Here is a 57,671-nt window from a genome sequence, read left to right on the forward strand (position 1 = left end):
CCTTCAAACTTCTGCAAAGCGCGTTTGATCGCTTCATCATCGACACCTTCATCGGTCGCCATGGTGATAGCGGCAAGGGCATTGTAGACGTTATGCGTACCAGGAATATTAAGCGTCAGTCGCAAAGGCTCACGGTCACGGCGCAATACTGTGAAGTGCGTTTTGGTGCCTTCCGTCACCAAGTCAACGCCTTGTACGTCGTTAAAAGGTTCAAGCCCAAAGGTCAAGACTGGGCGACCGATATCATCAATCATTGCATACAATTCTGGATCATCACCGCACACCACTGCCAAGCCATAAAACGGCATGTTTTGCAAAAACTGAATATAAGCCGCTTTTAATTTATCAAAGCTATTCTCATACGTTTCCATATGGTCTTGGTCGATATTGGTCACAATCGCTGCCATCGGATGTAAAGACAAAAACGATGCATCAGACTCATCGGCTTCTGCCACCAAGAAACGGCTACTACCAAGTGCGGCATTTTTGCCAGAGGCGTTCAGCTTGCCACCAATTACGTAGGTAGGATCGAGCTGCCCTTCTGCCATCATCGTGGTGAGCAAACTGGTCGTAGTGGTTTTGCCATGCGCGCCAGCAACCGCAATACCATGACGATAGCGCATTAATTCACCCAACATATCGGCACGGCGTACCACTGGCAGACGCGCTTCTAATGCTGCTTTTACTTCAGGGTTGCTGCGATCAATCGCTGACGAGACGACAATAACATCCGCATTGGCGATATTTTTGGAGTCATGACCGATCGATATGTCGATACCAATCTGCTGTAGGCGCTTCGTCACCAAGCTTTCTGCGATGTCAGAACCACTGACTTGATAGCCTTGATTGTTCATTACCTCTGCGATACCGCACATACCTGAACCGCCAATACCAACAAAATGCAAATGCTGAATACGGCGCATCTCTGGTATTTCAATCAAACGCTTAGGTAAAGCTTTCGCAGAGGTAGACATAAGGATCTCTCTTTATTAAAGGTCAATAAAATTTGGTAAATTAAAAATAATGAGTATGAGTTACAGGCTACAACGCTTGCCAAATAATATCGGCAACTTGCTTACTCGCACTACGATTGGCAAGAGCATGACCTTTTTTTGCCATCGTTAAGCACTTTTCTCGATTAAGTACAGCAAGCTCATCACTCAAACGCTTGGCTGTCAACTCAGTTTGCGGTAACAAAATAGCGGCATCATGTGAGGTCAGCGTGCGAGCATTAGCCGTTTGGTGATCATCAACGGCATGCGGTAACGGCACAAAAATAGCAGCAATTCCAACGTTTTGGATTTCGGTAACGGTCAATGCACCTGCTCGGCAAACAATCATATCAGCCCAATTATAAGCCGCTGCCATATCATCGATAAAGGGCTGTACCGTAAACTGATGCCTGCTTAAGTCTTCGCTATCGTAAGCTGCTTGCGTGGCGGCCTCATTGTTACGCCCGCATTGGTGACGCACTTCAAAAGGCTCGTTTAGCAGTGCAAGCGCTTTTGGCACGGTGTCATTTAAGGCTTGAGCGCCAAGTGATCCGCCTACTACCAACAATTTAAGCGGTGAGCGATCATTCACATCATAGCGTACCGTTGGCTCTGCGACACCAGTAATGGCATTACGCACGGGATTGCCCACTGTCTCAAGCTTAGCATTCTGTGCACTATTAGCAAAGGTATCCTCAAACGCTTGTAACGTCTTGGTCGAAAGCTTAGACAGGTAGCGATTGCTCATGCCAGCGATGGCATTTTGCTCATGGATAATCAGTGGCGTATTGGTTAGACGTGCAGCGATACCACCAGGTGCAGTCACATAACCACCAAACCCAACAACCACATCAATCTGATTACTACGAATCACTTTTACGGCAGCCATGGTCGCTGACAGCAGAGTCATTGGTAGCTTTAATAGTCGACCAACGCCTTTACCACGCAGCCCTTGCATATTAATGGCATGAAAAGTATAGCCAGTCGGTTTGACCAAACCATTTTCCATACCGTTTGGCGTTCCTAACCAATGAATGACCGCACCGCGCTGGGTCAGCTCATCACTAACGGCAAGCGCTGGAAAAACGTGCCCGCCAGTACCAGCTGCCATCATCAATATATGCGGTGTTTTCATGAACGCCTGCCTATCTTTACTTTATTTATATGAAGGGTTTATCTCTCTGCTGCGGTGACAATTATGAAAAAATAATGACCTAGCCAAAGCCCGCATAGTATAGAGGAAATCATCGTCTTATATACAGCACTTTATGCAGCAAAAATAACAAAAATCCAAGCCATGATCGATCACAGCTTGGCGTCTTGTAATGCTAATAAACGGTAAGAAAAATCAATGACTAACAATACCTTAAAATATGGGTTCTACGTAGTCAAAGTATTCCTTAACATAGATAAAACTATGCAGTAAATTTATTCTCAATCGCCATGATAAAGTCGGTCGCGATATCTGTACCGCATTGATCATCAATCTCACGTACGCAGGTGGGACTAGTAACATTAATCTCAGTGATACGCCCACCGATTAGGTCTAGACCAACGAACATCAGGCCTTTTTGTTTGACGATTGGTGCCACGACTTCTGCTACTTGGCGTTCAATATCAGTCAATGGCATGGCAACACCGCTACCGCCAGCTGCGAGATTACCACGGGTCTCACCTTTGCTTGGAATACGTGCCAAGCTATAATCTATCACGACGCCATCGACGATTAATACACGCTTATCGCCATCTTTAATCTCTGGCAAGTAACGCTGCGCCATGATTGGCAGTGTCTCAAGTTCAGTCAGCACCTCTAACGTTACACCAATATTGGGACTATCAGCGGTCAAACGGAAGATACCAGTTCCACCCATGCCGTCTAGTGGTTTGACGATGACATCTTGCTGTTCAGCGATAAACTGACGAATATGTGCCTGTTTACTGGTCACAATCGTTGGGCTCATATAGTCGCTAAACCACGTCGCAAATAGTTTTTCATTACAATCACGGATCGCTTGTGGATCATTGACTACGAGCACGCCTGCCGCTTTGGCGTGATCGAGCATATAAGTCGCATAAATAAAGCGCATATCAAACGGTGGGTCTTTACGCATCAAAATCACGTCATAACCACTGACTGGACCTGTACTTTTATCACCCAACGTATAAAAATCTGCTGGATCACGCTTTACCGTGAGCGGCTGAGTATCAACCATCAACTGCCCACGATCCAACCATAAGTCATGAATCTGACAGTAGCCAAGCTGATGCCCGCGATCTTGCGCTGCCCACATCATCGCCAAGCTGGTGTCTTTTTTATAATTAACCCGTTCGATAGGATCCATGATGACGAGTATTTTTAAAGATTTTTTTTGATTTTCTTGGCTCATGATAAGGCTCACTTACGTTATATTATTATTAAAACAGATTCAAACTTCAGTGCCCAACTATACGCCGTACTGCGCGCGGTAATGTTGCATTTTGGCTAGTTGAGTCGCATCTTTGTACTGGCTCTCGCCGTCTGACAAATAGCTGATTAAGTCGTCAATATCGACCAGTGCGCGCACTGGCACTTCTAGCGTCGCAGCAAGCTCTTGAATAGCAGAATGCTCAGCCAAGCCTTTTTCTTTACGATCAAGGGCCACGATAATACCTGCCACACTGGCACCTGCTTGCTCTAAAATATCGACCACTTCGCGCATCGCTGTGCCAGCCGTAATGACATCGTCAAGTACCCAAACTGCTTTGCCACTGACATCAGCGCCTACTAAATTACCACCTTCACCGTGGGTTTTGGCTTCTTTACGGTTATAACCCCACTTGGCATTGATACCATGATGGTGCCATAAGGCTTGCGCGGTTGCAGCCACAAATGGAATACCTTTATAAGCGGCGCCAAAAATAACCAGCTCTTGCTCATCTGTACCGTTATTGCTAGCAGCCATTTGTTCAGCCAAGGCATCGGCATAACCGCGCGCTAGTAACGACAACATCTCACCCGTCGCTAGCAAGCCAGCATTAAAAAAATATGGACTAATGCGACCAGACTTGAGTACAAACTCACCAAACTTCAGGACTTGGTTGTCTAAGGCCAATTGAATGAATTGATGAGATGAAAACGTGAGGTCTTGAGGGCGTGGTACGTGAGACATTATGACATTCCTATCAGCAAAAAGAGGGGCGAAAAACTGGCATTATTGTACGCATTATTGATCAGCTTGACCAACCATTGATCTCGTAATCCTGCATATTGGCATAGCGAGTCAGTAAGCCACTGCGTGATGAGACATTAAAATAGCTTTGGCCATCGTTCCGTACTTGTATCTCCCAGCCCAAATGATAAGCGGCAACAATAATGTGACCAGAAAATATCCGAATTTGACGATATGCATGGCGCTGCGAGGGCTCACAAACAATCTGACTGAGCAAATAGCTACGCACATGCTGACATATTTGCGCAGCGCTATAGCTATGATTGATACTTTTGCGCGTACTACACTGTTTTAGAGCGTGGACAGCAGCACTACAGGCCATGATATCTGTCGCTAAACTACCCTCTCCTGTCTCAAACTGCTGCGGCTGCAAAACCACTTGCCAATCATCGGCATACAGACTATTGAGTAGCTCATCAGGATTATAACGCTTGGTCAATGCTCGTAGCGATGCTGAAGCGTCGTGGCGTTTATTATCTGACTCAATCATTTCAGAGCGATCAGCAGGCCTAAACCCAAAGCGATGCAGTTTTGGATAAGCACGAATGGCCTTTTGGATATCTGACATATCTAACATAGTCATATCGGATAATGCTGATAACAATGGCTGCTCGCTATGATTCTCATAAAAGTTATCAGGCAACTCGATAAGCTTGGCAGCATTGAGTAATGACAAATGATCAGCCAGCGCTTCTGAAGCAATCAGTGCCCATTTCGAAAAGCGGTCTTCATTGGGCTGATAGAACCGCGCAGAGTTACCGTAAAGCCGTTTTAATTGACCATTTAAGCGCCTAGCAGGCTCTGGGATATCAGTTAAGGGCCGTGCAGGATCAAGGGGAGATTGTCTGGGATCAAAGTTGGGATGGACGATTGCAGGCTGCTGTGAATCAGCTAGCATAGACGATTGCTCAGCCTTTTTTTGCACATGGTTTTCTGCCAGCTTACCGCCTTCTGCTGCCAGATTAGCATGAGACAAACGGTCATCAGAAGTAGAAGGCTGGGTCATGAAATCTCCATAGTTTATAAAATATAAAACGAATAAGAATGCTTAAATCAGGCAATTATCTTACTCTTAAGGGCTTACTCTTGATGGCTCAAAATGTCACGGTAACCTGCTTGCCAGTCAGGATAATCCAGCCAAGCTAACGGAATGTTGCTATGCAAGCGCTTCCCCGTAACCGCTGTTTTTGAATGATCAATAGCAGGCGGCGTCTCACCTATTTGCTCGCTTAACCAAACGCCTAGCTCATAAGTAGTGACGGGCGCATAGTCAGTGGCGATATAGAGTAATTTTGGCGCAGTACTGGTCAGGACGTTGGTGATAATATTGACCAAATCACGATCCATAATACGATTACTCCAGTGCTGTGCGGCTACTGGCTCTTTTTGTTTCTCTTTGGCTTTGCGCAGGCGCATGAGACGCGCGCGACCATAAATACCGCTCGGACGAATGATAATGGCTTTATCACTAAAGCCTTGCTGCAAAACTTGTTCTGCTTGCAATATAACTGTTGATGCTTCGCGCTCAGGGCTGACAGGCGCGGTATTTTCATCGATCCATTCGCCATTATCTTGCCCATAAACACCCGTTGAGGAAATAAAGACAATACGTTCAAGGTTGGTTAACTTTGGAGCAAGCATCGCCAAATGCTGGTTAATCGCCAAGTAACTCTCGTGATAGCCGCTGGTTGAATAGTCATCGGGCGTGACGATAATCGCCATATGCGTAAAGTCTTGCAGCTGCTCAGCGGTCAATGTCAACGCATCGGCTTGCATAAACGTTGCCTCACTATCTAGATGATAGTGCTCGCGTTCATTGCGTGCCAGCCCAGTAACGTTAAAGCCATCTTGCGCAAGCTTGTTGGTGACCGGCAAACCGATATCACCTTGTCCGATAATCAGTAAATTTTGCGTACTCATCATTTATCCTTTATTCGAACGCCATTTCTAATGACTGCTTATCCATCTTTTTAATAATAAGTGCTAAAAATAACGTCTATACGACAGTTGTACATCGTCATTGGCATCGATGCGATCTTGCCACTCATAGTTGGCATTGATACGTAATGCTTGTTTTTTATCGATATCGTATTGTAGACCCAAAGTTGAGACCGGCTGCCAGTAATGACCACGAGCATTAGACTCATCGCTGCTGCCATGATACCAATATGGCAATTGCAATTCAGCCTGCGCACGTAACTGATTGTTAATTTGATAACGGCAACCAGCATTCACACCTGCGCCTACGCGAAAGCCTTTATTGATACCGCGCCCTGCTTGTCCCGTGCCTGATAGCAAGGTGTAACATAACTGCGGCGGCATCTCGCCAGTACCAGCACTTGGTGTACCAAATGCCCACGACCAGCCAGTCTCATAGCCCATGCTCCCAACCAAATGATCCGTGCCATCTTGCTGTGAGCCATCGTTTACTCGGGTCGCCTCGACATTGACGCCCCAAGTTTTGCCTTGCTGAGCGCTATTTACTGGGTTAAATGAGCGTCCGCGCAGCAGTGTAAAATTCTGCAAGACCACACTATCCGGCTGTTTGTGGCTGCTATTGTTATCATCTTTGTCATAAAGGCGTAGCGTCGCTGCCAGCCCTTCTAAATTAAAAAACTGTGAAAAACCAGCGGCCCGATCAAGGGTGTCATGAAAGCCTGCACGCACGCCCACATCGATATAATTATTGTCACCACGCTGTCCGACACCAATCTGCGCCATTTGCAATGGATGTCTGTCTATTGGATTGTTGTTGGCAGCGACGATAGGTAGATCTAGTATGGTTTGACCATCTGCTGACATACTGGATGCTGGATTGCGCTCTGCGGATTTAATCTCTTGAGCAGCTTCTTTATTCAATGGCTGATAACCCAGCTTAGCGGCGGCCTTGGCTTGGTTAAGCGCGGCTTGACGTACGGTATTGTCAGCTGGCGTATAACGAGGGTTTGCCAGTAAGTCTTCTTCATTAAGCAGCTGAATGACGTCAGAGGGTACGACGGCATAAGGCAATCGGCTTAATAAATGCTGCTGTGGACGCACGACATCGATGAGGCGTAAAACCTCAGAGGCGCAGTTATCGGTGGTGAAGTAATACGGTAGTTCTAACCCTTTGGTTTCCCAAACATGCAACATGATTTGTTGCACCTCGCTTGGGGTCAAGTTCAACTGATACGTCCACGCATCACGCTCATCGTCTTGCAAGTATTTCGCCAGCTTTTCTGGGTAAGGATCGATTTCAATGGCGTTATCATAGAGACCTGTCATGGATTTGATGGCATAAACTGGAAAACTATCGTTTGGATCACCATCGACCGTATAATTCAGCGCGTAGGCATGATGAATCTGACTGGGATCAGCCACACTGGCCTTTGAGTCAATACGCAACAAGGTATGGGCAAAGGCTGATATGGGATTGTCCAAATACTCTTCGGCAAACATAATAGACAGCTGCTCAGGTGCCAGCTTTTGCATCCATTCATCCAGCTCCGGACACTCAGCTTGCCAGCTTGTCTTATCAATATTTAGCGTATCGGTCAGCCATTGTACGCGCGCTGGGAAACGACAAAGTACCGAATTATTAGCGGTATTGTCTTTGACAACCGTATTATGAGTCGGTGCTACTTCTTCAGCCAGAGCGACCAGCAATGCATCAAGCTCTGCGCCTGAGTCTTGCGCACCTTTTTCACTTAAAAAGAAGCTAGCATCATCAACGAGACTTGTGTCTTTTTTCTTACCAATTAGATTCTTTTGATCATCAAAGAAGTACAATAAACGTCGCCATGTCGTATGTTGGGCTAGGTTTTCTGTTTTTGCTTGCTCGCGCCATGATGCTAGCAGCTGTTCTGTGTTGGTGTTGGTAGCGACAATATGACTAACGTTATTATCGACACTACCAATAGTATTCTTAGTGCGCAGATGATCAGTGACATCTTTGTTTGAGGTACTATTTGGCTTGATGTTACTATTCAGCCCAGCATCAGCTTTGTTATCCAACGCTAGCTCACCTGTGGTCACAAGCTCTGCTGGCGTTGGCAAAAATGCCTGCGCTTGTACCGTCAGTAACAGACCTGCAACCGTTAATGATAAACGCGAGCGCCTGCTCATCTTTATTGGCGTACAATCTGTCGCCAACAAGTTGCAATGCACCACAAGGTTTGAATATATAGACATGAGTAATATCTCGCACTGTAGAAGCCATACGCTCATCGCGTTTTTGGGTCTATTGAATCGTCAAAAGAAGGTTGTGATTAGCTATTTTTTAGAGAGTCTTGCTATCAACTAATAAAAAATCGGTAATCACAAGTATTTGCTACGCACTTATTAATAAATTATAAAAAGAGAGCACTATGTCCACGACACCGCCAATAACTATAAAGGATGGGCGCTTATCCTCAGCCACTTGGCTTATGTCGCCGAACTATAATAAACGACCCGACAACCTGACTATTGACACCATTGTCATTCACAATATTAGCCTACCACCGAATGAGTTTGCCGTCTGCGGCAGTGATGGCGTTCATTATGTAAAAGCATTATTTACCAATCAATTGGACTGGGATGCGCATCCTTATTTTCAAACCATTCAGGGCGCAGAAGTCTCAGCACATTTATTTATAGAACGTGATGGTGCTATCACACAGTTTGTAAACTTTGCCGAGCGCGCATGGCATGCAGGCAGATCCAGCTACCTTGGTCGTCCTGAATGTAATGATTATAGCATTGGCATCGAGCTGGAAGGGTCAGATTTTGTGTCCTTCACCTCGGCGCAATATGACACACTTGCAGCCGTTATCGCTGCGCTATATGATGCCTACCCCAAAACCCGCCGACACTTAACTGGTCATAGCGATATCGCACCGGGTCGAAAGACAGATCCTGGCGATTATTTTGACTGGCCAAAGTTGCGTGAACTGGTAGGGAAAAACCTTACGGACTAGGGCGTGTCCTCAATTCAACTGATAGCGATCTAAATGGGCTAAAAATGGTTAAATCTTGCCAATCATCGTCAAATAGCTAGGTAATATCTCGATATTATCTGCGCTCTTTTCCTTGTTTGACTACAATTTACCTCACTTTTATCACCATTTTTAAAATGAGGACACGCCCTAGCTTATCTAAGCACCCTAAAGCAATTCCACATCCAATCCATTTATCTCGATTATGAAAGTGCTATAATCCGTCAGTTTTTTGATAACAGCAACTCAGTAAACAACTTAGCAAAATAGGTTCTCATGGCAAAAAGTCGGTTATTTCGCTCAACCATGGTCGTCAGCAGCATGACCATGCTGTCCCGTATCTTAGGTCTGGTACGCGATGTCGTATTATTAGGGGTGTTTGGCGCAGGTGGTCTGATGGATGCCTTTTTGGTCGCCTTTAAGATACCTAACTTTTTGCGCCGTCTGTTTGCTGAAGGCGCTTTTAGCCAAGCTTTCGTGCCAGTACTGTCCGAATACAAAGAAAAATACAGCTTACAACAGGTACAGATATTAGTTAGTCGTACCTCGGGCGCCCTGTTGTTGATTTTGTCGATGCTCACTGTGGTCGTCATTTTGATGGCACCATGGGTAGTGACGTTATTTGCTCCCGGATTTGCTGACCAGCCTGGTAAATTTGCCATCACCGCTGAGCTACTGCGCCTTACCTTTCCCTATTTATTATTTATTTCTATGACCGCTTTTGCTAGCGGTATTCTGCAAAGCTACGGGCGTTTTGCTGCGCCAGCTTTTGCACCCGTACTGTTAAACTTATGTATGATTGGCGGCGCATTAATTTTTGCCCCTATGTTCGACACACCGATTATGGCGCTTGGTTACGCTGTTGCAATCGCCGGTTTGCTACAGTTCCTCATACAGCTGCCGCAGTTATGGCAACAAAAGTTGCTGGTCGCACCTAAGATTGACTTTCAGCACGAAGGCGTTAAACGCATCTTAAAACTTATGCTGCCTGCTATCTTTGGTGTCTCTGTCACTCAGATCAATCTGCTCCTCAATACTATTTTCGCCTCGTTAATGATTGGTGGTTCGGTTTCTTGGCTTTATGCGGCAGAACGTATGAGTGAGTTGCCGTTAGGACTGATTGGCGTAGCGATTGGTACGGTCATTTTGCCCAGTTTGTCGAAAAGTGAAGCCAAAAAAGACGATGTTAGCTTTAAAAAAACCATTGATTGGGCGGCACGTTTAATCATATTGGTGGGTGTTCCAGCGTCAGCAGCCTTATTTATACTGGCTGATGTGCTGATGCAAGCGCTGTTTTTACGCGGTGAATTTACCTTGCGTGATGCGCAGATGAGTTCGCTGGCATTACGCAGTATGGCGGGTGGTATTTTAGGCTTTATGCTCATTAAAATATTTGCGCCAGCGTTTTTTGCCCGTCAAGACACTAGAACACCAGTAAAAATCGGTATCGTGTCCGTCTTTGCCAATATGGTTTTTAGTGTGATTTTTATCGGAATATTTTACTTTTTAGAGATACCTCTGCATGGTGGTCTTGCCCTTGCGACCACAGGAGCGGCCTTCGTCAACGCGGGCTTATTATATTATTTCTTACATAAGCGCGATATTTTCCGTTTTGGCAGCCACTGGAAAAAGCTGTTTACTCAGTTTGCAATCTCTACCGCTTCTATGATTGCTGTCCTTTATATCATGTTACCTTACTTCCCAGCCGACGAGGCTCAGTGGCGACGTATCGCGGCTCTGCTCATTATGTGTGCGGTTGGTGCCCTAGTTTATGGGGTGGTGTTATTAGCAACAGGCTTCCGTCCGCGTCAGCTAAAGCATGGCTAATTTATTTGTGAACGCTGAATAAATGACTTACTAAACCAAAACAAGCTTAATATGAGAATTGACAGTGAATGCCGCTGATAGTTGTCATAATCGATTATTGATAAATAAATGAAATTTGAGGTTTACTATGACAGTCGAATATTCAACGCTACGACGCTTACCAATGCTACTAACTGCTGGTGTATTGAGCACCGGACTGCTAATCAGCGGGTGTAGCAACAATGATAATGTAGAAGCCGATAGCGCAAATACAGCGAGCGATACAGCTGCCGTGGCTGGGAACCCTGAAGTCGATGCAGCCAATCAGACGGCAGACGTTGATGCAAATAACACAGTGGCAAGCGAGCAAATGACGGATAGTGCTAAAGATGAGACAACCATTGATAGTGATAACATCAACCCAATCACTGCTTCATCCAAACAAAAAAGCTTAGTGACTAATCCGACTGAAGCTGGTACGCCAGAAGACACCGTCAAACAGGCGCTAAATAGCTTATATTATGGCGATGTAAAAGAAGCGGTTGGATACTATCAAGTAGATATGGCGAATTTTGAAAAAGAACTTGCCAAAACACAATCCGCTTTTCAGCAGACTGTCGATGGCGTTACTATCACTGATACCAAGTATAATGATGACAAGACTCGTGCCACTATTACTGGTGAGTTGATGCTCAAAGGACAGAGCGAACCTGCGCCATTGACCTATCAGCTACAGAAGATAGAAGGTCAATGGAAGATCTTGGGTTAAGCTATTTTAGCTTACTTATCTGAAGCATCATCCGATGTCACCGCTTTACCCAGCATCACGACATCAGCAATAAACCCTTCCATATCGCAAACTTCTGGCATGTAGCCCCACTGCTCAAAGCCAAGTTTACGGAAAAGTCCTAAACTTGGCTGATTGTGAGCAAAGACAAGCGCGACAATATTTCGAATGCCCAAGCTTGGCGCTTGCGTCAACATCCAGCGTGTCAACAAGCTACCTAGGCCTTGACCCTGATAATCTTGATTTAGATAGACGCTGATCTCAGTGCTGATATGATAGGCTGTCCGCGCATACAAATCACTATAGCTGCCCCATGCAACTATCGGCGACTGCGCTCGCTCTGCATCATCCCCTCCTCGCAATGTTTTGACCACATATATGGGCCTTGTTGGACTGCTTAGATGCTCATCAAACCAAGCAGCTCGCTCATCTACGGTTACCAATGTAAGGTTAGCTGTTGCTTGTTTAGCAGGTATGCTTTGATTATAAATGGCTAAGACTTCTGCTAAATCTTCTTTACTCGCACGCTGCACAACAAACTGATCAGCGAGCTGATGTGTCGATAAATCAGTTGGTATAGCGTTCAAGGCAACATCAGACATAAGATCTCCATAATTTTTAGCATTATTATCGGCATCATCGATAATAGTGAATAATAGTCATACTGATAACACAAGCAAATACAAATAACTCATAAAGAATGACCACGCTGAGTGACTGATACTTTCACTATGCGTCGACTATAGGATGTTAGTGGGGCTATTTTACTTTATAATGGCTGCTTTTAGACACATCGATTGTTAGTATAGGTGTGTTTTTTCGTTTTTTATCTGGTCTTATCATAGCTGAAAACTTATGAACACCTATTTTCTTGAGCAACTGATTGCGTCGCCGAGCGCTTTGCCTGCACATACGAATCCGATAAATCTAGCACCTTGTGCGCTGACTATCGGCAATTTTGATGGCGTACATCTGGGTCATCAAGCGATGCTGGCTCAAGTTCGTGAGATTGCCCAAGCGCAAAATCTTGGCTCTGCCGTCATGATATTTGAGCCACAGCCTCGTGAATTTTTTGCCCCCGCTACTGCCCCTGCGCGCCTAACCAATCTAGCCGAAAAGCAAGCGCTGCTAGCAGAGCATGGGGTCGAGACTTTGATTGTAGCGAGCTTCGATACTGATTTTCGTTCGCTATCAGCACAGGCATTTGCAGATATATTGGCTAAGCGTTTGAACGTAAAAGCATTGGTACTGGGTGACGACTTTCGCTTTGGTCATGACCGTACTGGCGACAGTCAGTTTTTGCGGGATTATGGCTTGGATGTGACCAATCTGCATACCGTTATAGATAACGGCGGTAAGGCTTCCCGTATTAGCTCCACTCGCGTTCGCGACTTGTTATTGGCTGGTGATATTGACGCCGCTAACACGCTGCTTGGTCGTGATTACGCGATTACAGGCATAGTTGTTGGTGGCGATCAGATAGGCCGCACCATGGACTTCCCTACAGCTAATATCGATTTGCAGCGCTTAAAACCTGCTTTGCACGGTATCTTTGCCGTCGATGTGGTGAGTTTAGATGACCATGGCAAAGTCATCGCTAATGGTTTGACCACGCAAGTGATTAACGGAAAATCAGGCGTAACAGGTTTGCGTCCACACAGCTTGTTTGGCACAGCCAGTATTGGTATTAGACCCTCTGTTGATAAAGGCAGTGACTGGCGTTTAGAAGTACATTTCCCAGAATTGCAGGCTGATTTATATGGACTAAATTTACAGGTTCGTTTTTTACATTATTTGCATGGTGAACGACATTATGATGGCTTAGAGGCGCTAAAAGTTGGTATTCATAATGATGTAAAAGCATTGCTTGAATGGCGAGCAGAGCAGCCTAACTAGAATGTAGGAAAGTCTCGAACTTAGATCATACGCATTGCATTCAAGATATAGAAAAGCAAAAACCCACGACATTCTAAATACAATGTCGTGGGTTTTTGCTTTTCTATACTTCTTATTTGTCTTTTAGATTAATCTATCTTTTAAGTTATTTTTTACGCGTCTGGATGCATACGCACGTTTAAATCATCGATGACTTCTACCCACTCCGCATCTTTTTCCCATTCTTCTTGTAAAAAAGAACGTTGATTGTCTGTCCAAACTTTTGCCTCTACTAGCTTTTCTTCTTTTGCCAATTGGTGCTTTTCAACAAAGTCATCAATCGCTTCATCTGAGCTATCAAGTCCCAATTGAGCAAATAACTCATTCATATTATATTCAGGTTCACCCAACATACTTTTCTCCTTATATGGTGCAATTTTAGTTTTATTTATTATTTAGGCTAACCACTTTATTGTAGCAAGCTTTATTTTAATAACTGTTAACCAACGTTTATCTAACGTTATCAATTGTATTAATGGTTGAGCCTCAAACATTAATACAATTGATAAGAGCGATTAAAAATAACAGATATTTAAACGTAAAAAAGCCTTCAAACAAGAAGGCTTTTTATACATAACATGATTGCAAGTAGCACTAAAGTTTTAGCAAGCTATTTGATTATGGTAGTAAATGAGCTACTGCATCACGCTCTTCGCTAAGCTCTTGCTCAGTCGCTGCCATTTTCTCTTTTGAGAAATCAGATGACACATCAACGCCGTCTACGATAGACCAGTCGCCGTTAGTGCACGTGCATGGGAATGAGTAGATTAAGCCTTCGGCAATACCATACTCGCCGTTTGAGTAAACGCCCATAGATACCCAATCGTTTTCATCAGTACCTAGTGCCCACGTACGCATGTGTGCGATAGCAGCGTTGGCAGCAGAAGCAGCAGATGATGCACCGCGAGCTTTAATAATCGCTGCACCACGTTGTTGTACTTCTGGGATATAAGTGCCTTCGTACCAAGTACGATCAACTAGATCTAATGCTGGCTTACCATTAACAGTACAAGCCGTTAGATCAGGATACTGAGTTGATGAGTGGTTGCCCCAGATGATCATTTTTTTCACGTCATTGACAGTGCTGTCAGTCTTACCAGCCAACTGCGCCATGGCACGGTTGTGGTCCAAACGAGTCATCGCTGTAAAGTTACGTGGGTCAAGATCTGGTGCATTACGCTGAGCGATAAGTGCGTTAGTGTTGGCAGGGTTACCCACAACCAATACTTTAACGTCACGGCTTGCTACGTCATTCAATGCTTTACCTTGGGCTGAGAAAATCGCAGCGTTGGCTTCTAGCAAATCTTTGCGTTCCATACCTGGACCACGCGGACGAGCGCCAACGAGCAACGCATAATCGATATCTTTGAATGCAACGTTTGCATCATCAGTTTGAACGATACCGGCTAATAATGGGAATGCACAGTCTTCTAGTTCCATAACCACACCCTTCAGGGCGTCAAGTGCTGGAGTGATTTCAAGCAACTGCAAAATAACTGGCTGATCTTTACCTAGCATCTCACCAGATGCAATACGGAATAGCATCGCATAGCTGATGTTACCAGCGGCGCCAGTAACGGCAACACGTAAAGGCTGTTTCATTGACATTGAATACTCCCTAATTGATGATTATCATTATAGATATCGACTTGCTCACTGAACACTAGCAGTCTTAAACCGAGAGATAGTGTAGCACTTCCCCCCGTTAACCGTCTAGAGAAAGCGCGAACGCTATCCCTCACTATATTGTTACATTTTATACGAGAGGATATTGGTATCGGTCAAGCCTTTATAGATAAAGGATGGCGAATGAAGAGGAAGTGATAAAAAAATAGCTTTAGCAGAAGTTACTTAATCAGGATGATATTTATAAATGAGCAATATTCATCTATCGTTCGCCAAAAAGGACGTTACTTACCGCCTGAGATAATAAACTTTTTGCCGCAATTATCTACCACTTCACTGCAGCTACTAAATTCACTGCCTTCGTAGCAAACGTGGACATCGGTTAATATAGTTTGGCGTCGACTGCCCGCTTGGCAAATTAAATCAATGCTGGCAGCAGGCATGCCACTATTAAGGCGAGTCATTTGTCCAATAAAGCGTGATTTTGAGACGGTATAACTGTTGCCAGTATTGAGCTCGTTAGGCAATTTTAGGGCACCGGCATAGTTGGTTATTTGGCGAAAATAACTACTCGCACTTAATGGGCTACAGGCACCATAATGTTGCCATACTTGGCTACGTACTGTCGTGTCTGGCATGATGCGATTGACAACTTTTAGTTGTAATGGGGTCAGGCGCGGCTCGACACCGCGCCCACAGCGCTCACCATAGCCCATGTCCAAACCTGATACCGTTAATGAATACCCTTCTAGACATTGACGCATACGTACTCGTGTTGGTTGCAAGCTACATAATGCAGGCGTCATCTCAATCATTAACACGCGTTGACCACTCTTGACGGCATTGGCCGCTTGCGCTGGTATGATCATCACACTCTGTAACAATAGCAAGGCGACCCCGCCCATCACCGTATACCCTTTATCCTTATATTCTTTGCCTATCGCATCCTTTTTACGTATCGCACTGTCATTTAGCTTCGTAGATAACTTTATCGTAGCTGATTCCGACAGAGTGTCCACCCGCGTCTGATTCGGCAGCTGACGATTGGCTTGCAACAACATAGGCAAATTGAAATATTTTTTGATCATAAGTAGTTAGGTATCTGGCAACGATAAAAGAGTGGGCAAGCTTAAATAAAGGTGCTCAAAGTATAAATATTCATTGAACCAAGCTTAAGATAAACCAAAAAAAATACAGACAACAATTAAAGCAATGGTAGCAAAATGCGTTTTTTAATCTATAGCAGAAACGTAAACATCGCTTAAGTATTAAAAACAAGATAGAAATCAGAGAGAATACAACCCTCTATATAGCAGAATAATAACCCATTGATTCAAATAAAAATGAATGCCGAAAAATAGATATAAAAAAACCATTAACAGTCTATCGTCAATGGTTTATTTTTTACTAAATGAATAACCTAAAATGCAGCTGGCACCGTACCCATACGTTGACTAATCGGCTGACTACGACCCAATAAGCTACTATAAATCGTAGCATTCTCCATTACGTGTTTCACGTAATTGCGCGTTTCAGGAAAAGCGATTGACTCCACGTATTGATCAGCGGCTAACGAACCATAGACCGGCTGCCAGCGCTTGGCATTATTAGGGCCAGCATTATAGCCCGCCGTTGCCAATACTGGCTGATAATTTAGTTTGCCCAAAATATCCCCCATATACCAAGTACCATAACGGATATTGGTATCACCACTGTTGGCACGGCTAGCGCTATAAGTCTCACCTAAATTACGGGCGATATATTTTGCTGTGTCAGGCATCACTTGCATCAACCCACTAGCACCAACACCTGAGCGCGCTGAGGCTACAAATCGACTCTCTTGACGCATGATGCCATAAGCCCATGCCGGATCAATCCCCGCCGATTGGCTGTAGCGAACAACGGCATCTTGGTGCGGCATCGGATGCGACAATGCCAAGCTGTCGACTCTGTCCGTATTGTCAACGGCATAAATCGCCCGATCGAGCCAGCCCATGTCATGTGCCAAGCTAGCAGCGGCTATGATTAGATTGTCATCACGATTGTCACGCGCTTGCTTGACTGCCCAGTTCCACTCACGGTTGGCATAAGCGCGGCTGGCATCAGCGTTATATAAAGCAAAGGCACGAGCAAAGTTTCCATCTTGCATGACGCGGGCACGATCGGCAGTACTGACATTGGGTAAGTTGCTACCGCCTAAGCGACTGGCGTCAAAACGCTGACCGATTCTGTCTTTTGCCATCAGACCATAGTAATCATTGCTTTTTGCTAGGTTTTGATACATTTTCTTAGCGGTATTACTCTTACTGCTATTGCCTGATTGCTCATAAGCACGAGCCAGCCAATACTGCCACTGATTGCCTTTTTGAGTTTCACCATCCATTTTTGAGATGGCTTCGACCACATCGTCCCAACGACCAAAGCGAATCGCTGCCATGGCATAGTCTTCAGCTTCCTCGAAGTTGAAATCGTCATCTAAACTGTTGCGGAACCAATCAACTGCTTCAGCGTTAAAACCATCGTCAGTATTATGATTCATACGCTGTACCCCAAGGGTACGATAAGCATAGCGACGGGTTTCATCATTCAATAGTTTGACTGAGCGCTGATTGTCTTGTTTGATATCAAAATCTAACTGTAACGCTGCCTCACGATAAGACTTGTCAGCGATACGGCCTATCGCATACAGATAGAGATACTGATTGGTCTGACTGGCAGGCTCACGACCAAAACTGGTAAAGAATGATGAAGGATTTAGCTGAATCTCACTCAAAGCAGAATAAGCAATGGGCGTGCCTAAGCGTGATGACAACGCCATAATATCGCCAGTTTTGCCTTTACGTAGCATGCGCTTAAGACGAGCAGCACGATCTTGATCACTAATCAGCGCGTTGTTATTCATCTCCATCGCTAGCTGATCACACAAGGCAGGCTGTTTTTGGGTGGTCAGCCATACATCAGACTTGGCTGCCATGGCGCGCATGGTATCACCGCCATTATTGAACCCAAGCGCAACGGCACAGCGCTCGCTGGCATCGGCATTGGTAATCAAGTTCGCCACTTGTCTGACTGAGGCATAGTCATTCGAGCCCGCTTTGGTCTCAGCAAAATCCGCAACCAGCTTCTCAGCCATGACAGTACCAGGATACTGACGTACAAACTGCGATACCGCCGCTGAACTTTGTGAGTTAAGGTCTAGATTCATCCGCCAATAAGTAGGATACATCGCAAACAAACCGCCGCTCATCATTTGTTCGTAATTATAAAGTGCACTGACATCACCACGATCTGCTGCGATAGCAGCGGCTGTAAATGAGTCAACACTACTGTCTTGTTGATAATTACTTTCTGGCTGATAGCTGTCGCTGTCGTTATCACCCCATGTCAGCTCTGCACAAGCGACTTGCGATATGCCTAGCGCACTCACTGCTGTCGCTACACTCAACGCGCTCATCCGTAGCGTACCGGATGTGAGCCGCTTGGACGCGTGCTTTTTACTGGTAGACTTTTCATCCTTGATGCTATGAGCAACACGCAACTTTGTCATACTGACTCTCTTTATGATATCTCTACAAATAAGTGAATAGCGATTCGCTAAGTATCGCCAAGGTTATAGCACTCATCATACTATATTCATTGTACTTTCAACTATCTCCTTTACCTTTTGTTAATAAATAGGACAGTACGGTGTAACATAGAAATGGTGTCTAGTCGCAGTTTTTGTCAAAAGCGCTGCTAATTCTAGTAAATAATTGATACTGCTATGAATTGTTTATCATATTGATGACCAATAGCCTGTGCTAATTTTTCACATTGGCAGAGGGTTGTGATAAAATATGCCACCTGTTAATCGGCTACCCTGCTATATTTTTAGTCAATCATGGACTTATCCTTATGAGTGTTACTGTATTTAATCCCCGCATCAATGACGCTGCTGTTGCTGAGACAACTGCTACTGCGCCTGCTGTCACTGCACTCAAAGAAGCAAGTTCAGCCCAAGCGCCCGTCGAAAAAGCAGTGACCAAAAAGGTCTTTGTCACCACCCAAGGCTGTCAGATGAATGTCTATGACTCTGGCAAAATGCTAGACGTGCTAGGCGATTCTCATGGTATGGAAGTGACTCATGACATCGACGAAGCCGATGTACTCCTGATGAATACCTGCTCTATCCGCGAAAAAGCGCAAGAGAAAGTATTTTCAGAATTGGGTCGCTGGCGCAAACTAAAAGAAAAACGCCCTGACCTCGTCATTGGTGTCGGTGGTTGTGTGGCTTCGCAAGAAGGCGATAACATTCAAAAACGTGCGCCTTACGTCGATATGGTATTCGGCCCACAAACCTTGCATCGCTTGCCAGAGCTATATGATCAGTCAAACGAGCAGCGTGACATCGCGCCTAAAAACCGTATTGGTACGATTGATGTGTCCTTTCCTAGCATCGAAAAGTTTGATTTTTTGCCTGAGCCAAGAGTAGAAGGCTTTAAAGCTTTTGTCTCTATTATGGAAGGTTGCTCAAAGTATTGCTCATTTTGCGTCGTACCTTATACCCGCGGTGAAGAGTTATCGCGCCCACTCGATGACGTATTGGCTGAGATTGATAGCCTTGCCGAACAAGGGGTGCGTGAAATCAACCTACTCGGTCAAAACGTCAACGGCTATCGCGGTGAAAAAGACGATGGCAGCATTTGCCGTTTCGCTGAGCTATTACACTATGTCTCGCATGTCGATGGCGTTGAACGTATTCGCTATACGACTAGTCATCCGCTAGAGTTCACCGATGATATTATTGATGCTTACGCACAATTGCCAGAGCTGGTATCGCACTTACATTTACCTGTTCAGAGTGGCTCAAACGCTATCTTGGCAGCGATGAAACGCAATCACACGATTGACGTTTATATCAATCAGATTAATAAGCTTAAAGCCATTCGTCCTGATATTCACTTGTCGAGTGACTTTATCATTGGCTTCCCAGGTGAAACCGATCAAGACTTCCAAGATACGTTGAACTTGGCGAAAGAGTTGAACTTCGATCACTCTTATAGCTTTATCTACTCTAAACGTCCGGGCACGCCAGCCGCTGAGTTGCCAGATGATGTAAGTTTCAAAACTAAAAAAGAACGCTTAGCTGAATTCCAAAAAGTCATCATTGACTCAACGCTTGCTAAAACGCATGAGATGGTCGGCACTACTACTCGCGTCTTGGTTGAACAAGTTGCCAACCGTCATCCTGACTGCTTAATCGGCACGGCAGATAACACCCGTACGGTTATGTTCCCATATGACGTTGATACAATGGATGAGATGTTAGGTAAAATCGTGAGCGTACGTATTACTGATTTCGTCAGCCCGCACATGGTGAAAGGTGAGCTAATCGAAGTATTGGCATAGCGGTTAAGGTAACAATGGTTAAGTTATAAGTTTGAGTAAAAATAAGAAAAAGCCGTTCACTATAATAGCGAACGGCTTTCTTGTGGGTGAATATTAACCATCACTATTCTGATAACCAATCTGTCTTCCGTAACTGCTGCTTGGTCTCGCGGCGGCGTTTTTTTCGGACGATATCGATATCCTCTTTTTCGTGAATACCGCCCTTTCTTAATAATGGGTCTAATGCCAAATAATTACGCGGCTTGACTGTTCCTAGCGAGTGCTGTGTACCCGCCTCAACTTGCTGTTCTAGCTGCCGTTCAATTTGTTTGGCCTTTTTCAATGTTTCTTTTAAGCTCATATTGTTACCTATTCTTTTTTAATACTTTTGATATACCAATGCCGAAAATCATCTTAGCGAGGAAAATGAGCGAAAATTGTACATTCAGTACATTAAGCGAATTTGACGACGCTAAGATTATTTGCAGGCTTGGTATTAGCCTTTAATACACATGACCTGTTTCAGCGTATGCACCACCTCAACCAAATCCGTTTGATTGGCCATCACTTCATCGATGTCTTTATAAGCGCCTGGTATCTCATCGATGACGCCTTTATCTTTGCGACACTCGACGCCATCCGTCTGCGCTTTTAGCTCATCGATAGTGAACGCTCGCATGGCTTTACCTCGACTCATCTGTCGCCCTGCCCCATGTGAACATGAGCAAAACGATTCAGCTTCGCCCAGACCACGTACGATAAAGGATTTTGCGCCCATAGAGCCTGGGATAATGCCGAGCTCACCTGCATAGGCACTGATCGCACCTTTACGGGTCACATAGACTTGCTCGCCGAAATGCACTTCTTCATTGACATAGTTATGATGACAATTAATGGCTTCTTTGGTGAGCTGAAATCGTGGCAACCCCGCTTGTGGCGACTGTAATGACTTAATCACTAAGCGCATCATTTCACGGCGATTTTCTAACGCGTAATCCTGCGCCCAGCCTACCGCTTCGATATAATCGGCAAAACTATTAGACCCTTCGGCAAAGTAAGACAAATCACGATCTGGCACATGACCAAAGCGCGATTGACGTTCTTTTTTGGCAAGGATAATAAAGTATTGGCCGATACAATTACCAATACCACGGCTGCCAGAGTGCAGCATGACCCAGACATCATTGTTTTCATCCAAGCAAAGCTCAATGAAATGATTGCCACCGCCCAATGTCCCCAACTGCTTCGCCCATGTACGCTCAAAACCTTTGAGCATTTTAAGTAAACCTGGATGCTTATCAGTAATCGGTTTTAGGCGTTTGCCTAGTGGGTCAAGCGTTGAGTTCTTGGCTTGGATTTGCTTGTGCATGTTGAAGCCAACAGGCACTTGCTGCTCAACGATCGATCGTAATGACCTCAAGCTATCAGGCAAATCGCTTGCCGTCAGGGACAAACGCACCGCATTCATACCACAGCCAATGTCCACACCGACTGCCGCAGGAATAATCGCGGACTTGGTCGGAATCACACTGCCGACTGTTGCGCCTTTGCCAACATGCACATCGGGCATCACCGCAATATGTGAGTGTACAAACTCCAGCTGGGCTAAATTGCGTAATTGCTGCATCGCACCTTGCTCAACATCCGAGGTGTAAATCTTGACGGGTACGCCGTGTTTACGGTTTTCGTTTAATATTAATTTAATGCTCATTATTTATTATTTCCATTTTATTGTTTTGATAACCATGCATATTTTTTTAATTTACCAATTTTTATAATTTTAGACATTACTTACCTATCTCAATTAAACATAACGTTTAACAAGGTCATTTAATAACGTATAAAAATCAGGCAATAAAATACCGTTTTTTATTAATTAAAAAATTAATAAAAATGCATGGTTGATTTATTATGGACGTTTTAAAGAAAGGTTTTACCATACCAAAATTGAGAGCATAAAAATTATGCACGCAGAAAGGCATACGCTAAACAATAGCGTGAATCGCCTCATTAGCAATAACGGTAAAGCAAAATGTTAGGTAAACAGATAGCAGCAAGCACAATATGGCTTAGCACGATCGCAGAGCGATTTTGGCACGGTAGACTTAGAAGAGGGTTAGCGCAAGTAGATACAGGAGGCTATGCGTTGATATCATTCAATAGGATATCACTCAATAGCTTATATATAGATTTAGCCAAACCTTTTCGAAGTTGTCATTGCTGTCATGTAGTTTACACATTCAATCTTTAAAAACGTCTTGGTAGTTAAATAAGACACGATGATTCCTCCATAGGTTGTGACTAATTATTGTAGACAATAGTAGCAGGTTTATTGGAATGATTTATCGCTTACATAGAAGCTAATAAATCAATAGTGCTAATAATAACGATTTAAAAAATAAAGTCAATAATTAATCTTACTTTATAGAAAAAATTATATTTCATCGAAAGCCTTATTTTAAAAACAGAACTCAGAAATCTTTAAACCATAAAACTATTTATAACTTCAACCAATAGAGCAGCAGCAATGATGATAAATATCACCCCGCAACCACGATTTAACCAAGCCAAGCGATTACCTACATCGAGCCAGCTTGCCAGTTTTTTACCACCTAGTGTATAAATAATCTGCCAAATCGTTTCGCTCAAAAACAAGCCGATGGTCAATAAGATATATTGCGGCCATAATGGCGCACTAAAATTAATAAACTTGGGGAAGAATGCCGCAAAGAACAAAATGGCTTTTGGATTGGACAACGATACCCAGACGCCAGTACGGAATAAGGTCATATTACTTGGGGCAGCTTTAGCAGCAGCACTGGAGAGTGAGCGCGGCTGCGGTGTACCAACTGTATCTTCACTATCAGAAGAAGGATAGTCAGCCGCGACTTCTTCGCTCATTTCACGAGCATCACTCATCAAGCTGCCATTGCCAGCATCACGCCATGAGCTAATACCCAGATAAATCAAGTATGCCGCGCCAACGGCTTTGATGATCGTCAGCAACCAAGGTGACTGGCGACTGATCACATCGAGGCCAAGCAATGTCGAAAGCAGTAGCACAAACAATCCAAGGCTTAAACCTGCCAGCGTCCACAATGTGCGCTTCACACCGTAGTTCATACCATACTGGAATGCTAGCAGCATATTGGGACCTGGGGTCGCTGAGATAAAAAACGTACTCGCAAAAAATACCGCAAACAGGTGCCAAGACATCAACCAACCCCTACTCTTTTATTTGAAATAAACTTGAAACATGAAAAAGAGGCAAAAAATAAACACCGCCATATAGACGGTGTGTTTTATGCCAACTTAGATAAAAAGTTAGATGAAAAAACAATCACTTGCTTCTCAATCTATTAATTGACCGCACAACTAGTTAACAGCTTCTGCAAAAACCCATCACAACGTACAATTTCGTTAAGTTCAACGTATTCATCCGCCTTATGAGCTTGTTCAATACTACCAGGTCCACAGATGATTGTTGGAATACCTGCATTGGTAAATTGACCGCCTTCAGTCGCGTAAGCCACTTTATGACGCTCATCATCCCCTGTCAATGCAGCGATCAATGATTGTAGTTCAGCACTATCATTATCAGTCATTGCCGGCACGCTTTCTTCTTGCATCAGCTCAATGCCAGTCTCTGGCGCGCGGGCTTGCATTTGCGCATTTAATTCCGCAATCTTGGCTTGAATAGGTTCCAGTACATCGTCTTGCGTCATATGCGGCAGATTACGATAATCAAAGGTAAACTCGCACAGATTGGGCACGATATTGGTGGCCGTACCACCATGGATGGTACCTACTGACAACGTTGAATAAGGCACAGTGAATATCTCGTCCCCATCTTCAAGAGCACCGTTACGAGTACTTAGCTCTTCGGCAAGCGTATCGACATAGCCCACCAATCTGCTGGCATAGCTAATGGCATTGACCCCTTGTGCAATCAATGAAGAATGCGCTGACTTACCATGCACACGGCAACGATAAACCGCAATACCTTTATGTGCCACCACCATAGCCATATTAGTTGGCTCACCGACGATACAATAATCAGGCGTAATACCGCGCGCCTTTAAATCTGCCAATATCAGTGGTGCGCCTAGACAGCCAATCTCTTCGTCGAATGATAATGCCAAATGCAATGGGCGACGCAGCTGACCTGCATTAGATAGTTTTACCGCTTGTGGCAACATCGTCAGCGCACAAGCGATAAAGCCTTTCATATCACAAGCGCCGCGACCATACAGCTTGTCACCACGAATGGTTGCTGTGAAAGGCTCAGACGTCCAGTCTTGACCATCGACTGGCACCACATCGGTATGACCAGATAGCACGAGACCATGATTGACGTCGTCAGCATTTGCCCCTGCTGGCACAGTGACGAATAAATTGGCCTTATTTTTGGCTTCATTAAAGGTCAAATCGACGCTCAAACCCAATTGCTCGCAGTAAGCTTTTACGTCTTCAATCAAAGCTAAATTAGAATGACGACTGACCGTATCAAAGCCAATTAAGCGCGTTAGCCAATCGATACTTTGGGTGGGATAATGAGCATCAGCCAATACTTGACTGGCATCATCGTTACTATTCTGTATAGTCATAAAACATCCTTATTATGATACGTGATACTCGTATTATGAGGGATTGTGTTGGTTCATAATATCAACAACTGGCGGCATTGGTTTTGACACCTTACCTTCAGCTTGCAACTCTTTGGTGGTTTTGGCATCAATGGCAAGTCCAGAAATCAAGGCGATGTCTTTGACAGGCTTACGTTGGCGAGTGGCAAAGCTCACTGGTACCATACGCGCAAATTCATAAACATGCAGGTAAGACTCTTCGCCACCTGCAAAATCTTCATCGTCTTCTAATCGAATACCACCGATTTTAGCCAAATCCGATAGCATCTCGTTTTCTTCGCTACTCAGACGGCAATCAGTAATACCGAAACCCGTCATAAAGCCATTTGCCCACTGTTTCAGTGCCATCACGCGCTCGTATAAATCATGTTCATCATCTGGGACTAATGGCGTATAAGAGTAGGCATCGTCTTTGTCTTTGAGCTGGAACACTATATCTTCAGCCTCTTCTGTCAACAAGGTCAATGCAGGCTCTGGTAAAGCGGCGAAGCTCAGCTCTTCAAACACCTTCGCCCATACCTTTTCATCAGGTGCATCGCAGGCGGTCATCAGCCCTGTCATCAAGCCGTGTACCTCACTGATAGACACGTCAGTCCAATCATCAAATGCAGTCAGCCATGTATTCCAGCCAGAGATATTATCATTCATAATAGATGTCCTAGTGATTGATTAGTAGTATTAAATAGCAACAGACGCCGCGCGATATCATTAACGAGGCGGCGGCTAATAGAAGTTATGAAACAAAGCGGCATACAATTACTTTGTTGATATAGATATTATGCGGTCACCTATGGCATTATTAAACGCAGAGAACAAAATTCATTCACGCTTACTTGTTAAGGATAAAAACTGACTATGTATGATCAACTTAGAATATTAGAAAAAATGATACTCGACATCAAAAAACAGTATCAGCTTGTCAGTGCTGAACTTAGCAGCCTCAAAAAACACCCCGCTACCGATCCAAAAGAACTTACCACACTTCAGGCCAAGCTCGATAGCAGTTATACAGAGCGCGATGGTGCCAAAAAGAAGCTGAACGACCTCGATAACCGCTATCAAAATCTGGCAGAAGCCCACCATATGATCGGTGAAGAGCAAGATAAATTGCAAAAGCAAATCAGCCAATTACAACAAGAAAATAGCGAGCTGCTACAGCATAATAATGAATTAAAGCAGCAGTATAGCGATATCAAACAGCAAAATAATGACTTGCAAAAGAAGAATCAACTGGCCGCTGAGCGTACGCAAGTGGTGTTAAAACGCTTAACCCGTATCGACCAAGCAGAAGGTTCATAAATAGCGGCACGAGGACATAATTAACGAATATCATTGTCTTCAAATAGCACTTTTATCGATAAAAGCCACATTTACCAAGTACCTTTATTATCAATTACCTTAATTATTAAAAATACAGCATTGATTAAGCCAACAGACTCACACGTGTAAGCTCTTATATCACTCACTTTAATGACATATATTGTAGGATTTATCATGACTGATGACCAGACTATCCCTTTAGATAAGCAAGCGCCAAACAATCAATCACAAAACAATCAACATCCAACCAACGGCCTTAAATCCCAAAAAGCCGTGCCAAATGCTTCAGCCTCAAGTAATTCGGCTCCACAGAGCGTCGCTGCTAAACCTGCACCTAAAACAAACAGCAATCCTGAGCCGCAGATTAAAAAAGTAGATATTGCAATTGCTGGGGTCACCTATCCCATCTATTGCCCAGTACACGAGCAAGAAGAACTACATTCAGCCGTCTCTTATATCAATAACTATGCGCTCGACCTAAAACGCGACGCGCCAAGCCTCAGCCAAGAGAGCTTACTGGTACTGTGCTGTCTGAATTTATACGAGAAAATTCATGCGCATCAAAGAAGTGACGAAGATCGTGTTCAAGGAGATAAGCAATCTGAAGCATTACTCAATAAAATCATGAAGGATGCACACTCTATCTTATAGGTAAACACGGATCTGTTGAACAGATAAGCGCTTAGCTCTATCGAGCCAAGCGCTTTTTTATGTCTAATCCACAGCCGAATTACTTACTTATGCATTAGGATTATAAGTTCTTCCAGCATGAAAATCCGCTTGATGCTCATAGTTGCAAAAGAATAACTCCTGACTGCCTTTAATATCAGCGTCAGTATTGCCATCGCTACTTGCCACCAAGCCCGGCTTGGTCTCTAGAACGCCGCGGTATTCAGCCAAACTGTTACCACAGAAGTTGCAGTGACGCGGTGTAGTCACATCGCCATCTTTTGGCATCATGCTTCTGGGTGCGCGCGGGTACATAAACTTGTAAAAGCCCCACATCACAATCCAGATAATAATTATCATCATAATAGCAGCGAACACAGCATTGCTCCTTGAATGAGGGGTAAACGTGAGAAATGATTAAAATGGCTCAGCCAATGATTATTCACTACGTCTTAATAGTATAAATTTTACCGTCAATAATAGTGACAATACAATACCTTTACCGTTCAATTACTGATTTCACTGAATTGCTCACTAGATAATCGTACTCACTGACTGCAGTGCTACAACAAAAAAACTGGCCACGTTAAGCCAGTTTTTTTGCATCGAAACCACCAATCAGGTTTCAGTAAAATTACAACTGCAGCTCACTAATATCAGCCACGGTTAAGAATAAAGCTCGCACTTGCTTAAGCAACGCTAAGCGGTTGTTCTTCAGCGCAGCATCTTCACTATTGACCATCACATTGTCGAAGAACTGTGTCAATGGCTCGTCTAGACTGGCAAGCGTTTGCAATACTTGCGTATAGTCAGCCTGCTCGAGTAATGGTTGTACCGCCGTTTGTGCTTGCTGCACACTCGCATATAGACTTTGCTCAGCAGGTTCAGATAATAACGCTTCATCGACATTATCAGCGACGCTTACCTCTGATTTGGCTAAAATATTGGCGACACGTTTGTTTGAATCAGCCAACATTGAAGCTTGTGACAATTCGCTAAATGCTTGTACGGCACGAATACGCTGGTCAAAATCAAGCGGCATATGCGGGTTAATCGCTTGCACTGCCTGAATCGTATCGACGCTAACGCCCTGCTCTGTATACATCGCACGATAGCGCGAGTTTAAGAATGCCATTACTTGGGTAAATGTATCACCCATTTTGGCAATCTTGCTACCATCGCTCGTGCTATAGCCTTTGATGGCTTGCTCAACCAGCGCTACCAAGTTAATCGGTAGCTGCTTCTCAATCAAAATACGCAGAATCCCAATCGCTGAGCGACGTAAGCTAAACGGATCTTTTGATCCTGTCGGTGCTTGGTCAATCGCAAAAATACCGACGAGCGTATCTAAACGATCTGCTAACGCTAAGCAGATACCAATCGGCGTCTGTGGTAAAACGTCACCACTGAATTTCGGAAGATACTGTTCTTCTAAACTGGCCGCTACGGCTTCTGGCTCATCATTCAAACGTGCATAATAAGTACCAGCGATACCTTGTAATTCAGGATACTCGCCAACCAATGAGCTTGCCAAATCTGCTTTGGACAAAATACCTGCACGTACCGTTTCATCGATACTAATCTCACTACCCTGTTGTTGCATCAAGGCGGCGATAAATGCAGCAAGCTTGGCAATGCGCTCAGACTTCTCCCAAATCGTACCCAATTTGTCTTGGAATACGCGATTTTTTAGGCTCTCTGTGAGCGCAAACAACGGCTGCTTTTGGTCTTGTAAGAAGAAAAACTCTGCATCAGCCAAACGTGGACGCACGACTTTCTCATTACCTTCAATAATTTGATTCGGGTCTTTTGACTCAATATTGGTAATAAAAATAAAGTATGGCTGCAACTTGCCGGTTTTATCTGTCAGGCAAAAATACTTCTGATCCGCTTGCATAGTAGAAATAAGCGCTTCTTGTGGCACTTGTAAGAAGCGCGCTTCAAAGCTTGCTCGTAGCGCAATAGGGAAGTCAACCAATGCCGTCACTTCGTCTAGCAACGCTTGCGGCACAATGGCATCAGAGTTGACTTCATCAGCCAATGCTTTGACTTGATTTTTAATCAGCATTTGACGCTTATCAAAATCAGCAACTACTTTTAAACCACCTAGTAATTCTTCATAGTCATTGGCATGACCAATGTTATGATAGTCAGGGCTGTGGAAGCGATGACCACGGGTTTGCGTTCCCGTCTGATGACCTTGGATAGTAGCGTCAATGACAGTACTATCTTGCATTAATACGGCCCATTGTACTGGACGCACGAACTCATTACGGCTAGCGCCTGAGCGCATACGCTTAGCAATAGGTAAGTTATCAAGCGCTGTTTGGAAAATAGCGGGCAGCAATTCAGTCGTCGCTTGACCCTGAATGGTTTGCTCATAACCGATATAATCACCTTTATCGGTGTTAATCGTTATCAGCTCACTGGCCTCAATACCCAAGCCTTTGGCAAAGCCCATTGCCGCACGTGTTGGATTGCCCTCTGCATCGAATGCTGCTTTAATCGCTGGCCCGCGCTTTTGCTCGCTGCGATCTGGCTGCTTATCGCCAATACCCTGAATTTGAAGCGCTAAACGGCGCGGCGCGGCAAAGGCTTTGATACTATCGAAGCTGATACCTGCTTCAGTCAACTGTTCAGTGACACTTGCTTGTAGCGCGTCACGTAGAGGTTTTAGGCTTTTTGGAGGCAGTTCTTCACACCCCAATTCAAATAGAATAGTACTCATGGGATGCTCCTATTTATTATTAGTAGTTTGGTTATTATCTGTGTTTTCAGTGGCTTCTTCTTTTGGCAAATACTTATCGAGCGCTGCCTGACGATGTTCCTCGTCTGCTAATGGAAAGCCTAACTTGGCACGTGCTTCAACATAACCAATAGCAACCTTACGAGCAAGCGTACGCACACGTAGGATAAAACGCTGACGCTCAGTCACTGAAATAGCACCGCGAGCATCAAGTAAGTTAAAGGCATGTGAGGCTTTTAACACCATCTCATAGGCTGGTAGTGGCAAACCCTCGGCAACTAGCTTATCCGCTTGCTGCTCATAAAAATCAAACATCTGACCCATCATCGGCACATCGGCGTGCTCAAAGTTATAGGTAGACTGCTCAACTTCATTTTGATGAAAGACATCGCCATAAGTGACACGACCAAACTCACCATCTGCCCAAACCAAATCATATACGCTATCGACGCCTTGTACATACATCGCCAAGCGCTCAAGACCGTAAGTAATCTCGCCAGTCACTGGGAAGCATTCGAGACCGCCCACTTGCTGGAAGTAGGTAAACTGGGTCACTTCCATACCGTTTAGCCAAATTTCCCAACCAAGTCCCCACGCACCTAGCGTTGGTGACTCCCAGTTGTCTTCAACGAAACGTACATCATGCACCAACGGATCGATACCAATAGCTCTTAGCGAGTCTAAATATAGCTCTTGGATATTAGGTGGATTTGGCTTCAACACTACTTGGAATTGATAATAATGCTGCAAGCGGTTTGGGTTATCGCCATAGCGTCCGTCGGTTGGACGACGTGACGGCTGCACATAGGCAGCATTCCAGCGCTCAGGACCTAACGAACGCAAAAATGTCGCCGTATGAAAAGTACCTGCGCCAACTTCCATATCATAAGGCTGCAATATCACACAGCCCTTGTCAGCCCAATAGTTCTGCAAAGTTAAGATTAAATCCTGAAAAGTCATCGGTTGAGAGTTTTTCGCTTCAGTTGTCATAGTTTGAGTTGTCATAATTTGGGGCATCATAATAAAGCCACTGTGGAATGAGTATTAGGGTCTGTTGAACAAAACGTTGATAGCACTCGTACAGCCTATTTGGCAACGACTCTATTTGTCTGCTCACCTTACTAAAAAATGACTATTTTATCCATATTTACATCAACTAAATTTATCAAGCAATCAAAGAGACACCCTAAAAATGATGTGTGTTTGCTCATTGAGCAGTAAAAGCTTCATTGACGAAACCATAAAGGAAAGCACAAATGACAAAAAAATACCCAAATGCGTGAACATTTGGGCAGGAGGAAAAGTATGTCTTTGGTATCCTGATTGATCAGGCTTTTTATTTTTTAGTTAAACTTTCACTTGCAAAGTATAGCTTTAGATCTTAGAACTGGCTTACTGATACGATTCATTTGTTGCTTTGGGCATAATTATCCATAAAATGATATAGATTAAGATGCCTGGTACTGCTGCACTTAATGATGAAATAATTACAAATAACACTCTTACCCAAGTAGGTGACCAGCCGACATACTCTGCGATGCCGCCCATCACACCTGCTATCATGCGATTATTCTGTGAGCGATGTAATTTTGCTAATTTAGCCAAATCAAATACCTCTTTAATATAGTTTTTCTTTTGCTTACTTTTGATTTTATATAAACACTTACTATTAAGAACACCTACTACTAAAAATATTTGCCGTTAAAAATACTTATTCTTAAAAATGCTTAGCGTTCTCAACTTATGAATAATTATAGCAATGTTTAGAAGTTAATCTGTTGAGTATGTAGACGTACTTTGTGAGTTTATGCTACCTAAACTTGCCCTAACCTGTCATAAAGCCTCGTAAACCCCTGATTTTAAATAGATATTTCAAAATGTTTCAGAGCGCAGTTTATTTCTATAACCTTACGGCTTTACTACGGTGACTCTAACCTTTTGATATTCCAATAAATTATGACAAATGGTTAACATGCCCATAAAAGCGCGGGGAAATATTAAGTTATACAAAGTAAATTTGGTAGATTTACGGTATTTTTCTGAGCATAAAACGGCTGTTTACAATAACCTACCTGTAAGTCTGGACAAACCTTTATATAGTCGGTTCAACATAATGTGGATACAGATAAGGATAGCTATGTACGAGACGGGTTTAATGATTGGGCATTTTGAACCGCTCCATTTGGGGCAGATGCGCAGCATATTGGCAGCGGCAGGACAAGCAAAGACCTTGCATATCGTCATCATGGCACACCCATCACCGCATGCAGATTTTAGTATCACCTTACAAGACAAAGCGCGTTGGTTGCAGATGGCTTGTGCAGACTTGCCTTTTGTTCGTATTCATACCACTCATGAGATTGAACTGCCTCTACATGATGGCTTCGTTGATGTGACAATTGATATTGACGCCAGTAATGCCAAACTACAACGTTTGACAGAAGCGCTCAACTTGCCCGCAGAGGCAGTATTGTTTGTCGCAGAAAACCATCCATTGGCTCAGAGCGATGTTTATGAGCAGTTATCGATGCCAGTCGTCACTACCCCGCTACAGCCTGAGTTTGATTCTTATGCCATCGCTCGTGATCCCGTAGCGCACTGGTCAGCGCTGCATCCACAAGCACGTGGGGACTATACCAAGACCGTTGCCATCGTTGGTGGTGAAAGCTCAGGCAAGACGACACTGGTGCACAAGCTTGCCAACTACTATGGCGCTAGCTTTGCATTAGAAATGGGACGGCTATATGTCGGTACGGATTTGGGTGGGAGCGAGATCGGGCTACAATACAGTGATTATGCACCCATTTCGCTCCATCACGCTCAGGCGATACGAGAAGCGGCAGCTAGAGCGACCGCGCCTGTCACCATTATTGATACTGACTTTGTGACCACTCAAGCATTCTGTGAAGAATATGAGGGTCGCACGCATCCTTTTGTCGCTGCTTGTATTGATGAGTTTCGCGTAGACCATACAATTATGCTGGACAATAATACTCCATGGGTGGATGACGGTATGCGCTCATTAGGTACGCCTGAGGCGCGTGGACGCTTTGAGCAGCGCCTCGTTGACATCTTTGCCCGTCATGATATTAAGCCGCACATGGTTGATCAGCCTGATTACGCTGCACGCTACCAGCAAGCGTTACTGCTTATCGATCAGTATGTTTATGGCAAAAACTCTTAGAATAAAAAACATACCCAAAATTCATGAATTTATAATAATATTGCGGCTGTCAGTGTCTTTTATCAGCACCTTCTTGATAGCCATATTCATTTTAGGAAAAAACAGTTATGCGTATTCAGCTATTAGACAATATTACTGGAAAATGGGCGCTGCAATGGATCATAACCTGGTTCATTTGTGGTGTTATTGCGTTATCAGCAGGTTTTTGGCTCACCACAGACCACACCACGCTTGATTGGTTTTATTTGGCAGTCTCATTTATCGGTCTGATATGCGTGGTGTCGCTGTCATTCCGAAAAAACGTCATGGGCAATGGCTTTGGGATGGGCGCTACCGCTGGCGAAGTCGTGGTACAAGCCACTTCTGGCGCAGTCGGCTTGATGCTGGCACCGTTATTTAACTTTTTTACCCATGTCTACGGTATTTTTTATTGGTCAAAGCACACTGACCCTGATGGCGATATGATACCGAAGTCTGCTAGCAGAGCAGTTTGGTTAATTACCGCCGTATTTATTGTTATCGGCTTGGTACTCTTCCCCACCGTCAACGACTTATTAGCCAACTACGGCTACGCGGTCGTAGAAGACGATAGCAGTCTATTTTTAGGTTTCATTTCCTTCTTTTGGATTAACGTTATTGCTTTTGTATTGTCTATTACTGCGCAAGCCGCGATGATTCTGCGTTATTCTTTTAGCTGGTGGTTATGGATTATCGTCAATTTTGTTTGGCTGATCGTAAATCTCATGTCGGGCAATTATATTTTTGCTATTCAGACCATGGTTTACCAAGTAAATTCTTTCGTTGGCCTATATGAATGGTACCGCAGCGAGCAACAGTCCGCATAAAACATATGGGCTCAAAATGAACCCATTTGGCATCGTTGGCATAATCTATTTTGACTGTGCGGTTTACCAGATAATATGGTAGATTGCACAAATTAGTGCTACAACTGGTAGTCGTCAGTAGACTCACGCATTGAGCTACTACCAGTCATTCATTTACTAACACGGAGGTTAGTATGTCTCGCAATCGTCAACAAAAGATGTCTAAGCGTACTCTTGAGCAATGGCTCAGTGAATATTCGGTCAGTCATCAAAACCTAATCAACAAAAAAATCCATTGGCTGTGTGTCCCCACTATTCTTGTTAGTCTATTAGGAATGGGTATGTCACTGTCGGTCTGGTTTACTTTGGTACTTAGTGCCTTAGTACTCTTATTCTATATGAAACTCTCGACGCCATTATTTTTGGCAATGGGGGTTTTTATTCTCATTTGTCTATCAGTGATGACCTTATTACCTTTAAGTTTCAAGGTTTGGGCAGCTGTTTTTGTGGTGGCTTGGATTGCCCAGTTTATTGGTCATAAAGTCGAAGGCAAAAAACCCTCATTTCTTAAAGACTTACAGTTTTTATTAATCGGTCCAGCTTGGGTCGCCAACAGTCTTATGCGACGTAACTAGAGCGTGTCACCATTTAGCGCATTCAATTATTTATACAACGACTGACTTATACTTTGAAATAAAAAAGCGCCGTCCAACAACATTGCTGGACGGCGCTTTTTTATGTTTATCTCGCTAAATGTAGTCAAGGAATTTTAGAATCGCTACAAGGCGACCGACCGCAGATAGTACACTGAGTACATCTAGGATGGGTAACACCGTAGCGGTTTAAAAGTGCTCTGACTATAATAGATAAACGCAATGGTTTAACCAAATACTTTCATGCGCTCTTCAACAGGCATGAATTCTTTATTACCTGCTGGCTGCTCGATACCACCGAATACCATTTGTGCAGTCAAATCCCAATCAGCATCAATACTCCAAGTGCTCGCAACTTTATGGTCAATCACTGGATTGTAATGCTGTAAGTTAGCGCCGATATTAATGCTAGCAAGCCCTGTCCAGATTACATACTGATGCATAGCACTGGTGTGCTCTGCCCAAACAGGGAATTTGTCGGCATATAATGGCGCTCCTTCTTGTAAGGCTCTCACTACTTTTTGATCTTCAAAAAATAGAATCGTACCTGCGCCTGCCTTAAAGCCGTCGATTTTTTGCTTGGTTGGCGTAAACTTCTCTTCGTCACCAACGATACCACGTAATGCTTCTTCGGTCATGTCCCAAAGCTTTTGATGATCGTCACCAAACAACACGACGATGCGCGTCGATTGTGAGTTAAATGATGATGGCGTATGCAAAATAGCATGCTCAACCAATTTAACCACCTCTTCTTTTGCAACTGGTAACTGATCATTCAATGCATAAATAGAACGACGTTTTTCAGCCAATTGCTGCAATGCTTGTAGATCTGACATATTCGACGTATTCGACGTATTCGACATAAGATAGTGCTCCAAATTATTAGTATGTGTTTAATATAATGAGCATAGAGGTTCAATAAACATGGCTCATGAATCCCTTCAAAAATTTTAATTTTTCAATGTGATTTATTATAAGAAAAAATGGGCTAAACTCACACTTATTTTTGTAATAAAAACTTAATAATTAAATACATTATGAAAGTTTTATTACACAATAAAATTTTTAAAGCCGTTAGGCAGTTCTCGGGTAACTCGGGCAGATAAGCATTTTAGTTTAGAATCAACCTCACCAAAACGCTTACGACCGTCTTTCCAGTCGATGATGGATTGCCCAGCCTCTTCTTTTTTAAGATGATTTGGTGTGCTTATGGTTTGGTGTACTCAATGATAGCACTCTCAAATTTCACCCATAAAAAAAGCCCCACAATGAAGTGAGGCTTTAGTGCTCTAAACGAGCCATATTTGGAGCGGGAAAAGAGATTCGAACTCTCGACCCCAACCTTGGCAAGGTTATGCTCTACCACTGAGCTATTCCCGCTTAAATCAATTCGCAATATCGCTAACAACTTGTTAACTACTACGTCTCGATAGGCTGGCTATTCTAGCAAATATCCTGCGTGTGTCAACAGGTTTTTTCATATTTTTCACCAGCATTGCCACTTTTAATTTTTATTCGAGAGCATATTTATCATAAATGATTGATATTGCAATCAATACAGTCATTGCAGCGTTTAAAACTATTTTATAAAGTAATAGGAAAATCTCTTCTATTATTCCTGACTCTTTCATCAATTCTGAATATGACCATTAACTAACCATTATTAGTAGTGCAACGTCGTACTGCTTTATGACGATAGAGGAATAAAAGTTACGCTATTCTCGTTAATATCGATTCCACTTACAATCATACGCTGTATTGTTACTTTTTCTGCCTTGGTTTTAGGCTATTAACATTATTATACTTATGGCTTGTTACCATTCAGGTAAAATTTTACTGATTAAGTAGATTGGTAGACGGTAGTAAAACTTCAATAATAAACTGCCCTTCTATCCGCTCTGCTGTTACCGGCCTACTCCGCTACTACTAACTTTGTTTAACTTTACTTTTTATCATTTACAGCGAGGATGTTTATCATGAGAAAATTGCTTACCACCACCGTGATGGCCGCGTCATTGTCGGCACTTACTTTAACCGGCTGCACCAGCACCACCAACAGTGGCGCGGTCGGCGTCGATCGTCAACAGCTACTCTTGGTCTCTAGCGAGCAAGTACAGCAGCTATCAGCGCAAAGCTATAATAAAAACTTGCAAGAAGCAAGCAAACGCGGTGTGCTCGACACCAATAAAGCTCAGCTCAATCGTTTAAAAAATATCTCTAACCGCCTCATCGGTCAAGTAGGCGTATATCGCCCTGATGCAGCTAATTGGAAATGGGAAGTACATACCATTAGATCCAACGAGCTGAACGCCTTTGTTATGCCGGGTGGCAAAATTATGTTTTACTCGGGCATTATTGATCGCTTAAACCTCACGGATGATGAAATTGCCGCGATTATGGGTCACGAGATGTCTCATGCCCTGCGTGAGCACTCACGTGAGCGTCTCTCACGCGAGTATGCTACTCAGACCGGTATCGGTGTTGCAGCAAGTATCTTTGGTCTATCACAAGGTCAGGCTGATCTAGCGAACGTTGCTGGAGATTTAGGTTTGAGTCGTCCACACAGTCGCACCCAAGAAGCTGAAGCCGACCAAATCGGTCTCGAGCTAATGGCACGCGCAGGCTACAATCCTCAAGCGGCTATCAGCTTATGGCAAAAAATGCAGCGCGCCAGCCAAGGTGAGCCACCACAGTTCTTAAGTACTCACCCAACCAGTAGCAATCGCATTAGCCAATTGCAAGCATTGATGCCTAAAGTGATGCCGCTGTATCAAAAATCACGTCGCTAATCGTGTATTGCTGGCCATTCACTCTTAGGTAGCGTTTTATCGCTTACTAAAAGCAGAGTATAACCCACGGGTTGCGCTCTGCTTTTTTGTATTTTTGGCGCAGAAGCTGGCTGTATTACTTTAAAACTGTCGCATGTGCTATGGTCTACCCAATAGCTTTCTGTACAGTTATCAGCGTCTGTTATAATGGTCACCACACGGTCTCAAATATTGCTTCAAAGCTTGCTAAGCACCACAAAACAAAGGATTCTTATGAGTACCCACTCACCCACTGCTGATGCGCTCCAACATGAGCTACAGGCATTACAACCACAACATATCGAACTGATTAATGAATCGATGAATCATTCTGGTTACTTCGATGGTAAAGAAAGCCACTTTAAACTGACTATCGTGAGTGACGCTTTTGAAGGCAAGCGCTTAGTAGCGCGTCATCAGCTGGTATATGGCTTGGTTAATGCTTTATTGACCTCTCAGGGTGGTCAGGTACATGCCTTAGCGATTCATGCTTTTACGCCAATCGAATGGCAAGGTCAAAGCCCTGATAGCCCGTTATGTGCCGGACAGAATAAAAGCTAATTAAGCTTATGCCAATTAATTTTTAGTTAAATGACAATCATAAAAATACTTTGCTCACGGTGTGGTGGCTATTTAAAAACCGTACATCACGTGACTTTTTACAGACTTGAAAATTGCCCCGTTAAAGGAAATGACATCCAATGAAACATTTACATATGCTCATGGCAGTATTGGTGATTGTGCTATTTTTATACCAAAGCTATCTCGCATTAAGTGCCAATATACGAGCGCCGCGCATGGTCAAAATAGCCACCCATGTCCTCTATGCGCTGCTCATCCTCTCAGGGGCTATAATGCTGATGCAGCTGATGAATGCCAATGCTCCTGTACAATGGGTATTCGCCAAAATAATATTACTCGTGGCGGCTATTAGTGCCAGTATAAAAGCCTTTCAAACTCACGCGACACCCGGTCAAACCAAAACTGGCATTCTTATCGCTGCCGTGGCTTATATTGGTATTGTGTTACTGGCCTTTAGCAAACCTGATAATTTGTTTTAATCGCCACTCTGTATCTGACTGAGCTTAGATAGAGCGATTGCGGAATGAATGGCTACTAGGGCGTGTATTTTTAATATCTTAATTCCAGTATTTTTGCTATCTTAAATAAATACAATGCCTTGCATGCTCGTTATTAAGAATAGAGGTTTGCAAGCAGATGACTATAAGCAAAGCAATCACGATAATTTTACTTAAAATCGCGACAACGCCACATACCCTCACTTAGCCCTATGGAGCCATTATGAAAACTTTTACTATAGCGACACTATTGGCATCAGCCGGCATGTTGGGTCTCTCAGGCTGCGCTTCTACTGGTAATATCACGCCGCAATATGTGCCGCCAAGCACTTATCAGAGCTATGACTGCCAAGCACTGAGCCAAGAGTACGTCCGTGTCAATCGCTATGTTGACGCCACTCGCAATGAGCAATCAACCTTGTCCGCTTCGGGTGTGGGTGTTGGGGTTTCTGCAGGCCGCTGGGGCATCTCACCGAATATCAGCTTTGGTGTTGGCAAAAGTAACAATACCAAAGCCCGCGATGCCAAGTTATCACGGCTTTATGGCGAGCGTGATGCGATTGTCCAATCGGCGCGTATTCAACGTTGTAGCTTTGCCAATGGTGTTAAGATTTATGGTGAGTAACATTAAGCAAAAGCTGTCTAAATGATTAAGATGGCGCGACCACACAATGAAAAAGCCAATACGCGATCTGCATATTGGCTTTTTTAACGACTTTTATCCTACCTAACAAACATAATCAATTGAGCGATCAGCGTAAGCTTTGCACCCATTGGACGATTTGATTGCTAGGCAGCGCCCCTGATTGACGCGCGACCTCTTTGCCATTTTTGAAGGCCACCATCGTTGGTAAACTGCGAATATTATAGGGAGCTGCCGCCTGCTCATATTTATCCGTTTGCACTTTGGCAAAGACCACTTGCGGCAGCTGACCAGCAGCGACTTTGAACTCTGGTGCCATCATAATACAAGGCTGACACCAGCTCGCCCAAAAATCAACGATGGTCAGTACCTCGTTTTTTTGGATGACTTTATTGGCTGTTTGCGCATTCAGCTCATGCGGACTTGCTGTCAATAATGGCTGACTACATTTACCGCATTTCGGTGCAGCGCTTAGCCGTGCAGCAGGTACACGGTTGGTTGCTTGGCAATGGGGACAGACCAGATGAAAACTTTGCTCACTCATCATATGATTCCTATTCTAATTATTTTACGGTCTCGAAAATTCGACTTTGGTATTTTTAACTAAAAGCTATTTGAATTGGTTTTACGAACAATTTTAGCATAGTCGATTATAATGATTCTCTACGCCACTTGCTGTGCCACGCCACTATATACATAGCTCATCGGTCTTGGGCCGGGCAAATACTCTTCGCTCAACTCGTCAATGACAAAACCACCCGCTCTAATCAGTGCTGGAATGTCACGATCTAGATGACAACCACCCGCCATCGGTTTCCAAAAAGGCGTCAGTCGATGCTGCCATCGCTCAACAGAAAAATCTGGCGCTAAGCCATGCTCACAAAACAACAAGCGACCGCTAGGTTTTAACACGCGCGCCATTTCTCGAAGTGCGGCTATTGGATCATCAATACTACATAAGGTAAAGGTCATCACAATCGTATCAAATTGATCCGTATCCGCATGAATGCCTTGGACATCAACGGCTATCACTTCAACTGGAATATTAATGTCAGCGGCGCGCTTGCGTGCTAATGTCTGCATTTGAGCTGCTGGGTCAACACCAATAATAGAAGAAACCTTTTTGGCATCATAAAATTGCAAATTAAGACCACTGCCAATCCCGATTTCTAATACCTCACCCAACGCCTGAGGAACAATTTTAGAACGTGCTTTCATCACGTTACCTGTACTACAGGCAACATCTATCAGCTTGGGCAATACATAGCGCTCATAAGGGTTCATTATTCTCTCCAGTTATTGCCGTATTTAGCGCTTGTGGATATTCATACCAAGCTTCTGTACAGCAGATAATCTACAGAGTAGCATTCTGATAGATATCAGCAGTGAGTGATATATCAATATTACTTTTCACTCACTATAGTTTATTCACCAAGGACATTGATCGGCACTTTCAAATAACGCGTACCATTGTCTTCTGGCTCGGGGAAATGTCCTGCATCAATATTAATCTGTACGGCAGGAATGATAAGCCGTGGCATACCCAAAGTCGCATCGCGGCGCTCACGCATCTGCACAAACTCGGCTTCATTTATACTGTCTTTAACATGGATATTTTCTAGTTTTTGTGCAGCAACAGTCGCTGTTGGACAGTGCTTACGGCCTTCACCTGGATAATCATGGCACAGATACATGACTGTATCTTCAGGAAGCGCCAACAGCTTTTGAATAGACTGATAGAGCGTTTTGGCATCGCCGCCGGGGAAGTCGCAGCGTGCTGTACCGACATCAGGCGCGAACAAGGTATCTCCAACGAATACCACTGTCTTTTCATCGTCAGCCGCCAGATAAGCCATGTCTGCCCGTGTGTGACCGGGCACATACATGGCAGTGATCGTAATACCGCCAAGCGCTAGTGTTTCACCCTCGTCGGTCAAAATATCAAACTGACTGGCATCGGTACGAAAACTGGTGTCAAAGTTAAAAATTTGCTTAAAGATTTTTTGTACTTCGGTAATATGCTGACCAATTACTAATTGTCCACCCATGCTTTCTTTTACATGAATAGCAGCAGATAGATGGTCTGCATGCGCATGCGTCTCGATAATATATTTAAGCGCCCAGCCCTGCTCACGTACGAACTCAATCACTTCATCCACACTACTGGTACTCGTTCTGCCTGACTTGGCATCAAAGTTCAGTACGGGATCGACAATGGCGCACAGTTTCTGTTCGGTATCAGCGATAACGTGAGTATAAGTTTCTGTATCGCTATCTAAAAAAGAATGAACTTGCATAGCTGCCTCTTTGCTTTTATAGGATTGTTTTAACCTTCGAACCATTCTTTAAGTATAATGGATCGTCATATACAATATTTAATTCAAAAACTAATGCATATTGAATGTTTATAAATCATTGCAGTTAATATCAACGCCGCCGACAACATCAGCGGTCAAATTTTTAGCATGCCTTTTTAACATGCTTTCTTAACGTTAATACCAATATAGCAATCACCATACAATTTATCAAATTATATAATGTAAATAAATATAACTTGATGTAAGCTGCGATATCATTGATAATTAACGGTAATCACTCATCACTTTTATAAAAACCACGCGACCTTTATCTTGGTTTTATATAAGGAGCTCACTCTGACAACTTCTACCTCAGCATTGGCTACCTCTACTGACAGTAAGGCCGACCCTATGTCAGTCAATAACGCAGACTCTGTACCGCTAGATCTGGCCAAACAGATGCAACAAGCATCGCTACAAGCCAGCCAATTACTAAAGTCACTCTCGCATCCTGATCGCTTACTCCTTCTCTGTCAATTGACTCAAGGTGAGTATTGCGTTGGTGAGCTTGAGGGCTTGGTCGGTGTTGGACAGCCAAGCTTATCGCAGCAGTTAGGCATATTGCGCAAGGATGAGCTGGTCGCGACACGGCGCGACGGCAAGCAAATTTACTATAGCATCGCCAGTGACGATGCCTTAGCAGTCTTAGAGCTACTTTATCAACGCTTTTGTGCCAAAACAGATGCCTAACTGGTTATTGAGTTTTTAGCTGTTTTTAACTTTATTTATTGTGATGACGTATTGATATGACCTCTATCGCTGCTCGCCTCATTCCCACTTGGCTGCGCCAGTATCAGCTGGCTGCCTTGCCAACTGACGTCATCGCTGGGCTGGTGGTGGGCGTACTGGTGATACCGCAAAGCCTAGGCTACGCCGTACTTGCAGGCTTGCCGCCCGTCTATGGTCTGTACGCTGCGATTGTGCCTGTCATCGTCTATGCTTGGCTTGGCTCTAGCAATGTACAAGCGGTCGGACCGGTGGCCATCACGGCTATTATGACTGCCAGTAGTTTGTTGCCTTATGCTGAGCAAGGCACTGAGCAGTATGCCCTAATGGCAAGTCTATTGGCACTGATGGTGGGGTCACTGCTTTGGATCGCAGGACGGCTCAAGCTTGGCTGGATCATGCAGTTTATCAGTCGCGGCGTATCGGCAGGATTTGTGAGCGGTGCGGCGGTTCTCATTTTCGTCAGTCAGCTCAAATACTTAACGGATATCCCGATCGCGGGCAGCAGCCTAATCGGTTATTTATCAACCATGCAGTTATATGCGCGCCAGCTACATTCGTTGACCTTGTTGATTGGCGTGATCGCTTTTGCGCTCTTGGTCGCAAATCGCTACGGTAGCAAATGGGTGTGGCGAACGTGGCTGTCATCCTCATCTGCCAAATGGGCAGAACGCTTGTTTCCCCTTATTTTGCTCGGCATTGCCATTTTACTCAGTATGGCACTGCATTGGGACGCGCGTGGCGTGGCGACTATCGGTAATATTCCGCAAGGGTTACCACGTTTCACACTGCCCCATATACCAGACATCCAAGAAGCGCTCAAACTTTTACCAACCGCAGGATTGATGGCGCTTATTATCTTTGTCTCTAGCAGTTCCGTCGCCAGCACCTATGCGCGACTGCGCGGTGAGAAGTTTGATGCCAATCGTGAGCTGACAGGGCTTGGACTCGCCAATCTTTTTGGTGGATTTTTTCAGAGCTTTGCCGTGGCAGGCGGGTTTTCACGGACGGCAATCAACGTCGACTCAGGTGCCAAAACTCCACTCGCCAGCCTGATGACGGTGCTGGTGATGATTGCCGCATTAATCGCCTTTAATAGTGCACTTGCGCCGTTGCCTTACGCCTTGCTTGGCGCAACCATCATGGCATCCATCATTGGCTTGATCGATATTGCGACCTTAAAGTCCGCTTGGCAACGGGATCGCTTAGACGGCGCAAGCTTTATCGCAGCGTTTGTAGGGGTACTAATATTTGGGCTGAATACCGGACTGGTCATCGGTCTCATGGTGTCATTTGCCAGTCTCATCTGGCAATCGAGTCAACCACACGTCGCTATCGTCGGACAATTGGCTGGGACAGGACACTTTCGCAATATCAATCGTCACGATGTCGTCACTTTTCATAATTTATTGATGTTACGTATCGATGAGAGTCTGTTTTTTGGTAATAGCGAATCGGTACATCGGCGCATCTTAAATGCCTTACAACAATATCCCGAAGCGCATGAGCTGATTCTCATTATGGCCGCGGTCAATCACATTGATCTGACCGCGCAGGAAATGCTCAGCACCTTAAATCAAGAGCTGGCACTGCAGAACAAGCATTTACACTTTAGCTTTATTAAAGGCCCAGTCATGGATGTCATCGAGCACACTCCGCTGATTGCTGAGCTATCAGGACAGGTGTACCTCAGTACTATGGATGCCGTCAATGCTCTAAAGCAAATATAAATACGCCCTACTATTTTCGTCAACCATACAATCACTATTGATGTCTGCAACAAAATATCGTTATGATAGAGCGTATAGTATGCTAGCTTGTTGTATGGCTGCACTCAATCTAAACAAGCTAAATCAAGCCGAACTGAAATAAGACAACATTTAGACGTCAAATCGACGCTTTAGTGTTTTTAACATTTTTTAATAAACGTAAATGACCCTTTTTATGACCGATGATTTAACGATTTATAAGCAAATATATCCAAGCCAATGTGTCAAGATTGCTGAGCTGGGCTATCGCTCAGTGCTCAATATACGCCCAGATGCTGAGATCGAGACACAGCCTAATAGCTGTGACTTGGCGACTGCAACGAAGCAGGCAAATCTGACGTATCATCACCTACCCTTTGATGATGAGCGCCTGAGTATGCTGACCGTAGAACAGTTTGCCGTCTTTTATCACTCAATGCCCAAACCCATATTGATGTTTTGTGGTACTGGTGCTCGCGCCAAACTCCTTTATCAAAGCGCGTTGATGCAAGGGCTGCTATAAAACGGCAATAACGCTTACACACCTTCTCTTTAGAAATGACTGCAATAAGCCTAGGCTTAGATGCTGTATTCCTACACTTTACAGCTCACTCTTTCATATAAACAATAAAAGGAGCTCTTATGAGCCACGAAATCAGTATTACGGGACAAATTACCCCTGATCAAGTCCCTATGCTTGCCGAAAACGGCTTCAAAACCATTATCAACAATCGTCCTGATGGCGAAGAGCCGGGACAACCGACCAGCGCTGATATCGAAGCAGCTGCTAAAGAAGCAGGACTTGCTTATAAAGAAGTCTCATTTGCTGGTAGTGAGCTCAATCAAAACCACGTTGAGGAGTTTGCTGACTTCTTTAATCAAGCCGAGCAGCCAGTGTTAATATTTTGCCGTACGGGTAACCGCTCAACGGGTATCTACGAAGCCGCTAAGCGCATGGACTTGTTAGACGATTGATATCGACCTAAACAAACGTGCCACTACTTAAAAAAATGCCCGTCCAAAATTTGGATGGGCATTTTTTTGAATATTACTAAACTATAGACTGGTCAATTTTCAGCATTGGGTACATAATTAAATTTTATTTAATAGGACTTTATGATGCAAAAACCACTTCTCATCATCGGTAATAAAAACTACTCATCTTGGTCGCTACGAGCGTGGCTGTTGCTCAAAGCATTCAATGTTGATTTTGATGAGCAGCTTATCGAATTGTTTCATCCTTCAGCAACATCAATTCTCGATGAGCATGCGCCAACAGGCAAAGTGCCCGTTTTAGTCTATGGTGAAAATGATGACAAGGTTACGGTTTGGGATACCTTAGCGATTGCCATTCATATCAATGATTATTTTACCGACATAGATGTTTGGACAGGACTGAGTAAGTCTGAGACTAAAAGCCCTACTAGCATCAGAATAAATAGCGCCTATTGCCAAAGCATCGTCGCTGAGATGCATTCCGGTCTAACGGGTATTCGTAATGAGATGCCGATGAATATCAGAGCGACTGCTAAGATACAACCAAGCAATGCCTGCTTAACTGACATTGCTCGTATCGAAGAGATTTTTGCAGATTGCTTAAAAAATCGCTCAAAAGACAGCTACCTTTTTGGTCAATTCACGGCTGCCGATGCTTTTTTTGCGCCTGTAGTGCTACGCTTGCAGACTTATACTGATGCCTCCAGCATAGAATTAAAGCCGACGACTAAACAGTATTGTGAAACGATGTTAAACAATCCTCACATACAAGCTTGGATCGATTCAGCTTTAAAAGAGACACGCGTAATCAAAGAAGATGAAGCAGGTAAGATAATGTCGATAGCTAGCATTTTGGCGAATAAATAGTATCTTGCATAAAAAAACCACTTTAACTCAGTTAAAGTGGTTTTTTCTTTCATGATAAATAAAGCGTACGTGTACTACTGTTTTTGGTCTAACGCTTCTTTTACCGCTTTTTTACCCCATGCGCTCAGATCGAGGTCCAATTTTTCATACTCTTGCGCATCGAATAATGGCTCTTTAACCCCTGATTTTAACTGACTTGCAAAGTCGTCAAGTAGACGCTTGGCTCGTGGAAATAACATTATCAAGGCCAATAAGTTTGCTAGCGCTAGCACGCCCATCAACGGGTCCGCAAAGAAGAACACTGCGGTTGCTGCAGGAGCCACTGCGCCCAAGAATAATACCGCAATCACAACAATTCGCAAAATCAGAGTCGCCATTTTGATATTCTTTTTGACCAAAAAGTTAATGGCATTTTCACCCATATAATAGTTATACATGATAGAGCTTAAGGCAAATAACAATATCGATATGGTCAGGATATACTGCGCCCAATCTCCAAGCTGGGTTGTTAGCGCTTGCTGTGCCAGTACAATACCATCAACTTCAGCACCTGGCTGATAGACACCGCTCAGTAAAATCATAAATGCCGTAGCACTACATACGACTAACGTGTCAATGAACACAGATAATGACTGCGAGATACCTTGACTCACAGGATGAGTGGCATAAGCGGTGGCAGCGATATTAGGTGCAGAACCCAGACCAGCCTCATTCGAGAACAAGCCGCGCTTCATGCCTTGCTCAATCGCCACACCAATACCACCACCCACGACGGATTCAATACCAAACGCATTTTTAACAATCATCGCCATCAATGCAGGCAATTCGGTGATATTGAGCACGATGACAATCAGCGCCATACCAATATAGATTAATGCCATCACAGGAATGACAACGTCGGCCACTTTAGCAATGCGCTGAATACCGCCAAAGACAATAAATCCACCTGCAATCACCAGTACTACACCCGTTATCCAGCGGTCAATCCCAAAACTTTCAAGAGCAGAGCCTGCCACCGTATTGCCTTGGAACGCCACAAACCCGATAGAAAAAGACAGTAGTAGCGAGATCGCATAGATGATGGCGAGCCAGCGATAGTCTTTACCTAAGCCATGTAAAATATAGGTCGCAGGGCCACCGCGAAAGTTACCATCAGTATCTCTACGCTTGTAAAGCTGGGCTAAGCTACACTCAACAATACTAGTCATCATTCCAATTAAGGCCACAACCCACATCCAGAATACCGCTCCCGGACCCCCTAAAGAGATTGCAACAGCAACGCCAGCAATGTTACCGCCGCCAACACGTCCACCGATAGAAACGAGCAACGCCTGACGGGCAGAAATTCCGTCGTCTCCTACCTCATCCGTTTTAAATACACGGAACATACGTTTAAAATATCTAAACTGAGCAAATCTACCCACGATGGTAAATAATAAACCAAAAATAACTAACATAGGGATAAGTGCCCAGCCCCACGTTAGATCGCCGACTAGGGCAAAAAAAGCTTCAATATATTCCATGCCTATTTTCCTTATAGTTCATGACGCTATTATAGGTTTTATTGAGCTCATTATTGCATCAACAACACGATTTTGTAATGCAAATGTCGAATTTGTAACGTAAATACTGATATTTTCTGAGAAAAATCGCTTTATTGGTTTACTTAAATGACCATTTTCTAAATATTAGGATTTGTTCTATATAGACGTATTTATACGATAGCACAAAAAAACCACCTCAAAAGAGGTGGCTTTTCAAATTCAAACTAATTTCAAACTTACTGCATAACCAAGTATTCAAACGCTGATAATGCTGCTTTACTACCCTCACCCATCGCGATGTTAATCTGCTTAAATGGCACAGTCGTGACGTCACCACAAGCAAAGATACCTTTGCGATCCGTACGGCAGCGCTCATCAATCTCAATTTCACCAAAGCGGTTTAAATCGACAAAACCTTTGATAAATCCAGTATTGGGTACTAAGCCAATCTGTACAAAGACACCGGACAAATCACGCTCATGAGTTTCACCTGTTTTGCGATCTTCAAAGACGATAGAGCTGACTTTACCATCAGTGGCCTTAATCTCTTTGGTCGCCGCCCCAGTGATGAACTCGATGTTTGATCTCTCTTTGGCTTTGTTGATCAATACCTGATCCGCTTTTAGCTCATCAGCGAACTCAAGCACGGTTACATGCTTCACGATACCGGCAAGGTCTAACGCCGCTTCGACACCAGAGTTACCGCCACCGATGACAGAGATCTCTTTACCTTTAAAGAACGGGCCGTCACAGTGGGCACAGAAAGCCACGCCTTTACCAATATTCTCTTCTTCACCTGGTACACCAAGCTTGCGCCATTGGGCACCCGTCGCCAAGATAATACTGCGCGTCTCAAAAGTCTCACCCGTATTTAGATGAATACTATAGTTTTCTTCCGACGTCTCGCCGATTTCTTTAACGCTGACGTGCTCTTTTAGCGTTATGTTGTATTCGCCTAAATGTTTGACGAAGTCTGCTGATAGATGTGTACCTGTCGTCAATGGTACAGAAATCAAGTTTTCGATATCTTGCGTATCTTTGACCTGTCCACCGATACGATCAGCGACCATGGTCACTTTTAGACCTTTACGCGCGGTATAAATGGCAGCAGCGACCCCAGCAGGACCAGCGCCAATGATAGTGACATCCTGTTGTTCTAATTGCTCAGCGTCGTCTTCCACTTCTGACAACAAGTCAGGGAACTGCTCTTGCAATTTTCCGATCAGCTTAGCCGTATCGATTAGTCCATTAGCAAACGGCTTACCGTTTAAAAATACCGCTGGAACTCCTTGGATGTTATTCGCTTCTACTTGCTCTTGGAATAACGCACCATCAATCATCTCATTGCTGATATCATCGTTTAATAGCGCAAATTGGTTCAAAGCTTGCACGACTTCTGGGCAACTGTGGCAAGACAATGACACATAGGTCTGGAACTGTAAGGGCTTATTAAAACGTTTGACTAACTTTTGAATACCTTCGTCTAGTTTGAGCGTATGACCACCCGCTTGCAAGATTGCCAAAATAAGCGAGGTAAACTCATGACCACCAGGAATACCGCTAAAGACGATACCAGTATCAGCCAAATCGCCATCAACATGACTGACGACTTTAAAACTAATCGCACTAGGCAAGCTCTCATCAATCGCTTCTGCATCAAAATTGATTTTGTCAGTCGTACCAGCGATTTTGGTCAAAAAGTCAATCAACTCTGCCCGCTTTTCATGCGTACCATTACCTAAGACAAAGGTAATTGGACGGGTCATGTTTTCGCTATAGCTCTTGATGGCATCTAATAAACTTTGATCTATCATGTTTGTTCCTCATTATTATTTAATATGTAACGGCAACTAAGCGGTTGCACGTTTAAAGATGGAAAATCTGTAGTAAGTAATATCGTTTAAAGTGTTATTTGGATAAGGCTTGTGCCTTTTGATGTCCTTATTATCATAGGTTTCATAGATTTGAGCAAGCTGAGAAACCCAAACCTTATGTTTTATAAAACCAATCATTAATTGAAATTTATAATTAAATTTAAACTTATAAGAGGATTATTATCATAGTATCAAGATGATTTTTTCGCTACAATCGAATAAGAGCAATAGGAATAATTCCTGTTTCCTAGCGGAAGATTGGCTTTTATGCGTGCTTATCAAAGGCTATTTCTGCTTGTATTAAGCCTTATCACTATTGAGCGTAATAGCGGTTTGGTTGAGTAATAATCAAGTCTCATAATCATAAATCTTAACGACAATGCGCTGATGCTGATCGTTAGCTTGCGCTTCATAACAAGGATGACCAGATGAGAAAGACTGATACAAGGCTAGATAACAAAGAAATTATCGCTGAACTTAAGCAAAAAGACAGCCATTTTGCGAGTATTTTTGCTGAACACACTCAGCTGGATGAGAAGATCAATTATCTCGAAAAGGATTTGATAAAACATAGCAGCTGTGACGATGAAATAGAACAAATGAAGCGTCGAAAACTACACCTTAAAGATGAAATTTATAAGATAATTGATAAAAACAAAACACAATCTCACGCTTAATGCTTCATTTATTAGGGGCGTGTCCTCATTTTTATCTCATCTGAGCATTTTCGTTCAGATTGAGGATACACCCCAAAATTACTGCTAAGAATTTCTTACATTTAGTTTTATAAATCTTAATTTTATAATCAACAAGTCTCACAATCATAATCTGTCTTAACCACAACGCGTCACTGCTTATGCTAAGCACACGCTAAATAACAAGGATGACAACATGACCATGACTGATAAATGGCAAGATCACAGCGACATCATCGATGAGCTCAAGCAAAAAGATGCGCACTTTGCGAGTATCTTCGATGAACATACTATACTGGACAGGCAAATTGATAAGCTTGAGAATGACGTGGTCAAACACGCCAGCCGCGATGAAGAAATTGAACAAATGAAGCGGCGCAAGCTACAGCTCAAAGATGAGATTTACAAAACTATAGATAAGAATAAAGTACAATCTCAAGCGTAATCGCTCATTTATAACCGATAAATAACACTAATAAAACTTTAGCTTAAGATATAAAAAGACCCCATCAACATAAGCTGATGGGGTCTTTTTATAGCACTGGTTCAAATTAGGAAATAATGAAAACAGCGCTACGTCTCGCTAAATAGTTGGATAACTACTTAGGTTTTACTAACCTAGATTTTACCGACTAGGTCAAGACTTGGCTTCAATGTATCGCCGCCTTGTTCCCAAGCTGCTGGGCAAACTTCACCGTCGTTTTCACGGACATATTGTGCCGCTTTTACTTTACGCAGCATGTCTTTTGCGCTACGGCCAATACCGCCAGCATGAATCTCAGCAACCTGAATCAAACCGTCTGGATCGATTAAGAATGTACCGCGCTCAGCTAGACCTGCTTCTTCGATCATCACGTTAAAACCACGAGTGATTTTACCAGTAGGATCGCCGATCATTGGATAGGTTACTTTACCAATTGCGTCTGAAGAATCATGCCATGCTTTATGCGTGAAATGAGTGTCAGTCGATACTGAGTATACTTCTACGCCCAAACCTTGTAGCTCTTCGTAATGGTTTGCCATGTCTTCAAGCTCAGTTGGGCAAACAAAAGTAAAATCAGCTGGGTAAAATAGGAAAATCGCCCAGTTACCTTTTACATCTTCTGAAGTGATGGTTTTGAACTCACCGTTTACATATGCATCTGCTGAAAATTCTGGGATTTCTTGATTGATAATAGACGCCATGATTGGCTCCTTTTTTGATTAAGTGTGATTAATTTAATGGTGCTTATTTATTTGATTGTTTCTGTTAAGCCTTGAACTATCTGGGCTACCTGACAAACTATACGCGAATTCTATGGTTAATCCAGTTAAAAGTTTTTAATGTGATGTTTTGTTTTATTAAACTTGTTAAACTATTCTATCTACTTCATGTCATCAGTGTGCTATCGGTAAATCTCGATAATGACCAAGATGCATAAGTATTGTCATTTGCGTGAAAAACAACCAAAAAAGAGGTCTTATGATTACCTTACGTCAACTTGAATTTGCCTTAGCAGTCGCTAAACACCGCCATTTCAAACGGGCAGCAGAAGATTGTAATATTTCGCAGTCTGCGCTGAGCTTAGGTATCGCAGAATTAGAAAAGCAATTAGACACACAGATTTTTGAGCGTAATAACAAACAAGTGCTTATCACTCCTATTGGGCAAGATATCCTGACGCGGGCGCAGCGTGTATTCTCTGAAGTGAGCGACTTGACCACCCGTGCGCACAGTCATCAAACGCCACTTGCCTACCCGATGACCGTAGGTATCATTCCAACGATTGCTCCTTACTTGCTGCCAAAAGTTCTACCAGCGCTGCGAGCCAATTATCCAGAATTTCGCATGACCATCGTTGAGCAACAAACCGAACGCTTGCTTGAGCAAGTGCGTTACGGTCATATTGACACGGCAATCATTGCGCTACCCTATGCCGTAGACGGATTGCACAGTTTTGAGTTTTGGAGTGAAGACTTCTTCGCAGTATTCCCAAAAGACGATATTCATGCCAAGCTTGACACCATTGATTCTGAGGATCTTGCTACTGCCAATCTCATGCTGCTGGGTGAAGGACATTGCCTGACCGATCAGACGCTATCGGTTTGTCATTTTGATCGGGCGCAAATGAAATCGAGCTTTTCTGACGCTAGCTTAAACACGCTCATTCAGATGGCACTCGCTAATATGGGCACGACTTTAGTACCTGAGATGGCGCTGGATCAATTGCATCTGCAAAACCAAAATGCGGTCGCGGTGCCATTAGCAGAAAAAGGCCCACATCGCCACATCGCCTTTGTCACCCGTTTAAATTATGCTCGTGTCGACGATGTAAATTTACTGGGCAAGGTATTTAAACAGGCCTTTGAAGATGCAGCTCATAAGGACTGATTTGACCGTTAAAACAATCATGAACTAGGCGTTGTAGAATAGATATGAACGATGTTTCGCACGTAACGTCCGACCTTGGTCAGCATTTCGCCATGCACTTGTCTGCCATCGCTAATGATATTGATCGAGTAGAGGTAGAGATGCTTTGGCAAGCTGCCGCTACCCGTTATAACGAAGCCCATCGCGCTTATCACACCCTGCACCACCTTAAGCAGTTGTTTGCGCAGTTTGAGCAAGTTAAGCACAACCTTTATGAACCCCATATTATCGCTTTAGCGCTGTATTATCACGATGTGATATACGAGCCAACACGGGCAGATAATGAGCTTAAAAGTGCAGACTATGCGGTGGAAGCGTTGCAGAAATATTTGAGCGCGGAACAATGTCAACATATCTATGCACTTATCATGATGACGGCTACCCATCAACTTGATAAGTTAACCGATGATGATAAACGCAGCGATGCGGCTTATCTGTTAGATATGGATTTGAGCGTTTTGGGTGCTGCGGGGTCTGAATATGAACTGTACGCATCTGCGGTACGTAAAGAGTATGCACATGTGCCAGTTACCGATTACTGTATCGGACGAACAGCGGTGTTAAAAGGATTGTTGGCGCATCCAAGACTGTATTTGACCGATTATTACTTTGAACGGTTAGAAAAGCAAGCGCGAGATAATATCAAGCGTGAGCTTACTTCGCTTTCAGCTTGATAAATAACTCACTGCCTTGACGTGCAGAATGCGAGTTATAGCTGGCTTCCATAATCTCTATATCAAAACACTGCTCAAAACGCTGCTGATATTCATCTTTTGTGCCACCAAAAGGTGGTTCATCACGGCCAAAATCCACATTGAAAAGTAGGCCAACCAGCTTGCCTTGCGGCTTCAATAGCGCTGCCATCTGCTCGATATATTCATCACGACGTGACGGATTTATCGCACAAAAAAACGTCTGCTCAAGCACCCAATCAAATTGATATTGCTCAGCTGATAAATTAAAAAAATCTGCGCAAATCAAGTGCGCCGCTGGGAAATCAGGATAGCGCTCTGCAAACGCATCAATCGGTGCAGGCGCGAAGTCAACCAACGTGACATTGGTAAAACCCTGCTCGTGTAGATAGCCAACCTCATAGGCATTGCCTGCCCCTGGCACTAGAATAGCCTGATCTTTAGCAGACGCAGGCAGTTGATCGATGTAAGCTTTTAGCGGTGGTGACACCTGTCCCATATCCCACTGTATGCTACCAGTCTCATAACGCTGCTGCCAAAATTCGGCTTGATTGACGTTGTCCATATGACATCCCTGTATATACCATGCATCTACAATATATCTATCATTCTATTATTTGAATGATACGCTGTATACTGCGACGTGAGCGCTTATCATAGCAGGTATGTTATGGTTAACGAATGCCTTTATATCATTTGTGTGAGGCGCTTAATCCAGCTGACCCGACTTGCCCGCTAGCATATCGTGCCACTGCTGATAATCTGGCATCGCTGCCGCTACCGTTTGCCAAAACGCCTTACTGTGATTGGCATGATGCAAATGACACAGCTCATGGACAATGACGTATTCGGTGCATTCAATCGGATAAGCGGGAAGATATACGGATAACCAAATTCGACGCGCACGCGTGTTACAACTGCCCCAGCGCGTATGCATTTTTTTCAGTCGAACTTCATTAGCAGTAGCACCGACTATCGGTTGCCACTTGGCAAATAGTGCTGGATTTACTTCAGTAAGTTGTTGTCGATAATACGCGATTTTTTCATCGTGATTTAGCCTCAATGATTGTTCGATGCCCCATAAGAGGACAGGATTATCCGAGGTTGACGCTTTGGGTTTCGGGGTTTGCTTGTGATGATAACGCGCTAATACTTGCGGATGGTTGTCTAGCGCCCATGATACGCGCTTGTCGACAGAATGAGCGATTTGGCTGGCGCTGATAGACATCGGTACAGAAACCATGAGCGCATAAGGCTTTAAGCGAAAATTGATATTTTTGACGCGCTTTTTGGTCACGTGCAGCACGATACCCGCTTGTGCCAGCTGGTGTTTGGCCGTATCTAACACTAGAGACGTACTCGGTTGCGGCATTATGGTTTCTCCCTTATACCGCTTATGCTACGACTGCCTGCAAATGATTGTCAAAAGACATATTATGTATTTGACTGTCCTGCACAATAATGTCGGCAGTATGCTTTGAATTTGATTCTGCTACACCCAATGTTTCTACTGATAGAGTATTGACACGTAGTCTGGTCAGTTTCCCGTGTCCATCGCTGACGATAAAGCCTGACTCTCCATGATTACTTTTAGTTTGACCAGATGCCTGACCAGCTACTAGCGAAGCGCCTGCACAATCCGGCAAACGCACAGCATCAATCAGCATGCGTGTGTTTAAATCATAAATCGCTGCACAACCGCCAATCGGTGTGGTCACACATAACAGATTGCGCTCACTATCAACCGCGACACTGGCAATGTATTGATGGAAGCATTGCCATTTATTATTGGGCATAACCAATGATTTAAAGTCAGAATCACCGCGATGATGGGTCAGCACTAACGGCACATTGATATGTTTCTCACCTTGGAATTGAATACCAATCATCACCGTGCCATCGTCATGTATGGCCAAATGACGCACACTCATCTGATTGTGTTCAGGGATAATTTGCTCAAGAAGCGTCCCATCATGACGGTTCAGATAAGTCAGCGATGGGCGCATGGTATCGAGATTCAGCTCTTCACGAGAGGCTTGTTCCGTTTTGATACCGCCATTAGCGATGACCAGTGTCTCGCCATCTGGATGCATGATCAACTCATGTGGCCCAATACCATGCGAGTCAAATTCGGCTACTTTGCTATAATTATCATGAGCATCGTAGATACCAATTTTACCCGCCAAGCTTATCGTATCATTCTCAGTGACGTATAGCTTTGAGCCATCCAAACTGTAGCAAGCATGCCCATAAAAATGGCGATTAGTAGCCGCCTTAATAGCAAACTTTACCTGTCCTGTCGCTGTGTCTAATACCCAAAACTTTTCACTAGGGCGGCGACCCAACACCACGACATCGCGTTGACGGTTATGAGCATTTAATCTGTTTTGATTGTTTTGAATATTAGCGATTGGCTGGACAACAATATCATGGACACGCTCAGGCATGGTCGTCTGCCAAACGATTTGTCGGTCTGCATCAATGCCGACCACCCCAAAACCATTTTCGTCATTACTACTAACATTATTACTGTCATCGTTATTTATCAATGATAGGTTTTTTGGCATGGATGCCACGCCACTGACCCAGCATACTGGACGCGCCAGCATAACGGTGCTATGCATTGCCATCAGGTCAGTCACGGTATTTTTAGTATCATGATTTTTATCATCGATATCATTATGATAAGCCCGTTGCCACGCAGCAGACGCGTGCTGATAGGCGTAGCGAAAACGAGTTAGCTGTGGCTTGGGCGATGCTTGCAATGTATGCAGCTGAGCACGCACACCCGACACATAGTCTTGCAACTTTGCTTCAGGCTGATGCTGCTTGCGATAGTGATGATGGATACCAATCAATGTCGCCGTTCCCAATACACTACCAAGCGTGGTCAAAGCCGACGTCACCAGCTGCTCATGATTTGAGCGCTTGTCTGCTGGTCTAGGCGCTGCTTTAGATGACGCGCTATGAGATTTAGCTATCGCAGCGGTATGGGCTTCAGAGGTTTGCATGACTTAATCGCCATCGTTGCTGTTAAAGCCAACACGGATGCCGAGGGTCGGAATCAATTGGCGTTTCAGCAGACGGGTAATGGTCGTAAAATGATCAAACAATTCTTGCTGCTTGGCTTTATCGGCAGTCGCTAAATTCTCTGGCATCTGCGCCAATAGCGTGGTCGTATCAGCCAGCTCGCTTGATAGACTGGCCGCAATAGCATTCTCATCATTGCTACCAAGAATGGCCGTCAATACCGGGTCAGTCAGCGTTTTATTCAAGGTAGCCAACTTAGCATTGATAATAGCGCGGCTTTGTCCAGCAGTAGCAGCAGGCAGATGTCCCTTGGCTTTGCCTGTGAGACCTAATGGTTCATCAATAGCATTGGTCTTCATCGTCTCAATCAATGACAATAAAGCGTTAAACCACTGGTTCAAACCTTGATCGCTATCAGCCGTTTTATCAATCGCCAGTAAAGTCGTGGCGTTCTGCTGCCAGTTACTTTCGATGTCTTTTAATCGCGTGCTTAGTGCCGCGCTGGCGCTGACTATATAAGCACATTGAGCAGCATTCAAGCTGTCATTGGCAAATAGCGCCTCTTCCAGACCTGGTACACCTTGCACAATAGCGCTCTCGTTAGCGAGCTGCTCTGGGGTTAGTTTTGGGTTGGCCGCGATTAGCTCTGCAACACCACTGTGTACCAAGCCGCGCTCGTCAGGGTAATAGTTAATGTACAAGTTGCTCATACTAGCAGTCGCAGGACCAAAGTTGATCATCTCAGCACTCGCCCATGCTTGCGCCAGTACCAACCACTGAGCACGCAACGCTTGCAATTCATCACCGCTGACAGGCGCTTGCTGACAATGCTTCTGCGCCAAATCATGTAACAAACCACTTTGCTTCGCCGCATCCGCATAAGCTGGAATGACAATGTCTTCAGCCACATGGGTCAGATAGGTTTTTTCGGTCTCCGCGCTGATATCTATGGCGACTATCTGTTCGTCATTCGCGCTATCGGCGGCCGTACTGTTTGAAGCAGCGCCATCTTGCGCGACGGCTTGGCTATCCACCTCTGCTGTTTTATTCTCATCGGCAGGCTTGACACAACTGATGAGTAATCCAGCACTCAGTGCCGATAACGCCATTGCTAATGCAGGGTTTATTTTCATAAGTTTCTCGGTAATGGGATAAGTAGTAATTTATATCATTTTTATAATGATTTTAAGAAGGCGTTTAATTCAGCGCGTCCTTGCTTATCTAATTTCAACACTTTTTGGCGTTGGCTTTCTGCTTCACCGCCATGCCATAGCACTGCTTCCATCAGCGTGCGCGCGCGACCATCATGTAAAAAGGTCGCTTGTGGATCGACGGTTTGAGCCAGACCAATTCCCCACAATGCAGGAGTACGCCACTCGTATGAGTTGGCCAAAAACTCAACTTGCGCATCTTTTGCTGGTAGTTTGCCCGCTATCGTACGATCGGCAAGCGAATCGCCCATATCATGCAGCAGCAAATCCGTA

The 57,671-nt window shown here is 44.0% G+C and carries 56 protein-coding genes and 1 tRNA gene (2 of these 57 cut by a window edge); 23 read left to right on the top strand and 34 right to left on the bottom strand.

What is annotated here, in order from left to right:
- From murC to ACMFL8_RS11865, 7 genes are all read right to left on the bottom strand, one after another.
- On the bottom strand, window positions 1-974 hold the 5' portion of the coding sequence (gene murC / locus ACMFL8_RS11835) for a UDP-N-acetylmuramate--L-alanine ligase (RefSeq protein ID WP_210540425.1). The gene continues 463 nt to the left of window position 1, outside the view; only the first 974 of its 1,437 coding nucleotides appear in the window; its start codon is at window positions 972-974; its stop codon lies off the left edge, out of view.
- A gap of 67 nt (window positions 975-1,041) precedes the next feature.
- The gene (murG, locus tag ACMFL8_RS11840; RefSeq protein WP_413191091.1) at window positions 1,042-2,127 is read right to left on the bottom strand and encodes an undecaprenyldiphospho-muramoylpentapeptide beta-N-acetylglucosaminyltransferase; all 1,086 of its coding nucleotides are present in this window, start codon (window positions 2,125-2,127) and stop codon (window positions 1,042-1,044) included.
- A gap of 280 nt (window positions 2,128-2,407) precedes the next feature.
- Window positions 2,408-3,379 carry a glutathione synthase gene (gene gshB / locus ACMFL8_RS11845; RefSeq protein WP_194619348.1) on the bottom strand — a complete coding sequence of 324 codons (972 nt, stop codon included), beginning with the start codon at window positions 3,377-3,379 and terminating at the stop codon, window positions 2,408-2,410.
- 57 nt (window positions 3,380-3,436) lie between these two features.
- Window positions 3,437-4,141, bottom strand: a complete 705-nt coding sequence (pyrE, locus tag ACMFL8_RS11850) for an orotate phosphoribosyltransferase (protein WP_413191092.1) — start codon at window positions 4,139-4,141, stop codon at window positions 3,437-3,439.
- A gap of 61 nt (window positions 4,142-4,202) precedes the next feature.
- Window positions 4,203-5,207, bottom strand: coding sequence for a hypothetical protein (locus tag ACMFL8_RS11855; protein ID WP_413191093.1), 1,005 nt, complete (start codon window positions 5,205-5,207; stop codon window positions 4,203-4,205).
- Between the two features lie 74 nt (window positions 5,208-5,281).
- Window positions 5,282-6,121 carry an SDR family oxidoreductase gene (locus ACMFL8_RS11860; protein ID WP_413191094.1) on the bottom strand — a complete coding sequence of 280 codons (840 nt, stop codon included), beginning with the start codon at window positions 6,119-6,121 and terminating at the stop codon, window positions 5,282-5,284.
- A gap of 63 nt (window positions 6,122-6,184) precedes the next feature.
- The gene (locus ACMFL8_RS11865; RefSeq protein WP_413191095.1) at window positions 6,185-8,371 is read right to left on the bottom strand and encodes a DUF4105 domain-containing protein; all 2,187 of its coding nucleotides are present in this window, start codon (window positions 8,369-8,371) and stop codon (window positions 6,185-6,187) included.
- A gap of 176 nt (window positions 8,372-8,547) precedes the next feature.
- Between ACMFL8_RS11865 and ampD the strand changes: the two genes are divergently transcribed.
- From ampD to ACMFL8_RS11880, 3 genes are all read left to right on the top strand, one after another.
- Window positions 8,548-9,138: a 1,6-anhydro-N-acetylmuramyl-L-alanine amidase AmpD gene (gene ampD, locus ACMFL8_RS11870; RefSeq protein ID WP_413191096.1), complete on the top strand. Its 591-nt coding sequence runs from the start codon at window positions 8,548-8,550 to the stop codon at window positions 9,136-9,138.
- 294 nt (window positions 9,139-9,432) lie between these two features.
- On the top strand, window positions 9,433-10,983 hold the full coding sequence (murJ, locus tag ACMFL8_RS11875) for a murein biosynthesis integral membrane protein MurJ (RefSeq protein WP_189585485.1): 1,551 nt from the start codon (window positions 9,433-9,435) through the stop codon (window positions 10,981-10,983).
- A 127-nt stretch (window positions 10,984-11,110) separates the two neighbouring features.
- Complete coding sequence (locus ACMFL8_RS11880) at window positions 11,111-11,731, top strand: hypothetical protein (RefSeq protein WP_227676196.1); 621 nt, start codon at window positions 11,111-11,113, stop codon at window positions 11,729-11,731.
- A gap of 11 nt (window positions 11,732-11,742) precedes the next feature.
- Here the strand turns inward: ACMFL8_RS11880 and ACMFL8_RS11885 are convergent, their stop codons facing one another.
- Window positions 11,743-12,351: a GNAT family N-acetyltransferase gene (locus ACMFL8_RS11885; protein ID WP_210540432.1), complete on the bottom strand. Its 609-nt coding sequence runs from the start codon at window positions 12,349-12,351 to the stop codon at window positions 11,743-11,745.
- Window positions 12,352-12,604: 253 nt separating this feature from the next.
- Between ACMFL8_RS11885 and ribF the strand changes: the two genes are divergently transcribed.
- A complete protein-coding gene (gene ribF, locus ACMFL8_RS11890; protein WP_413191097.1) occupies window positions 12,605-13,645 on the top strand; it encodes a riboflavin biosynthesis protein RibF in 1,041 nt (346 codons plus the stop codon).
- A 152-nt stretch (window positions 13,646-13,797) separates the two neighbouring features.
- Here ribF and ACMFL8_RS11895 read toward each other — a convergent pair whose 3' ends face one another.
- The 4 genes from ACMFL8_RS11895 to ACMFL8_RS11910 form a co-directional block, all read right to left on the bottom strand.
- Window positions 13,798-14,037 (bottom strand): DUF2789 domain-containing protein, encoded by a 240-nt coding sequence (locus tag ACMFL8_RS11895; protein ID WP_413191098.1) that lies wholly within the window; start codon window positions 14,035-14,037, stop codon window positions 13,798-13,800.
- Between the two features lie 265 nt (window positions 14,038-14,302).
- Window positions 14,303-15,286: a malate dehydrogenase gene (locus tag ACMFL8_RS11900; protein WP_240215757.1), complete on the bottom strand. Its 984-nt coding sequence runs from the start codon at window positions 15,284-15,286 to the stop codon at window positions 14,303-14,305.
- Between the two features lie 308 nt (window positions 15,287-15,594).
- On the bottom strand, window positions 15,595-16,398 hold the full coding sequence (locus ACMFL8_RS11905; protein WP_413191099.1) for a hypothetical protein: 804 nt from the start codon (window positions 16,396-16,398) through the stop codon (window positions 15,595-15,597).
- Window positions 16,399-16,730: 332 nt separating this feature from the next.
- Entirely contained in the window at window positions 16,731-18,857 is a 2,127-nt protein-coding gene (locus ACMFL8_RS11910; protein ID WP_413191100.1) for a transglycosylase SLT domain-containing protein, read from the bottom strand.
- Window positions 18,858-19,204: 347 nt separating this feature from the next.
- Between ACMFL8_RS11910 and miaB the strand changes: the two genes are divergently transcribed.
- Window positions 19,205-20,698: a tRNA (N6-isopentenyl adenosine(37)-C2)-methylthiotransferase MiaB gene (gene miaB, locus ACMFL8_RS11915; protein WP_413191101.1), complete on the top strand. Its 1,494-nt coding sequence runs from the start codon at window positions 19,205-19,207 to the stop codon at window positions 20,696-20,698.
- 103 nt (window positions 20,699-20,801) lie between these two features.
- On the opposite strand, the gene ACMFL8_RS11920 is transcribed toward miaB, so the two are convergent.
- The 5 genes from ACMFL8_RS11920 to ACMFL8_RS11940 form a co-directional block, all read right to left on the bottom strand.
- On the bottom strand, window positions 20,802-21,038 hold the full coding sequence (locus ACMFL8_RS11920) for a hypothetical protein (RefSeq protein ID WP_227679603.1): 237 nt from the start codon (window positions 21,036-21,038) through the stop codon (window positions 20,802-20,804).
- 135 nt (window positions 21,039-21,173) lie between these two features.
- Window positions 21,174-22,388 (bottom strand): RtcB family protein, encoded by a 1,215-nt coding sequence (locus ACMFL8_RS11925; protein WP_413191102.1) that lies wholly within the window; start codon window positions 22,386-22,388, stop codon window positions 21,174-21,176.
- A 770-nt stretch (window positions 22,389-23,158) separates the two neighbouring features.
- Window positions 23,159-23,893, bottom strand: a complete 735-nt coding sequence (locus tag ACMFL8_RS11930) for a LysE family translocator (RefSeq protein WP_240215230.1) — start codon at window positions 23,891-23,893, stop codon at window positions 23,159-23,161.
- A 143-nt stretch (window positions 23,894-24,036) separates the two neighbouring features.
- Window positions 24,037-25,284 carry an acetylornithine deacetylase gene (gene argE / locus ACMFL8_RS11935; protein ID WP_413191103.1) on the bottom strand — a complete coding sequence of 416 codons (1,248 nt, stop codon included), beginning with the start codon at window positions 25,282-25,284 and terminating at the stop codon, window positions 24,037-24,039.
- Window positions 25,285-25,317: 33 nt separating this feature from the next.
- Complete coding sequence (locus tag ACMFL8_RS11940) at window positions 25,318-25,971, bottom strand: UPF0149 family protein (RefSeq protein WP_413191104.1); 654 nt, start codon at window positions 25,969-25,971, stop codon at window positions 25,318-25,320.
- Between the two features lie 207 nt (window positions 25,972-26,178).
- Between ACMFL8_RS11940 and ACMFL8_RS11945 the strand changes: the two genes are divergently transcribed.
- Window positions 26,179-26,622, top strand: coding sequence for a hypothetical protein (locus ACMFL8_RS11945; protein ID WP_189585515.1), 444 nt, complete (start codon window positions 26,179-26,181; stop codon window positions 26,620-26,622).
- Window positions 26,623-26,817: 195 nt separating this feature from the next.
- The gene (locus ACMFL8_RS11950) at window positions 26,818-27,294 is read left to right on the top strand and encodes a cell division protein ZapA (RefSeq protein ID WP_413191105.1); all 477 of its coding nucleotides are present in this window, start codon (window positions 26,818-26,820) and stop codon (window positions 27,292-27,294) included.
- 87 nt (window positions 27,295-27,381) lie between these two features.
- Here ACMFL8_RS11950 and ACMFL8_RS11955 read toward each other — a convergent pair whose 3' ends face one another.
- From ACMFL8_RS11955 to ACMFL8_RS11970, 4 genes are all read right to left on the bottom strand, one after another.
- The gene (locus ACMFL8_RS11955; RefSeq protein ID WP_227676198.1) at window positions 27,382-27,690 is read right to left on the bottom strand and encodes a hypothetical protein; all 309 of its coding nucleotides are present in this window, start codon (window positions 27,688-27,690) and stop codon (window positions 27,382-27,384) included.
- Between the two features lie 256 nt (window positions 27,691-27,946).
- Window positions 27,947-30,040, bottom strand: coding sequence for a glycine--tRNA ligase subunit beta (glyS, locus tag ACMFL8_RS11960; protein ID WP_413191106.1), 2,094 nt, complete (start codon window positions 30,038-30,040; stop codon window positions 27,947-27,949).
- A 9-nt stretch (window positions 30,041-30,049) separates the two neighbouring features.
- Window positions 30,050-31,018, bottom strand: a complete 969-nt coding sequence (gene glyQ, locus ACMFL8_RS11965) for a glycine--tRNA ligase subunit alpha (RefSeq protein ID WP_201592198.1) — start codon at window positions 31,016-31,018, stop codon at window positions 30,050-30,052.
- A gap of 432 nt (window positions 31,019-31,450) precedes the next feature.
- Window positions 31,451-31,663 (bottom strand): PspC domain-containing protein, encoded by a 213-nt coding sequence (locus ACMFL8_RS11970; protein WP_010201518.1) that lies wholly within the window; start codon window positions 31,661-31,663, stop codon window positions 31,451-31,453.
- 508 nt (window positions 31,664-32,171) lie between these two features.
- Here ACMFL8_RS11970 and nadR point away from each other — a divergent pair.
- The 3 genes from nadR to ACMFL8_RS11985 all read left to right on the top strand — a co-directional run bounded on the left by nadR (window position 32,172) and on the right by ACMFL8_RS11985 (window position 34,701).
- On the top strand, window positions 32,172-33,242 hold the full coding sequence (gene nadR, locus ACMFL8_RS11975) for a multifunctional transcriptional regulator/nicotinamide-nucleotide adenylyltransferase/ribosylnicotinamide kinase NadR (protein ID WP_413191107.1): 1,071 nt from the start codon (window positions 32,172-32,174) through the stop codon (window positions 33,240-33,242).
- 107 nt (window positions 33,243-33,349) lie between these two features.
- On the top strand, window positions 33,350-34,087 hold the full coding sequence (gene pnuC / locus ACMFL8_RS11980; protein WP_413191108.1) for a nicotinamide riboside transporter PnuC: 738 nt from the start codon (window positions 33,350-33,352) through the stop codon (window positions 34,085-34,087).
- Window positions 34,088-34,260: 173 nt separating this feature from the next.
- The gene (locus ACMFL8_RS11985; RefSeq protein WP_413191109.1) at window positions 34,261-34,701 is read left to right on the top strand and encodes a DUF962 domain-containing protein; all 441 of its coding nucleotides are present in this window, start codon (window positions 34,261-34,263) and stop codon (window positions 34,699-34,701) included.
- A gap of 245 nt (window positions 34,702-34,946) precedes the next feature.
- Here the strand turns inward: ACMFL8_RS11985 and ACMFL8_RS11990 are convergent, their stop codons facing one another.
- Together ACMFL8_RS11990 and ACMFL8_RS11995 are read right to left on the bottom strand one after the other, a co-directional pair.
- Window positions 34,947-35,555, bottom strand: a complete 609-nt coding sequence (locus tag ACMFL8_RS11990; RefSeq protein ID WP_413191400.1) for a nitroreductase family protein — start codon at window positions 35,553-35,555, stop codon at window positions 34,947-34,949.
- Window positions 35,556-36,024: 469 nt separating this feature from the next.
- Window positions 36,025-36,099 (bottom strand) — tRNA-Gly (locus ACMFL8_RS11995).
- Between the two features lie 596 nt (window positions 36,100-36,695).
- On the opposite strand from ACMFL8_RS11995, the gene ACMFL8_RS12000 reads away from it, so the two are divergent.
- The 4 genes from ACMFL8_RS12000 (at window position 36,696) to ACMFL8_RS12015 (ending at window position 39,230) form a co-directional block, all read left to right on the top strand.
- Entirely contained in the window at window positions 36,696-37,508 is an 813-nt protein-coding gene (locus ACMFL8_RS12000; RefSeq protein WP_189585530.1) for a M48 family metallopeptidase, read from the top strand.
- A 252-nt stretch (window positions 37,509-37,760) separates the two neighbouring features.
- Entirely contained in the window at window positions 37,761-38,087 is a 327-nt protein-coding gene (locus tag ACMFL8_RS12005) for a BolA family protein (RefSeq protein WP_189585533.1), read from the top strand.
- A gap of 140 nt (window positions 38,088-38,227) precedes the next feature.
- Entirely contained in the window at window positions 38,228-38,587 is a 360-nt protein-coding gene (locus ACMFL8_RS12010) for a SirB2 family protein (protein ID WP_413191110.1), read from the top strand.
- 241 nt (window positions 38,588-38,828) lie between these two features.
- On the top strand, window positions 38,829-39,230 hold the full coding sequence (locus tag ACMFL8_RS12015; protein ID WP_010201538.1) for a hypothetical protein: 402 nt from the start codon (window positions 38,829-38,831) through the stop codon (window positions 39,228-39,230).
- A gap of 127 nt (window positions 39,231-39,357) precedes the next feature.
- Here the strand turns inward: ACMFL8_RS12015 and trxC are convergent, their stop codons facing one another.
- The 3 genes from trxC to ACMFL8_RS12030 all read right to left on the bottom strand — a co-directional run bounded on the left by trxC (window position 39,358) and on the right by ACMFL8_RS12030 (window position 41,545).
- Window positions 39,358-39,792, bottom strand: a complete 435-nt coding sequence (gene trxC / locus ACMFL8_RS12020; RefSeq protein ID WP_194619396.1) for a thioredoxin TrxC — start codon at window positions 39,790-39,792, stop codon at window positions 39,358-39,360.
- Window positions 39,793-39,911: 119 nt separating this feature from the next.
- Entirely contained in the window at window positions 39,912-40,532 is a 621-nt protein-coding gene (locus ACMFL8_RS12025; protein WP_413191111.1) for a class I SAM-dependent methyltransferase, read from the bottom strand.
- A gap of 140 nt (window positions 40,533-40,672) precedes the next feature.
- Complete coding sequence (locus ACMFL8_RS12030) at window positions 40,673-41,545, bottom strand: MBL fold metallo-hydrolase (RefSeq protein WP_413191112.1); 873 nt, start codon at window positions 41,543-41,545, stop codon at window positions 40,673-40,675.
- 411 nt (window positions 41,546-41,956) lie between these two features.
- On the opposite strand from ACMFL8_RS12030, the gene ACMFL8_RS12035 reads away from it, so the two are divergent.
- The 5 genes from ACMFL8_RS12035 to ACMFL8_RS12055 all read left to right on the top strand — a co-directional run bounded on the left by ACMFL8_RS12035 (window position 41,957) and on the right by ACMFL8_RS12055 (window position 45,942).
- Complete coding sequence (locus ACMFL8_RS12035) at window positions 41,957-42,295, top strand: ArsR/SmtB family transcription factor (protein WP_010201550.1); 339 nt, start codon at window positions 41,957-41,959, stop codon at window positions 42,293-42,295.
- 56 nt (window positions 42,296-42,351) lie between these two features.
- Entirely contained in the window at window positions 42,352-44,061 is a 1,710-nt protein-coding gene (locus ACMFL8_RS12040; RefSeq protein ID WP_413191113.1) for a SulP family inorganic anion transporter, read from the top strand.
- 214 nt (window positions 44,062-44,275) lie between these two features.
- Window positions 44,276-44,602, top strand: coding sequence for a beta-lactamase hydrolase domain-containing protein (locus ACMFL8_RS12045; protein ID WP_010201552.1), 327 nt, complete (start codon window positions 44,276-44,278; stop codon window positions 44,600-44,602).
- A gap of 119 nt (window positions 44,603-44,721) precedes the next feature.
- On the top strand, window positions 44,722-45,054 hold the full coding sequence (locus ACMFL8_RS12050; protein WP_010201553.1) for a TIGR01244 family sulfur transferase: 333 nt from the start codon (window positions 44,722-44,724) through the stop codon (window positions 45,052-45,054).
- A 144-nt stretch (window positions 45,055-45,198) separates the two neighbouring features.
- On the top strand, window positions 45,199-45,942 hold the full coding sequence (locus ACMFL8_RS12055; RefSeq protein WP_413191114.1) for a glutathione S-transferase family protein: 744 nt from the start codon (window positions 45,199-45,201) through the stop codon (window positions 45,940-45,942).
- A gap of 74 nt (window positions 45,943-46,016) precedes the next feature.
- On the opposite strand, the gene ACMFL8_RS12060 is transcribed toward ACMFL8_RS12055, so the two are convergent.
- Both ACMFL8_RS12060 and ahpF read right to left on the bottom strand, forming a co-directional pair.
- A complete protein-coding gene (locus ACMFL8_RS12060; protein ID WP_413191115.1) occupies window positions 46,017-47,465 on the bottom strand; it encodes an alanine/glycine:cation symporter family protein in 1,449 nt (482 codons plus the stop codon).
- Between the two features lie 257 nt (window positions 47,466-47,722).
- Window positions 47,723-49,300, bottom strand: a complete 1,578-nt coding sequence (ahpF, locus tag ACMFL8_RS12065; RefSeq protein WP_210540450.1) for an alkyl hydroperoxide reductase subunit F — start codon at window positions 49,298-49,300, stop codon at window positions 47,723-47,725.
- Between the two features lie 488 nt (window positions 49,301-49,788).
- Between ahpF and ACMFL8_RS12070 the strand changes: the two genes are divergently transcribed.
- Window positions 49,789-50,037 carry a YdcH family protein gene (locus tag ACMFL8_RS12070; protein ID WP_010201558.1) on the top strand — a complete coding sequence of 83 codons (249 nt, stop codon included), beginning with the start codon at window positions 49,789-49,791 and terminating at the stop codon, window positions 50,035-50,037.
- Window positions 50,038-50,251: 214 nt separating this feature from the next.
- A complete protein-coding gene (locus ACMFL8_RS12075) occupies window positions 50,252-50,500 on the top strand; it encodes a YdcH family protein (protein ID WP_189585550.1) in 249 nt (82 codons plus the stop codon).
- Between the two features lie 173 nt (window positions 50,501-50,673).
- Here ACMFL8_RS12075 and ahpC read toward each other — a convergent pair whose 3' ends face one another.
- Complete coding sequence (gene ahpC / locus ACMFL8_RS12080; RefSeq protein WP_413191116.1) at window positions 50,674-51,240, bottom strand: alkyl hydroperoxide reductase subunit C; 567 nt, start codon at window positions 51,238-51,240, stop codon at window positions 50,674-50,676.
- A gap of 277 nt (window positions 51,241-51,517) precedes the next feature.
- On the opposite strand from ahpC, the gene ACMFL8_RS12085 reads away from it, so the two are divergent.
- Window positions 51,518-52,426 (top strand): hydrogen peroxide-inducible genes activator, encoded by a 909-nt coding sequence (locus ACMFL8_RS12085; protein WP_413191117.1) that lies wholly within the window; start codon window positions 51,518-51,520, stop codon window positions 52,424-52,426.
- Window positions 52,427-52,470: 44 nt separating this feature from the next.
- Complete coding sequence (locus tag ACMFL8_RS12090; RefSeq protein WP_413191118.1) at window positions 52,471-53,139, top strand: hypothetical protein; 669 nt, start codon at window positions 52,471-52,473, stop codon at window positions 53,137-53,139.
- On the opposite strand, the gene ACMFL8_RS12095 is transcribed toward ACMFL8_RS12090, so the two are convergent.
- The 5 genes from ACMFL8_RS12095 to ACMFL8_RS12115 all read right to left on the bottom strand — a co-directional run.
- The gene (locus tag ACMFL8_RS12095) at window positions 53,120-53,722 is read right to left on the bottom strand and encodes a methyltransferase domain-containing protein (RefSeq protein WP_413191119.1); all 603 of its coding nucleotides are present in this window, start codon (window positions 53,720-53,722) and stop codon (window positions 53,120-53,122) included. The two genes, ACMFL8_RS12090 and ACMFL8_RS12095, sit on opposite strands and share 20 nt — an antisense overlap.
- Window positions 53,723-53,866: 144 nt before the next feature.
- The gene (locus ACMFL8_RS12100) at window positions 53,867-54,529 is read right to left on the bottom strand and encodes a M48 family metallopeptidase (protein WP_413191120.1); all 663 of its coding nucleotides are present in this window, start codon (window positions 54,527-54,529) and stop codon (window positions 53,867-53,869) included.
- A gap of 22 nt (window positions 54,530-54,551) precedes the next feature.
- On the bottom strand, window positions 54,552-56,168 hold the full coding sequence (locus ACMFL8_RS12105) for a DUF1513 domain-containing protein (RefSeq protein ID WP_413191121.1): 1,617 nt from the start codon (window positions 56,166-56,168) through the stop codon (window positions 54,552-54,554).
- 3 nt (window positions 56,169-56,171) lie between these two features.
- Complete coding sequence (locus ACMFL8_RS12110) at window positions 56,172-57,320, bottom strand: imelysin family protein (protein ID WP_413191122.1); 1,149 nt, start codon at window positions 57,318-57,320, stop codon at window positions 56,172-56,174.
- Window positions 57,321-57,361: 41 nt separating this feature from the next.
- Window positions 57,362-57,671 carry the end of a di-heme oxidoredictase family protein gene (locus tag ACMFL8_RS12115; RefSeq protein WP_413191123.1) on the bottom strand. Its footprint extends 1,340 nt past the window's final position, so only the last 310 of its 1,650 coding nucleotides appear in the window; its start codon lies beyond the right edge, outside the window; it ends in the stop codon at window positions 57,362-57,364.

Origin of the sequence: Psychrobacter sp. AT9 (assembly GCF_047272965.1) — a bacterium.
GTDB lineage: Bacteria > Pseudomonadota > Gammaproteobacteria > Pseudomonadales > Moraxellaceae > Psychrobacter > Psychrobacter glaciei.

Excerpts from the sequence above, each read along its gene's own strand:
- ahpF (WP_210540450.1), bottom strand. The coding sequence starts at position 49,300 with ATGATAGATCAAAGTTTATTAGATGCCATCAAGAGCTATAGCGAAAAC.
- miaB (WP_413191101.1), top strand. The coding sequence starts at position 19,205 with ATGAGTGTTACTGTATTTAATCCCCGCATCAATGACGCTGCTGTTGCT.
- ACMFL8_RS11865 (WP_413191095.1), bottom strand. The coding sequence starts at position 8,371 with ATGTCTATATATTCAAACCTTGTGGTGCATTGCAACTTGTTGGCGACA.
- ACMFL8_RS11940 (WP_413191104.1), bottom strand. The coding sequence starts at position 25,971 with ATGAATGATAATATCTCTGGCTGGAATACATGGCTGACTGCATTTGAT.
- pyrE (WP_413191092.1), bottom strand. The coding sequence starts at position 4,141 with ATGTCTCACGTACCACGCCCTCAAGACCTCACGTTTTCATCTCATCAA.
- ACMFL8_RS11930 (WP_240215230.1), bottom strand. The coding sequence starts at position 23,893 with ATGTCTTGGCACCTGTTTGCGGTATTTTTTGCGAGTACGTTTTTTATC.
- ACMFL8_RS12085 (WP_413191117.1), top strand. The coding sequence starts at position 51,518 with ATGATTACCTTACGTCAACTTGAATTTGCCTTAGCAGTCGCTAAACAC.
- ACMFL8_RS11895 (WP_413191098.1), bottom strand. The coding sequence starts at position 14,037 with ATGTTGGGTGAACCTGAATATAATATGAATGAGTTATTTGCTCAATTG.
- ACMFL8_RS11900 (WP_240215757.1), bottom strand. The coding sequence starts at position 15,286 with ATGAAACAGCCTTTACGTGTTGCCGTTACTGGCGCCGCTGGTAACATC.
- ACMFL8_RS11905 (WP_413191099.1), bottom strand. The coding sequence starts at position 16,398 with ATGATCAAAAAATATTTCAATTTGCCTATGTTGTTGCAAGCCAATCGT.
- ACMFL8_RS12090 (WP_413191118.1), top strand. The coding sequence starts at position 52,471 with ATGAACGATGTTTCGCACGTAACGTCCGACCTTGGTCAGCATTTCGCC.
- ACMFL8_RS11925 (WP_413191102.1), bottom strand. The coding sequence starts at position 22,388 with ATGAGCATTAAATTAATATTAAACGAAAACCGTAAACACGGCGTACCC.
- ACMFL8_RS12045 (WP_010201552.1), top strand. The coding sequence starts at position 44,276 with ATGACCGATGATTTAACGATTTATAAGCAAATATATCCAAGCCAATGT.
- ACMFL8_RS12095 (WP_413191119.1), bottom strand. The coding sequence starts at position 53,722 with ATGGACAACGTCAATCAAGCCGAATTTTGGCAGCAGCGTTATGAGACT.
- ACMFL8_RS12030 (WP_413191112.1), bottom strand. The coding sequence starts at position 41,545 with ATGCAAGTTCATTCTTTTTTAGATAGCGATACAGAAACTTATACTCAC.
- ACMFL8_RS11985 (WP_413191109.1), top strand. The coding sequence starts at position 34,261 with ATGTCTCGCAATCGTCAACAAAAGATGTCTAAGCGTACTCTTGAGCAA.
- ACMFL8_RS12070 (WP_010201558.1), top strand. The coding sequence starts at position 49,789 with ATGAGAAAGACTGATACAAGGCTAGATAACAAAGAAATTATCGCTGAA.
- argE (WP_413191103.1), bottom strand. The coding sequence starts at position 25,284 with ATGACTATACAGAATAGTAACGATGATGCCAGTCAAGTATTGGCTGAT.
- ACMFL8_RS11880 (WP_227676196.1), top strand. The coding sequence starts at position 11,111 with ATGACAGTCGAATATTCAACGCTACGACGCTTACCAATGCTACTAACT.
- ACMFL8_RS12040 (WP_413191113.1), top strand. The coding sequence starts at position 42,352 with ATGACCTCTATCGCTGCTCGCCTCATTCCCACTTGGCTGCGCCAGTAT.
- ACMFL8_RS12025 (WP_413191111.1), bottom strand. The coding sequence starts at position 40,532 with ATGAACCCTTATGAGCGCTATGTATTGCCCAAGCTGATAGATGTTGCC.
- ACMFL8_RS12010 (WP_413191110.1), top strand. The coding sequence starts at position 38,228 with ATGAAACATTTACATATGCTCATGGCAGTATTGGTGATTGTGCTATTT.
- ACMFL8_RS12015 (WP_010201538.1), top strand. The coding sequence starts at position 38,829 with ATGAAAACTTTTACTATAGCGACACTATTGGCATCAGCCGGCATGTTG.
- gshB (WP_194619348.1), bottom strand. The coding sequence starts at position 3,379 with ATGAGCCAAGAAAATCAAAAAAAATCTTTAAAAATACTCGTCATCATG.
- ACMFL8_RS12075 (WP_189585550.1), top strand. The coding sequence starts at position 50,252 with ATGACCATGACTGATAAATGGCAAGATCACAGCGACATCATCGATGAG.
- ACMFL8_RS11860 (WP_413191094.1), bottom strand. The coding sequence starts at position 6,121 with ATGAGTACGCAAAATTTACTGATTATCGGACAAGGTGATATCGGTTTG.
- ampD (WP_413191096.1), top strand. The coding sequence starts at position 8,548 with ATGTCCACGACACCGCCAATAACTATAAAGGATGGGCGCTTATCCTCA.
- murJ (WP_189585485.1), top strand. The coding sequence starts at position 9,433 with ATGGCAAAAAGTCGGTTATTTCGCTCAACCATGGTCGTCAGCAGCATG.
- glyS (WP_413191106.1), bottom strand. The coding sequence starts at position 30,040 with ATGAGTACTATTCTATTTGAATTGGGGTGTGAAGAACTGCCTCCAAAA.
- ACMFL8_RS11920 (WP_227679603.1), bottom strand. The coding sequence starts at position 21,038 with ATGAGCTTAAAAGAAACATTGAAAAAGGCCAAACAAATTGAACGGCAG.
- ACMFL8_RS12060 (WP_413191115.1), bottom strand. The coding sequence starts at position 47,465 with ATGGAATATATTGAAGCTTTTTTTGCCCTAGTCGGCGATCTAACGTGG.
- ACMFL8_RS11885 (WP_210540432.1), bottom strand. The coding sequence starts at position 12,351 with ATGTCTGATGTTGCCTTGAACGCTATACCAACTGATTTATCGACACAT.
- ACMFL8_RS11945 (WP_189585515.1), top strand. The coding sequence starts at position 26,179 with ATGTATGATCAACTTAGAATATTAGAAAAAATGATACTCGACATCAAA.
- ACMFL8_RS12050 (WP_010201553.1), top strand. The coding sequence starts at position 44,722 with ATGAGCCACGAAATCAGTATTACGGGACAAATTACCCCTGATCAAGTC.
- ACMFL8_RS12110 (WP_413191122.1), bottom strand. The coding sequence starts at position 57,320 with ATGAAAATAAACCCTGCATTAGCAATGGCGTTATCGGCACTGAGTGCT.
- ACMFL8_RS11990 (WP_413191400.1), bottom strand. The coding sequence starts at position 35,555 with ATGTCAGATCTACAAGCATTGCAGCAATTGGCTGAAAAACGTCGTTCT.
- ACMFL8_RS11950 (WP_413191105.1), top strand. The coding sequence starts at position 26,818 with ATGACTGATGACCAGACTATCCCTTTAGATAAGCAAGCGCCAAACAAT.
- glyQ (WP_201592198.1), bottom strand. The coding sequence starts at position 31,018 with ATGACTTTTCAGGATTTAATCTTAACTTTGCAGAACTATTGGGCTGAC.
- trxC (WP_194619396.1), bottom strand. The coding sequence starts at position 39,792 with ATGAGTGAGCAAAGTTTTCATCTGGTCTGTCCCCATTGCCAAGCAACC.
- murG (WP_413191091.1), bottom strand. The coding sequence starts at position 2,127 with ATGAAAACACCGCATATATTGATGATGGCAGCTGGTACTGGCGGGCAC.
- ACMFL8_RS12035 (WP_010201550.1), top strand. The coding sequence starts at position 41,957 with ATGTCAGTCAATAACGCAGACTCTGTACCGCTAGATCTGGCCAAACAG.
- ACMFL8_RS12005 (WP_189585533.1), top strand. The coding sequence starts at position 37,761 with ATGAGTACCCACTCACCCACTGCTGATGCGCTCCAACATGAGCTACAG.
- pnuC (WP_413191108.1), top strand. The coding sequence starts at position 33,350 with ATGCGTATTCAGCTATTAGACAATATTACTGGAAAATGGGCGCTGCAA.
- ACMFL8_RS12105 (WP_413191121.1), bottom strand. The coding sequence starts at position 56,168 with ATGCAAACCTCTGAAGCCCATACCGCTGCGATAGCTAAATCTCATAGC.
- ahpC (WP_413191116.1), bottom strand. The coding sequence starts at position 51,240 with ATGGCGTCTATTATCAATCAAGAAATCCCAGAATTTTCAGCAGATGCA.
- ACMFL8_RS12055 (WP_413191114.1), top strand. The coding sequence starts at position 45,199 with ATGCAAAAACCACTTCTCATCATCGGTAATAAAAACTACTCATCTTGG.
- ribF (WP_413191097.1), top strand. The coding sequence starts at position 12,605 with ATGAACACCTATTTTCTTGAGCAACTGATTGCGTCGCCGAGCGCTTTG.
- nadR (WP_413191107.1), top strand. The coding sequence starts at position 32,172 with ATGTGGATACAGATAAGGATAGCTATGTACGAGACGGGTTTAATGATT.
- ACMFL8_RS11855 (WP_413191093.1), bottom strand. The coding sequence starts at position 5,207 with ATGACCCAGCCTTCTACTTCTGATGACCGTTTGTCTCATGCTAATCTG.
- ACMFL8_RS11910 (WP_413191100.1), bottom strand. The coding sequence starts at position 18,857 with ATGACAAAGTTGCGTGTTGCTCATAGCATCAAGGATGAAAAGTCTACC.
- ACMFL8_RS12100 (WP_413191120.1), bottom strand. The coding sequence starts at position 54,529 with ATGCCGCAACCGAGTACGTCTCTAGTGTTAGATACGGCCAAACACCAG.
- ACMFL8_RS12000 (WP_189585530.1), top strand. The coding sequence starts at position 36,696 with ATGAGAAAATTGCTTACCACCACCGTGATGGCCGCGTCATTGTCGGCA.